At 69.1% G+C, this 45036-nt stretch carries 43 protein-coding genes and 6 pseudogenes; 23 read left to right on the top strand and 26 right to left on the bottom strand.

All coding sequences use genetic code 11. From position 1 onward, the window contains the following. Nucleotides 1–38: 38 nt before the first annotated feature. The gene (locus SLP03_RS23415; protein ID WP_319462773.1) at nucleotides 39–452 is read right to left on the bottom strand and encodes a transposase; all 414 of its coding nucleotides are present in this window, start codon (nucleotides 450–452) and stop codon (nucleotides 39–41) included. A gap of 22 nt (nucleotides 453–474) precedes the next feature. Between SLP03_RS23415 and tnpA the strand changes: the two genes are divergently transcribed. Beyond that, entirely contained in the window at nucleotides 475–891 is a 417-nt protein-coding gene (tnpA, locus tag SLP03_RS23410; RefSeq protein ID WP_319462772.1) for an IS200/IS605 family transposase, read from the top strand. Here the strand turns inward: tnpA and SLP03_RS23405 are convergent. Together SLP03_RS23405 and SLP03_RS23400 are read right to left on the bottom strand one after the other, a co-directional pair. Then, nucleotides 888–2402: a pyridoxal phosphate-dependent decarboxylase family protein gene (locus SLP03_RS23405; protein WP_319462771.1), complete on the bottom strand. Its 1515-nt coding sequence runs from the start codon at nucleotides 2400–2402 to the stop codon at nucleotides 888–890. The genes tnpA and SLP03_RS23405 overlap by 4 nt on opposite strands. Before the next feature lie 279 nt (nucleotides 2403–2681). Then, the gene (locus SLP03_RS23400; RefSeq protein WP_319462770.1) at nucleotides 2682–3596 is read right to left on the bottom strand and encodes an alkylmercury lyase family protein; all 915 of its coding nucleotides are present in this window, start codon (nucleotides 3594–3596) and stop codon (nucleotides 2682–2684) included. Between the two features lie 30 nt (nucleotides 3597–3626). Here SLP03_RS23400 and SLP03_RS23395 point away from each other — a divergent pair. Beyond that, nucleotides 3627–3764 (top strand): annotated as a pseudogene (locus SLP03_RS23395) (MerR family DNA-binding transcriptional regulator); the annotation flags it as partial. Between the two features lie 18 nt (nucleotides 3765–3782). Here the strand turns inward: SLP03_RS23395 and SLP03_RS23390 are convergent. Next, nucleotides 3783–4250, bottom strand: coding sequence for a hypothetical protein (locus tag SLP03_RS23390; protein WP_319462776.1), 468 nt, complete (start codon nucleotides 4248–4250; stop codon nucleotides 3783–3785). Here SLP03_RS23390 and SLP03_RS23385 point away from each other — a divergent pair. The 6 genes and pseudogenes from SLP03_RS23385 to SLP03_RS23360 form a co-directional block, all read left to right on the top strand. Continuing rightward, nucleotides 4158–4522: pseudogene (locus SLP03_RS23385) on the top strand (transposase); the annotation flags it as partial. The gene SLP03_RS23390 and the pseudogene SLP03_RS23385 overlap by 93 nt on opposite strands. A 347-nt stretch (nucleotides 4523–4869) precedes the next feature. Next, the gene (locus SLP03_RS23380) at nucleotides 4870–5133 is read left to right on the top strand and encodes a hypothetical protein (protein ID WP_319462769.1); all 264 of its coding nucleotides are present in this window, start codon (nucleotides 4870–4872) and stop codon (nucleotides 5131–5133) included. Beyond that, on the top strand, nucleotides 5130–5279 hold the full coding sequence (locus SLP03_RS23375; RefSeq protein WP_319462768.1) for a hypothetical protein: 150 nt from the start codon (nucleotides 5130–5132) through the stop codon (nucleotides 5277–5279). The genes SLP03_RS23380 and SLP03_RS23375 overlap by 4 nt, the downstream gene beginning before the upstream one ends. Continuing rightward, the gene (gene helR / locus SLP03_RS23370; protein ID WP_319462767.1) at nucleotides 5276–7489 is read left to right on the top strand and encodes an RNA polymerase recycling motor ATPase HelR; all 2214 of its coding nucleotides are present in this window, start codon (nucleotides 5276–5278) and stop codon (nucleotides 7487–7489) included. Before SLP03_RS23375 ends, helR begins: the two co-directional genes overlap by 4 nt. A gap of 280 nt (nucleotides 7490–7769) precedes the next feature. Beyond that, nucleotides 7770–8951: a low temperature requirement protein A gene (locus SLP03_RS23365; RefSeq protein WP_319462766.1), complete on the top strand. Its 1182-nt coding sequence runs from the start codon at nucleotides 7770–7772 to the stop codon at nucleotides 8949–8951. A 20-nt stretch (nucleotides 8952–8971) separates the two neighbouring features. Continuing rightward, nucleotides 8972–9565: a site-specific integrase gene (locus SLP03_RS23360; protein ID WP_319462765.1), complete on the top strand. Its 594-nt coding sequence runs from the start codon at nucleotides 8972–8974 to the stop codon at nucleotides 9563–9565. Nucleotides 9566–9926: 361 nt separating this feature from the next. On the opposite strand, the gene SLP03_RS23355 is transcribed toward SLP03_RS23360, so the two are convergent. Both SLP03_RS23355 and SLP03_RS23350 read right to left on the bottom strand, forming a co-directional pair. Further along, the gene (locus SLP03_RS23355) at nucleotides 9927–10445 is read right to left on the bottom strand and encodes a hypothetical protein (RefSeq protein ID WP_319462764.1); all 519 of its coding nucleotides are present in this window, start codon (nucleotides 10443–10445) and stop codon (nucleotides 9927–9929) included. A gap of 234 nt (nucleotides 10446–10679) precedes the next feature. Continuing rightward, on the bottom strand, nucleotides 10680–12038 hold the full coding sequence (locus SLP03_RS23350; protein WP_319462763.1) for a vanadium-dependent haloperoxidase: 1359 nt from the start codon (nucleotides 12036–12038) through the stop codon (nucleotides 10680–10682). Between the two features lie 209 nt (nucleotides 12039–12247). Here SLP03_RS23350 and SLP03_RS23345 point away from each other — a divergent pair, with 209 nt between their 5' ends. Both SLP03_RS23345 and SLP03_RS23340 read left to right on the top strand, forming a co-directional pair. Continuing rightward, nucleotides 12248–12466: a hypothetical protein gene (locus SLP03_RS23345; protein WP_319462762.1), complete on the top strand. Its 219-nt coding sequence runs from the start codon at nucleotides 12248–12250 to the stop codon at nucleotides 12464–12466. Between the two features lie 410 nt (nucleotides 12467–12876). Further along, complete coding sequence (locus SLP03_RS23340) at nucleotides 12877–13101, top strand: CoA-binding protein (protein WP_319462775.1); 225 nt, start codon at nucleotides 12877–12879, stop codon at nucleotides 13099–13101. Nucleotides 13102–13306: 205 nt separating this feature from the next. Here SLP03_RS23340 and SLP03_RS23335 read toward each other — a convergent pair whose 3' ends face one another. The 4 genes from SLP03_RS23335 to SLP03_RS23325 all read right to left on the bottom strand — a co-directional run bounded on the left by SLP03_RS23335 (nucleotide 13307) and on the right by SLP03_RS23325 (nucleotide 15717). Beyond that, a complete protein-coding gene (locus SLP03_RS23335) occupies nucleotides 13307–14479 on the bottom strand; it encodes a hypothetical protein (protein WP_319462761.1) in 1173 nt (390 codons plus the stop codon). A gap of 122 nt (nucleotides 14480–14601) precedes the next feature. Continuing rightward, nucleotides 14602–14760, bottom strand: a complete 159-nt coding sequence (locus SLP03_RS23330) for a hypothetical protein (RefSeq protein WP_319462760.1) — start codon at nucleotides 14758–14760, stop codon at nucleotides 14602–14604. After that, nucleotides 14732–14977, bottom strand: a complete 246-nt coding sequence (locus SLP03_RS31725) for an SDR family NAD(P)-dependent oxidoreductase (RefSeq protein WP_413644724.1) — start codon at nucleotides 14975–14977, stop codon at nucleotides 14732–14734. The genes SLP03_RS23330 and SLP03_RS31725 overlap by 29 nt, the downstream gene beginning before the upstream one ends. A gap of 8 nt (nucleotides 14978–14985) precedes the next feature. Continuing rightward, nucleotides 14986–15717 (bottom strand): class I SAM-dependent methyltransferase, encoded by a 732-nt coding sequence (locus SLP03_RS23325; RefSeq protein ID WP_319462774.1) that lies wholly within the window; start codon nucleotides 15715–15717, stop codon nucleotides 14986–14988. Between the two features lie 155 nt (nucleotides 15718–15872). On the opposite strand from SLP03_RS23325, the pseudogene SLP03_RS23320 reads away from it, so the two are divergent. Both SLP03_RS23320 and SLP03_RS23315 read left to right on the top strand, forming a co-directional pair. Next, nucleotides 15873–16228: pseudogene (locus SLP03_RS23320) on the top strand (phosphoribosyltransferase); the annotation flags it as partial. Nucleotides 16229–16526: 298 nt separating this feature from the next. After that, on the top strand, nucleotides 16527–17801 hold the full coding sequence (locus SLP03_RS23315) for an alkaline phosphatase family protein (RefSeq protein WP_319462759.1): 1275 nt from the start codon (nucleotides 16527–16529) through the stop codon (nucleotides 17799–17801). 523 nt (nucleotides 17802–18324) lie between these two features. Here the strand turns inward: SLP03_RS23315 and paaI are convergent. From paaI to SLP03_RS23265, 10 genes are all read right to left on the bottom strand, one after another. Next, nucleotides 18325–18759 carry a hydroxyphenylacetyl-CoA thioesterase PaaI gene (paaI, locus tag SLP03_RS23310; protein WP_319462758.1) on the bottom strand — a complete coding sequence of 145 codons (435 nt, stop codon included), beginning with the start codon at nucleotides 18757–18759 and terminating at the stop codon, nucleotides 18325–18327. Between the two features lie 122 nt (nucleotides 18760–18881). Then, entirely contained in the window at nucleotides 18882–21467 is a 2586-nt protein-coding gene (locus SLP03_RS23305) for a BTAD domain-containing putative transcriptional regulator (protein WP_319462757.1), read from the bottom strand. A gap of 201 nt (nucleotides 21468–21668) precedes the next feature. Beyond that, nucleotides 21669–23387 (bottom strand): class I adenylate-forming enzyme family protein, encoded by a 1719-nt coding sequence (locus tag SLP03_RS23300; RefSeq protein ID WP_319462756.1) that lies wholly within the window; start codon nucleotides 23385–23387, stop codon nucleotides 21669–21671. Continuing rightward, nucleotides 23384–24685, bottom strand: a complete 1302-nt coding sequence (locus SLP03_RS23295; RefSeq protein ID WP_319462755.1) for a flavin monoamine oxidase family protein — start codon at nucleotides 24683–24685, stop codon at nucleotides 23384–23386. Before SLP03_RS23295 ends, SLP03_RS23300 begins: the two co-directional genes overlap by 4 nt. Further along, complete coding sequence (locus tag SLP03_RS23290) at nucleotides 24682–24903, bottom strand: acyl carrier protein (protein ID WP_319462754.1); 222 nt, start codon at nucleotides 24901–24903, stop codon at nucleotides 24682–24684. Before SLP03_RS23290 ends, SLP03_RS23295 begins: the two co-directional genes overlap by 4 nt. Further along, a complete protein-coding gene (locus tag SLP03_RS23285) occupies nucleotides 24900–26366 on the bottom strand; it encodes an amino acid adenylation domain-containing protein (protein WP_319462753.1) in 1467 nt (488 codons plus the stop codon). Before SLP03_RS23285 ends, SLP03_RS23290 begins: the two co-directional genes overlap by 4 nt. After that, nucleotides 26366–27217, bottom strand: coding sequence for an SDR family oxidoreductase (locus SLP03_RS23280; protein ID WP_319462752.1), 852 nt, complete (start codon nucleotides 27215–27217; stop codon nucleotides 26366–26368). Before SLP03_RS23280 ends, SLP03_RS23285 begins: the two co-directional genes overlap by 1 nt. A gap of 58 nt (nucleotides 27218–27275) precedes the next feature. Continuing rightward, nucleotides 27276–28574 (bottom strand): MFS transporter, encoded by a 1299-nt coding sequence (locus SLP03_RS23275; RefSeq protein ID WP_319462751.1) that lies wholly within the window; start codon nucleotides 28572–28574, stop codon nucleotides 27276–27278. After that, complete coding sequence (locus tag SLP03_RS23270; protein WP_319462750.1) at nucleotides 28571–29794, bottom strand: AMP-binding protein; 1224 nt, start codon at nucleotides 29792–29794, stop codon at nucleotides 28571–28573. Before SLP03_RS23270 ends, SLP03_RS23275 begins: the two co-directional genes overlap by 4 nt. After that, nucleotides 29791–30780 (bottom strand): hypothetical protein, encoded by a 990-nt coding sequence (locus SLP03_RS23265; protein ID WP_319462749.1) that lies wholly within the window; start codon nucleotides 30778–30780, stop codon nucleotides 29791–29793. The genes SLP03_RS23270 and SLP03_RS23265 overlap by 4 nt, the downstream gene beginning before the upstream one ends. A gap of 175 nt (nucleotides 30781–30955) precedes the next feature. Here SLP03_RS23265 and SLP03_RS23260 point away from each other — a divergent pair, with 175 nt between their 5' ends. From SLP03_RS23260 to SLP03_RS23250, 3 genes are all read left to right on the top strand, one after another. Then, entirely contained in the window at nucleotides 30956–32212 is a 1257-nt protein-coding gene (locus SLP03_RS23260; protein ID WP_319462748.1) for an ATP-grasp domain-containing protein, read from the top strand. An 11-nt stretch (nucleotides 32213–32223) separates the two neighbouring features. After that, nucleotides 32224–33411: a biotin carboxylase gene (locus SLP03_RS23255; RefSeq protein WP_319462747.1), complete on the top strand. Its 1188-nt coding sequence runs from the start codon at nucleotides 32224–32226 to the stop codon at nucleotides 33409–33411. Between the two features lie 315 nt (nucleotides 33412–33726). Continuing rightward, nucleotides 33727–34194: a hypothetical protein gene (locus SLP03_RS23250; RefSeq protein WP_319462746.1), complete on the top strand. Its 468-nt coding sequence runs from the start codon at nucleotides 33727–33729 to the stop codon at nucleotides 34192–34194. 230 nt (nucleotides 34195–34424) lie between these two features. Here SLP03_RS23250 and SLP03_RS23245 read toward each other — a convergent pair. The 3 genes and pseudogenes from SLP03_RS23245 to SLP03_RS23235 all read right to left on the bottom strand — a co-directional run. After that, nucleotides 34425–34997: pseudogene (locus tag SLP03_RS23245) on the bottom strand (helix-turn-helix domain-containing protein); the annotation flags it as partial. Between the two features lie 178 nt (nucleotides 34998–35175). Then, nucleotides 35176–35616 carry a transposase gene (locus SLP03_RS31720; RefSeq protein WP_413644714.1) on the bottom strand — a complete coding sequence of 147 codons (441 nt, stop codon included), beginning with the start codon at nucleotides 35614–35616 and terminating at the stop codon, nucleotides 35176–35178. A 248-nt stretch (nucleotides 35617–35864) separates the two neighbouring features. Next, entirely contained in the window at nucleotides 35865–36248 is a 384-nt protein-coding gene (locus SLP03_RS23235; RefSeq protein ID WP_319462745.1) for a DUF4878 domain-containing protein, read from the bottom strand. A gap of 481 nt (nucleotides 36249–36729) precedes the next feature. Between SLP03_RS23235 and SLP03_RS23230 the strand changes: the two genes are divergently transcribed. The 5 genes and pseudogenes from SLP03_RS23230 to SLP03_RS31715 all read left to right on the top strand — a co-directional run. Then, nucleotides 36730–36921 carry a hypothetical protein gene (locus tag SLP03_RS23230; RefSeq protein WP_319462744.1) on the top strand — a complete coding sequence of 64 codons (192 nt, stop codon included), beginning with the start codon at nucleotides 36730–36732 and terminating at the stop codon, nucleotides 36919–36921. A 476-nt stretch (nucleotides 36922–37397) separates the two neighbouring features. Then, on the top strand, nucleotides 37398–37721 hold the full coding sequence (locus tag SLP03_RS23225; RefSeq protein ID WP_319462743.1) for a hypothetical protein: 324 nt from the start codon (nucleotides 37398–37400) through the stop codon (nucleotides 37719–37721). A 292-nt stretch (nucleotides 37722–38013) separates the two neighbouring features. Further along, the gene (locus SLP03_RS23220) at nucleotides 38014–38328 is read left to right on the top strand and encodes a hypothetical protein (RefSeq protein WP_319462742.1); all 315 of its coding nucleotides are present in this window, start codon (nucleotides 38014–38016) and stop codon (nucleotides 38326–38328) included. Nucleotides 38329–38446: 118 nt separating this feature from the next. After that, nucleotides 38447–39790 (top strand): IS701 family transposase, encoded by a 1344-nt coding sequence (locus tag SLP03_RS23215; protein WP_319462741.1) that lies wholly within the window; start codon nucleotides 38447–38449, stop codon nucleotides 39788–39790. Between the two features lie 336 nt (nucleotides 39791–40126). Continuing rightward, nucleotides 40127–40201, top strand: a pseudogene (locus SLP03_RS31715) (integrase core domain-containing protein); the annotation flags it as partial. 332 nt (nucleotides 40202–40533) lie between these two features. Here the strand turns inward: SLP03_RS31715 and SLP03_RS23205 are convergent. Beyond that, the gene (locus SLP03_RS23205) at nucleotides 40534–40806 is read right to left on the bottom strand and encodes a hypothetical protein (protein WP_319462740.1); all 273 of its coding nucleotides are present in this window, start codon (nucleotides 40804–40806) and stop codon (nucleotides 40534–40536) included. A gap of 109 nt (nucleotides 40807–40915) precedes the next feature. Then, entirely contained in the window at nucleotides 40916–41158 is a 243-nt protein-coding gene (locus SLP03_RS23200) for a hypothetical protein (protein ID WP_319462739.1), read from the bottom strand. On the opposite strand from SLP03_RS23200, the gene SLP03_RS23195 reads away from it, so the two are divergent. Both SLP03_RS23195 and SLP03_RS23190 read left to right on the top strand, forming a co-directional pair. Then, nucleotides 41157–41750, top strand: a complete 594-nt coding sequence (locus SLP03_RS23195; protein WP_319462738.1) for a hypothetical protein — start codon at nucleotides 41157–41159, stop codon at nucleotides 41748–41750. The genes SLP03_RS23200 and SLP03_RS23195 overlap by 2 nt on opposite strands. A gap of 206 nt (nucleotides 41751–41956) precedes the next feature. Beyond that, nucleotides 41957–42817, top strand: a complete 861-nt coding sequence (locus SLP03_RS23190) for an alpha/beta hydrolase (RefSeq protein WP_319462737.1) — start codon at nucleotides 41957–41959, stop codon at nucleotides 42815–42817. 44 nt (nucleotides 42818–42861) lie between these two features. Here SLP03_RS23190 and SLP03_RS23185 read toward each other — a convergent pair whose 3' ends face one another. Continuing rightward, nucleotides 42862–43428: a class I SAM-dependent methyltransferase gene (locus tag SLP03_RS23185; protein ID WP_319462736.1), complete on the bottom strand. Its 567-nt coding sequence runs from the start codon at nucleotides 43426–43428 to the stop codon at nucleotides 42862–42864. On the opposite strand from SLP03_RS23185, the pseudogene SLP03_RS23180 reads away from it, so the two are divergent. Then, nucleotides 43393–44837: pseudogene (locus SLP03_RS23180) on the top strand (IS3 family transposase). The gene SLP03_RS23185 and the pseudogene SLP03_RS23180 sit on opposite strands and share 36 nt — an antisense overlap. Nucleotides 44838–45036: the final 199 nt, after the last annotated feature.

Below are 45036 nucleotides of genomic sequence, written 5' to 3'. Positions count from 1 at the left end.
GTCGGCATCCTGCACGGATGCCTCAAGACCGGCATTCCTTACGACGAGGCGACCGCGTGGTCACACCACCTCACCGAGGTCGCTGCTTGACATTCAAGCTCATGGGATGTCTTGCGGGACCGGAACCGCGGCGGGGCCACCTTGCGGCCCTTGCGCTTGCCCGACAGCGAGGCAAAGAAGTTGCGGTACGCGGTGTTCAGGTCCGCTAGGGCCTGCTGCAGCACCACCGACGAAACCTCACCCAGCCATGCCCGTTGCGGCGTGTCCTTGGCCTGCGTGATGACCTGCCTGGACAGCTCGGCGTCCGACAGGTACGGCAAGCCCTGCTCGCGGGCTTGCTGCCGTGCCCGCAGCCCGTCGTTGAACACCACCCGCGCGCACCCGAACGCCTTCGCCAGCCCGTGCTGCTGACTCGACGTCAGGTAGACGCGATAGTTGTAACGCAGCTGCACGAGGCAACTGTACCGTTGGTTTATGGCTGAACTCGAAGGCATCCGCACTGGTAGACACTGTGTTTTCGCGATGCACGTTCACTTGGTCTTCGTGACGAAGTTCCGGCACAAGGTGTTCAGCGACCGGCACCTGTCCCGGATGGAAGAGATCATGCGGGCGGTGTGCACCGACTTCGAGGCCGAGCTGATCGAGTTCAACGGCGACAACAACCACGTCCACCTGCTGGTCAACTACCCGCCCAAGGTGGCCGTTGCCCGCCTGGTCAACAGCCTCAAGGGCGTCTCCTCCCGCCGCCTGCGGCAGGAGTTCCCCGACCTCATCCGCCACTACTACCAGACCAACAAACTCTGGTCCGGCTCGTACTTCGCCGGCTCCGTGAGCGGCGCACCGCTGAGCGTCGTCCGCCACTACATCGAGCAGCAGAACCGTCCGGCTTAAGGCACTGCCCGGGCCTTTGCGGCCCTCCCAGCGCGGGCCTTCACCCCGCCCTGAAGGGGCGGAGCACTGGCCCGCATTCCGGTAGCGCCGGGCACCTGTTCGGCGGCGCGGCGTACGTCGTCGAGCAGTATTTCCATGTCGTTGCGAGTGGTGCGGTAGTTGAGTACGCAGCCGCGTAGCGCGAACCGGCCGTTGATGGTCGCGTTCGACAGGTACGAGCTACCGGCCTGCTGCAGCGACACCAGGACTTCTTCGTTGAGGCGGTCGAGTTCCTGCTCGTCGACCCCGGATCTTGGCCCGGTACGTAGCGCCGGGGGCAGGTAGCGGAAGCAGAAGATGGAGAGCTCCACCGGGGAGAGCATCTCGAAGTCGTCGCTGGCGTCGACGAGTTCCGCCAGATGGCGGGCGCAGTCGAGGTTGGACTCGATCGCTTCGCCTATGGCCTGCGAACCGGCGTGGGCCAGCACCATCCAGACCTTGAGGGCACGGAAACGCCGGGAGAGGTCCGGGCCGTAATCCCAGAACGTGAACGCCTCGGCGGGCTCGGTCTGCATAACGCGGGTGTAGTCGGCGTCCAGGGTGAAGGCGTCGCGCGCCGCCTCGGGGTTGCGGTAAATGAGGCAGCCGCAGTCAGCGGGCAGGTAGAGCCACTTGTGCGGGTCGAGGGCGATCGAGTCCGCCTCCGACAAGCCATCGAAGAGTGGGCGGGCCGAGCGGGCGAGTCGGGCGAAGCCGCCGTAGCAGGCGTCGACATGCATCCACAGCCCGTACCGCTTCGCGATTGCCGCGATCTCCGTCAGCGGATCGACCGCACCGGTGGCCACCGTGCCCGCGCTCGCGACCACGCAGAACGGATCCGCAGCCGCGGCCAGGTCCTCTTCGATCTTGCGTACGAGGTCGTCGACGTCCATCCGGAAGCGCGCGTCCACCGCGACCTCTCGTACGTTCCCGCGTCCGATGCCGAGGAGGGCGGCGGCCTTGTGGATCGAGTGGTGGGCTTCCTGGGAGGCGTAGATCCGTAGCGGCCTGGGGTGGGCGCTGACGCCGTAGGTGGCGACCGCATCGCCGCAGTGGCGGTGCCGTGCGGCGGCGAGAGCGGCGAAGTTGGCCATTGAGCCGCCGCTCATGAAGAGGCCACCAGCGCTCGGGTCGCAGCCGAGCGCCTCCTTGATCCAGCCGATCGCCACGTGTTCCAGCTCGGTGGGGGCCGGCGCTGATCTCCAGGCGGGAAGGTTCGCGTTCAGAGCCGAGGCGAGGAAGTCGGCCACCGACGCCACCGGCGTGCCCGGCGCGGAGACGTACCCGAAGAAGCGCGGATGCCCGTTGTGCCGGCTACCAGGCACGATCACGTCGCGAAATACGTCGAGCAAGTGGCTGAAATCCCGACCTTCGGCGGGCAGCGGCTCGGCGAGTAGATCCTTCAGAGCGGCCGCCGAGGTACGCGGAGCGACAGGCCGGTCGCGGATCGAGCCATGGTAGGCGGCGGCCCACTCCACGGCTTCCATACCCATCTCGCGGATCCTCCCTGGCGAGGGATCCAGCGCGGACTCTTCGATCGGTGGACCGGATGACGTCGGACTCATCGCCGGAGCGTAGCCGAGGGTCCGTTCGTACTCGTGTCAGTGAGGATGGCTGTCCCCTGGGCTACTCACGACCCCGGCCCCCGCTCATGGCTCGCATAATGCCGACTGCCGTGTCTGACGCGGGTGATTACCCGCAGCATGATGCTCACCCGCACCCTAGCTGACCGGTTGTCGATTCGCGGGCAGGCAACCCGTGGTTGTCGACTCTCAGGCGAGCAGCGGCTCGAAGATGTCGCGAGCCAGCGTGAGGGCGTCGTCTTGGTCGAGGACGGTGGCTGTGAGGGTGGGATGGGCGCTGATCCACGCCTGGGCGTTTTCGGTCGAGGTGAAGAAGTTGATGGTGGAGCAGCAGGTCTCTACGGAGGGGCCGGTCGTCCGGCTGGCCGCGTACACCACCACCGCTTCCGGCGGCTGGTAGGTGGCGGCGCCTTCGGTGACGGTGACCTGGATGGGGTTGCCGTTGTGCGGGTCTGCGGAGGTGATGACCGCGTCGGTGTCGAGCATGAACGGCATGCCCAGCGCGTCGATGGCGCACATCGCGAACACGTCGACGTCACCGAGCGACACCTCATGCGGTGTCGGCACCGGGGAGAACGGGTAGGCGGCGATCAGCCGTGCGCCGTCGTCGACGGCGAGCAGATCCACGGCACTGAGTTGCCGTAGGGCGGCTGCCGCATCGAGGCCGGCCGCGTCGGCGGCCGAGCTGATCTCGGTCGGGCTGGGGGCGGTCCCGGTGGCGGCGAAATGGCGCAGGACCGCCCGATGCACCTGACGTAAACCATCCGGCAGCTGCGCCGCGCGGCGGGGCCGGTCGACCCGGATGGCGTTGCCCGGCTGGGCGCAGCAATCCACCGCTTGCAGGCCCGCCCCAGCCGGGACCGCCGCTGATTCCGACGTCATCGCCTGTTGCACGGCTGACTGAATATGCTCGGCGGTCGGGAGGTCCAGCCGGCACGCCGCCCCGCCGTCAACGACCCCGCCCATCACATCCACGCCGTTGACGAGCACCGACGGCGACGGATAGTCCCCCACCACCTCGGTCACCTCGGCCGGCAGCCCGAGGGCGGCCAACGACGTGTACAGCGCCTCCCTGACCGGGGCGAGATTCGGGCAGTCCGGCACCGAGCGAAGTTCGACTATCACCCCACCAGTGTGAACCCCGTATCCGACTCAGGGTCAAAGGCCACCGCTGGGCGCACTGGCACCAGCCGGACCAGGCAAGTGGCAGACGCCACCGGAGTCACGGCCGAGACCCTGCGCTTCTACGAACGACGCGGCCTGCTGCCCGCCCCGGCACGACCAGGTCGGTCAGTGTGCGCGTGCTCGGGGCAGGGATCGCAGGGTCAGGCCGATGCGGGCCAGGCTGACCGGAACCGCCACAAGCATGGGCCACACCAGGGTCGGGGTGACAAGCAGAACGGCGGCCACCATCGCCACGTCCAGGGCGACAAGGCCGAGCCCGGCGTTCTCCCCGACGCGGGCGCGGCGGTAGCTGCGCCGGCTGGTCGCCGCAGTGATCAACGCGGCGACGACTGCCAGCAGCGTGCATCCGAGCGGTCCGCCGACCAGGGCTTGCACGACGAACGCGTCGGTGATCTGGTCGACGCTGCCGAATTCGGCGATCGCGGCGCGGGCCGCGTCCGCCGGCGGCAGCCCGGCGGACAGGTGGTGCTGCCAGGTCTCGGTCAGCCCGTCGGCGAGTCGCCGGGTCCTGGTCGAGCGTGGACGGCGGGCGGCATCCCCCTCGCCGTCAGCCTGACCAGCGGCAACCGCCACGACGTCACCCAACTGATGCCCCTGGTCGACAAGATCCCACCGACCGTGGCATCCGAGGCCGTCCGCGACAACGGCCCGAGCGGATCTACGCCGACCGCGGCCACGACTACGACATCTACCGCCGTCAACTCCGCGACAAGGGCATCACCCCGGTCATCGCCCGACGCGGTACCGGCCACGGATCCGGACTCGGCACCCGACGATGGGTCGTCGAACAGACCATCGCCCTGCTGCACTGGTTCCGCCGCCTCCGCATCCGCCGGGAGTACCGCCGTACGCGGCGCGCCACCGCTTCGCGGGGAGGTTGTCCGTCCAGCGGACGATCAAGGGAAAGGAAGGCACCCACTCCTTTCCACTCTCAACATATATCGCACCTGGGGACTTGCGGCAAGACCCGGGTCGTGCCGCAGAATCGTCGGCCGAGGCCAGAACCTACGGAAATGGGGAGTCGCGAAATGGTCAGGATCACATCTGCCAAGATCGTCTCGTGGGGGCTGGACGGGCCGCGAGCGAGCCGTACGGTGTGAAATCTCGCCAGGACGGGGCTACACAAGCCTGAGCGGGTGGGGGATGGCGACGTAGCACACGCGGTGGAGCGGGCCTGCGCAGGCCGCTCGCCATGCTGTCGCGCCTGGACCGGTTGGGCGACGTGCCGGTCGTGGCCATGCTGCCGTCGCCGCACCCGCTGCCGGGCCGGCCGTTCCCGCCGGACGTGACCGACAACCGGGTGCTGTGGGACCTGGACGCCCGGAGCTATAACGCGCTGTTCGGCGCGGCGCTCAACATCCACCGGGCGTCGCTCGGCCAGCCGCCGGTGGACAACGTCCGCGACCACGTCTGGGGCCGCGCGACGACGCGTACGCGCAGCTCGTCGCGGCCGTGACGGGCGCCGCGTTCTGCACCGCGATGATGCGCTGGGCCACGGCGGGCCACGGCGCGGCCCCGCTCGCCGACCAGGTGGACGAGGCGTTCGCGATGCTCGCCGGCGGCCTGGCCACACCCACCCCTAACACCGAGGAGAGCAGATGACCGTTCAACCCGAGCCAGGCGTTTGCAAGCGACCTCAGATCGGAGCTGATGACGTGAGCCCCCTGACTACCAGCGTGTTTGACTTTCCCGACCACCTCTCCCCCAAGGCCGACCCGACGCTGATCGCCCGCGACGAGCAGCACTTCGCGGCCATCGCGGAGAGCCTCGAGCAGGTGGACGCCGACCTGTCCGACCGCCTCGACGCCGCCCGCAAGGCACCCGGCGGCAAGGGCCGGCAGGCGGTGGACCGCGACCAGGAGGTCCGCCGGCTGACCGCTCGCCTGCGACAACTGCGTCGCTTCGGCTTGGACCTGTGCCTGGGACGCATGGTCAGCGCGGACAACCCCGAGCCGGTGTACGTCGGACGACAGGGCCTCACGGACAGCGCGGGTCGTCGGCTGCTGGTCGACTGGCGCTCCCCGGCGGCTGAGCCGTTCTTCGGAGCGACCCACGCCAACCCGATGGGCCTGGCCAGCCGCCGCCGCTATCGCTGGACCCGCGGCCGGATCAGCGACTACTGGGACGAGGTGTTCACCGCGGACGGGTTCGAAGGGCACGCCGCCGCGCTCGACGACCAGTCAGCCTTCATCGCCAGCCTGGGCGGCAACCGGTCGAACCGGATGCGGGACGTGCTCGGCACCATCCAGGCCGACCAGGACGCCATCATCCGAGCGGGATCCCGCGGCGCTCTCGTCGTCGACGGCGGTCCGGGTACGGGCAAGACGGTCGTCGCGCTGCACCGCACCGCCTACCTCCTCTACTCCGACCCTCGCCTCGGTCACCGCCGGGGCGGCGTGCTGTTCGTCGGCCCGCACCAGCCGTACCTGGCCTACGTCGGCGACGTCCTGCCCAGCCTCGGAGAGGACGACGTGCAGATCTGCACCCTGCGGGACCTCGTCGCCGAGGGAGCCGCCGCCGCGATCGAGACCGACCCGAACGTGGCCCTCCTGAAGTCGTCCGCGAACCTGGTGAAGGCGATCGAGACGGCCGTCAGGTTCTACGAGGAGCCGCCCACCAAGGGAATGACGGTCACGACCGACTCGTCCGACATCTGGCTGAGCGCCGACGATTGGGCCGAGGCGTTCGAAGCACGAGAACCCGGTACCCCGCACCACGAGGCACGCGACCAGATCTGGGAGGAGCTGCTCACGATCCTGGTGGACAAGCACGACGGCGACGAACCAGCCGACCTGGTCCGCATGTCGCTGCTGCAGAACAAGGAGCTGCGCACGGCCTTCAACCGCGCGTGGCCGCTGCTCGAAGCGGCCGACCTCGTCGGAGACCTGTGGTCGGTACCCGCCTATCTGCGCAAGTGCGCTCCCTGGCTCAGCCCCGACGACGTTCAGAAGTTGCAGCGCGGAGACGCCCAGGCCTGGACGTTGTCCGACCTGCCGCTCCTGGACGCGGCACGGCAGCGGCTCGGCGATCCGGAGGCGTCCCGACGTCAGCGCCGGCACGACGCCGCGGTCGCCGCCGAACGCGAGCGCATGGCCAGGGTCGTCGACGACCTGATCGAGGCCGATGTCTATGACGACGGCGAAGGCCTGCTGACGATGCTGCGCCAGCAGGATCTGCGGGACGCCCTGGTCGACGAGTCCGGACTGTCGGGCGCCGACCCGGACCTGCTCGCCGGCCCGTTCGCGCACATCGTCGTGGACGAGGCTCAGGAACTGACCGACGCTGAGTGGCAGATGTTGTTGCTCCGTTGCCCGTCCCGGAGCTTCACCATCGTCGGGGACCGCGCCCAGGCCCGGCACGGGTTCACGGAGTCGTGGCAGGAACGCCTCGAGCGGATCGGGCTCGACCGGATCAACCTGGCCTCCCTCACCATCAACTACCGGACGCCGGAAGAGGTCATGGCGGAAGCCGAGCCGGTCATCCGGGCCGTGCTCCCGGACGCCAACGTGCCGACCTCCATCCGCAACAGCGACGTCCCCGTCGTACACGGATCTGCTTCTGATCTGAGCTCGATCCTCGACACCTGGCTCGCCGCGCACACCGACGGGATCGCCTGCGTCATCGGCGATCCCACATTCCGGACGACGTCCCGCATCCGGTCGCTGACCCCGGAGCTGTCGAAGGGGCTCGAGTTCGACCTGGTCGTCCTCATCGACCCAGAGGCATTCGGCAAAGGCATCGAAGGAGCGGTCGACCGCTATGTCGCGATGACCCGAGCGACCCAGCAACTCGTCATCCTCACGAGATCCTGACAAGGTGATCGCCGCCTGACGATCATGAGGACCGCTACCGAAGTTCGACAAAACGCGGAACAACCTCACCACCGTGACACACCGCCGTCTCTTGCACCGGCCGAATGCCTGGGCCAGGTTGACGAGCTGATCCGAACCGGCGGCGACGGATAGCAGAAGCTGACTGGCCTCTACCGTCGCCCGCCCGGGTAGCGCGGCCGCGGCCGCAGATCCTCCTCGCCAACGTCGCCGCGTGGTACGAATGCTTCAAGGCTCCGACAAAGCCGGCAGAACGGGCGGGATGATGACGACGAGCGGTGCCAAGCTGCTGCGAAGACCCGAAGAGCCGCGGCGGGCAAACTTCCTGGAGCTGTTCTTCGACCTGGTGTTTGTCGTCGCGCTCGTCCAGCTCTCGCACGGGCTGATCCAGGATCTCCGATGGAGCGGCGCTTTCCAGACGCTGGTGCTGCTGTTGGCGATGTGGTGGGTCTGGTCCGTCACGGCGTGGGTAACCGACTTGTACGACCCGCAGCGGCCGGCGATACAGCTGCTGGTGACCGCGACCATGCTCGGCAGTTTGGTGATGGTGGTCGCGCTGCCCGATGCGTTCGGCGAGCGAGGTCTGGTCTTCGCAGGCATGTACGTCGCCATCCATGTCGGCCGCCAACTCTTCCTCGTCCTCGCTCTGCGTGGCCATGAAGTGCAGAGCAGAAGCGTGCGGGTGTTGTTCTGGTTTGGTGTCTCGGCGGTGCCGTGGATCGCGGGTGCGCTCGCGCAGGGTGCGGCGCGTGGGGCGTTGTGGACGCTGGCGGTGGCCGTGGACTACACGGCACGCGGATTCCGCTTCCCCACGCCGGGGTTGGGTCGCTCGCCCGAATCGGAGTACCCGATCGTGGCCGAGCATCTGGCCGAGCGGTACCGGCAGCTTTTCGTCATCGCGCTCGGCGAGTTGATCCTGGTCACCGCGTTGACCCTCAGTGGCAGCGGCTTCGCGGCTGATCGGACCGCGGCGTTCGTGGTGTCGTTCGTCGGCGCGGCGCTGTTCTTGCGGATCTACATCTACCGCTCGGGAGAGTTGTTGCCGGCTGCCATCGCAGCGGCGCCCCACCCAGACCGCTTAGGCGTGTCGGCGCTAACCGCTCATCTGCTCATGATGGCCGGCATCGTCGCGACCGCGGTGGGCGACGAACTCGTCATCGCCCATCCACTCGGGCACACACGGCCGGCCTGGGTCGCCGTCATCCTCGGCGGGCCCGCACTGTTCCTGGTCGGGCGTTCCTTCTTCGAGTACGCGGTGTTCAGCCGCGTGTCCCGGGACCGGGTGATCGGGCTGCTCGTGTTGGTCGCCCTGACACCGCCGATGCTCCTCGTGCCGCCGCTACTGGCCGCCATCGCCGCCATCGCAGTCCTCGGCGGGGTCGCCATCGCCGATGAAGCCCGCGCCCGCGGACGCCCACCCGAGCCGCCGTCACCACCCGGTTAGCCGAAAGTGTCACCCACGTCTTGAGACAAGATCTCGGCAGGCTGCTCGCCGCGGTACCAGAGCGCTACCGATCCCTCGTCGCCCTGGCCGCCGGTACCGGCCTGCGCTGGGGTGAGTGCGCCGGCCTGCAATGGGACGCAGTGGACCTCGCGACAGCAACGGTCCGCGTCATCAGGGTCACCGAGGAGGTCTCCGGGCACATCACGATCAACCCCTACCCGAAGTCAAAGGCCGGCCGCCGCACGGTGCCGCTCCCGCCGTTCGCGGCCCAGCTCCTCACGGAGCACGCGCGGGCCTTCCGGCACCACGACCAGGTCCTCGACTTCACCACCGGGACTGGCCAGCCGATCCGCCGCGGCACGTTCCGAAGCCGAGTGTGGAAGCCCTCGCTGCAGCGCGCCGGCCAGCCGGCCGTACTGCGCTTCCACGATCTCCGGCACTCATACGCCACCTGGCTGGTGTCGGACGGCGTACCGATCAATGACGTGGCCAAGGTGATGGGACACGAGCAGACTTCGACGACCTTGAACCGCTACACCCACTCCACCGCTGAGCGGGACCGGCGGGTGCTGAAGTCCTTCGCTGCCTTCTCGCTGCCAGCGGCCACCGACTAACCCTCAGAGACGAGCCAAGACCCCTCGATCGAGGGGCCTTGAGCTTGCCCGGGTCGGATGCGGTCTCGTGCGAGGCAACACGGTTCCTTGCGGTCGCTCGTGGCCTGGCTCCGTGCGGTTGGTTGCTGCACTCGGCTGCTGTACGGGAGAGGGCTCGTCCACATTTCCCTGTTGCTTCAATCCCGTGCCGAAGAAGCCGGTGACGTCGGCGGCAAGATGACTGTTTCTGATCAACGAGTACACCTCTGATCCGGGCCTTGGATCCCTAACGCCGGAATGGGCGTGGTGTTCAACGGCTGAAGGAGCCGCAGGAAGCTGCCCGCCCCTTGCGAGGCGGGCAGCTTCATTGTGCGACGCTATTTCATCGGGGTCTCGGGCTGGGGGCGACAACTGAACAGCGATACACCTCGTCCGTCGTGACGAGAGTGATTGTCCCTGCGGCCGCAGCCGCCAGGATATCCGCTTCTGAGGTGAACGCCGTAGGCGGAACGATGCGGACTTGCCGCCACAGGGGGTTGAACCCTTCACGCTGGATGGCATCGATCACAGGAGGGAACGGCTGTTCGTCGTCCAGGTCGGCCCCTGCATAGATCGTGTTGATGCTCCCGTTGTGCGCGATCAGCGCGGCTGAGGCACCGGCCGGCATCTCTTTCATATTGACGGTGACCGGCTTGCCCTCGTAGAAAGCGGGCATCTGGCCAGCCTTACCCTTCATGCTTTCTGCGTGCGCCACCCCTGTGCCCAAAGTGGAGAGCAGCAACGCAAGAGGGAGGGAGATGAACGCACGAGCCGATTTCCTGCGGATGTTCACATGAACCTTCTTCAATCGCTGTGGTGGGAAGGTGCAGATGGGGTTCGTAGCGCTGTTGCGCGTACTCACGGACGATAGGCACTGCCGGTTGAGGGTGTCCCGGTCTTCGCGGAAGTTGAGGTGGCGGTCCCCCACCTGGGTGAACCACCCCGGGTTCCGTGGCGACTCGATTGTGAGGATGAGTCATGCCATGGAAGTCCCCTACCCGCGTGAGTTGCGGGATCGGGCGGTTCGGATGGTCCCGGAGACGGCCCACGGCCATTACGCTCGTTCGCGCCGCATTCCCAGGGTGCCCAGCCGGAGTCAGTGCCGCTTCAGGCGGCGCACGGGCAAACCGTTGACTGCCTCGGCGACGCATCGTCCCTGCGTAAGCCCTCGCTCGATCGCTGGGCGGAAATGAATGCCGCCGTACAACCGGGATAACGCCGCCTCCTTCGCGGCCGCACTGAACGAGTCGAAACGCCGCGGCGCGAGTCCTCGGTTGTCGTGCGTGTGGTCGTCGAGGGAGTACGAGTCACCGAACAGGTCCGCGAGCACCCCGAACGCGGCGGCGGACTGTACCGAGTGGCCCGACGTGTACTCCGGGAAGGGCGGCGTGTTCAGCAGCGGCAACCAGGTCGGGTCGATGAGCCGCTGGATGTACGTGACGGGGCGGAGCAGGTTGTAGATGTACTTCGTCTTCCAGCAGGCGATGAATGCGTCGCACACGGCCATGCCGACCTTGGCATAAGTCTCCGCGGCGAGCATCAGCGACGCGTCCTCGAGGCGCAGCACCTGCGTCGCTACCGAGATCGAGTGACCTGGCGGACTGGCCGTCACACCCGGGTCGTCGGACCAGAAGAGCGCGATCGCCTCCTGCTCCGGCGTGCGGTTGTTGACCGCGTCGTACACCTCCCGCGCCTCTCCGAAGAAGGCAGACTGTCGCTGCTCGGAGTACAGGGTGGGATCGTCGGGTGCGCAACTGCGGCCGTCGCGCAACACCAGAGGGCGGTTGTCACCCCATCTCGGCTGCAGCGCGGGCTGGAACGCCGGTGGGGTGGGGACCCAGAGCCCAGGGCCGGGCGGCGGCACGTAGTCCGGCGGGAAGTTGCGCAGATAGCCCTCGTGGCCGCCGTCCCCGCGAGACCAGTCGAACACCGCGCGCGCCACCTCCGCACCGCGCCGCGCCGCCGCGGCGACCTCCGAATGGGAGGAGCGGCGGCGTGCACGCTCGCTGAGCTCGGCCTCCAATGCGTCGATCGCGGCCAGGTTGGCCGCACTCGTGTTGGCGTACAGCGAGCGCAGGATGCCGGCGAGCGCGGCATTGGCCACGACCGGCCAGTTGTCGCCCCGCTCGTCACGAGGCAGCCCGCGTAGACCCGGCCACTGCCGGGCGAGCGATCGGTACTGCCGGGATCCGTGAACGACGGCCTCGTATAGCGTCACACCCGCGTAGCCCAACGAGCGCGCCGTCACCGGCGGCGTGAAGCCAGGCGTCGTCCGCGTCAGCGCCAGCGCCAGGTCGAACCAGGCGAGCGGAACGGACGCATCGAAGTCCTCAGGATGCCGATCGCGGCTCGCCCCTACGGCACGTGGCGCTCGTCCCGCGACGGCGGCGGCTCCAATGCCCGCCAGGACAATACGGCGGGAGATGAGGTTGGCAGACGACGGTTGGTGGCTCATGGCGTACACCTCTGCCCCGTAGTTCGTGGCCATCGGCCGCTCGAATTGGGGTCGGCCAATGTGAATCGTCTTGGTCGTCAGGCCGCGCCGCGCTGGTGTCGGTGGGCAGCAACACGCCTATCACCTGCGGCAACTGAACGAAGCCTAGCGAGAGCAGGGCGGCGCGAGCGGAAGAACAGAACCCCTCAGTCCCATTTCACCTGCGCGTGTTGCCCGGCCGCCAATACGCCTCGACCAGCTACGAGTCGGCCGGGCGACGCTCCGGCAAGGTCCACATCAGCAAGATCGCGGTCGAGCTGCGCCAGGCGATCATCGCCCTGGGCGTCGGGATCACCCTGCACCACCCCGACTTCGCCGCCTACAAGCGCCGTCTCATCGGCGCCGGCAAGAAGCGCAGGCCCGAGGTGCCCTCGAGCTGGCCTGGCTGATCGCCGCCGGCGCGGCGGGTGAAGCGCTGCGACAGGCCGAGCGCCGGGCGGACGAGGCCGAGCGCATCCGCGAGGAGACCGCGCGGCGCCCCGCCAACGAGGAGCGGCTGCACATCGGTCGGGTCCATCGCCGGGGCCCACCTCGCTGATCACCACCTTGCCGTCGCGAGCCAGCCGGCTCGCGCGGGAGTTGCATGATTCGCTCACCCGCCAGATCTCGGTCATCAAGGTGCGGGCCGAAGTCCCCGACCCGGCGCAGCTCTACCCGGAGGTCGCCTGCGCCGGCAGCCTGGCCGCCGCGTTGAGGCGGCCCGCCGCCGAGATCGGCGTGGACGTTGGCGACGTAGCCGCCAACGAGCGCGACCCGCTGCGGTACGCGGGGGTGGCCAGCGCGGTGCCGGAGCGCGTCGCTGGTCGAGGCGATCGAAGGGGGTTCCGGCGCCGTGTGGCTCCCGTTCGGGGTGATCGACGAGGCCGCCGCCGAGCGTGCCCTCGACGCCGGGCTCGACGTCGTCATGGAACGTTGCCCGGCGATCGAGTGGGCGCGACACCGGGGCGTGCAGGCGTGTGTCGTCGAGCATGGCACGATAGGCGATCACGTGGGGTCCTCACCATGGTGGGCGATCTTGTGGTGAGAACTGCTTACCGAGGACCCCACGCCCCTGTACGGCACCGTCCGAAGTAGGCAAGATGCCCGTGTCGTCCCGGATCAGATCGCATTCCTTGCTGAGATCACCTCATTCCCTCACCCCGGCAGCGTTCCACGGGGCCCCTGCCCGGTAGAACGCTGCCACGACGCGCCTGGCGTGGGGACGGCTCAGCGGCCCCATCGCGCACGATTCAGTCCTCGAACAGAACCTCCGGGTAGCGCGCGTCAGGCCCGTCCAGCAGCGGCGTCGGCGCGTTGCGGAGGAACCGGTCGAAGTAGGCCGTGAGGTAGGTCTGCTCGATCTGGACGGCCCGGTCACCGTCGATGGTGCCCGTCATCTCGGTCGGGAACATGCCGGCCAAATGCAGCGGTCCGCTGAGCGGTGCGATATCGGTGTAGGTCAGGTGCCCAGAGCCGGCCACCTTGAGGTCGCGGTGCCAGCCACGCAGGTGGGACCAGAACGTCGCCCAGGTACCGTCATTTGACCTGTCATGGCCGGCACTGCTCATCAGCAGGAACGGGCGGGACAGCCCGGCGTCGACGACGGGGCCGTAGAGGGTGCCGTCCAGGTCGACGCCGGCAGCAATGCGCGGGTCGGTGCGCATCGCCGCGGCCGTGGTGGCACCGCCCATCGAGTGGCCGAACATTCCCACCCGGTGCAGATTCATGGTGCCACGTAGGCGTCCGTGGAGCATGGACAGTTCGTTCAGTACGAATTTGGTGTCATCGGCTCGTACCGCGACGGCCGCCGCGTTGGTCTGGTCACTGTCTGGTGGCTGGTTACGCAGCACCAGCCGGCCCCCGGGGAATTCCACCGCGTCGGCGTCGTAGGGGTGGTCGATGGCGACCACGACGAATCCCTGACTGGCCAGATCCTCCACCATCGTGGTGTACAGGCTACGGCTGCTGCCCGAGCCGGGTGAGAACAACACGACCGGCCAGCCGCCCCGCGTCCGGCGCGGCGGCGCGTCCACGTGGGCACGGGTACGGATCGAACCGAGCGTCCCCGCCGGCAAACCACTGGCGTTCTCCTCGAACGCGGCCAACGCGGAAGTCATGTAGGGAGCCGGAGCAGATTGTTCGACGTCGGTGGCCGGATACCACAGCTGGATCATCACCGACCGATCCTGCGGCGTCGGCGCGAACGGATCCGCGCGGTGGTGGTCGGTCAGTGCCCGAGTCAGCGTGCCCACGTCGTACCGGCCAGGCAGCGCCGGCAGCTCGACCGCGTCGGCAGCCGGCGCCGGTACGGTCGACACAGCACGCGGCGAGGCCTGAACACTTGTCGAGACCAGCACGGCGGGAGACAGCGCAACGGCGAGGGCCATGCCCGCGAGGCCGAGGCGTTTGGCGTTCTTCATCATTGGTTGATCACACCCGGTCGACCCCCGTGCCGTCGTCCACCCGAATGCCGACCCGGCTGTCCGCCACAGGTCGTACGCTGACGCGCCAACCACCCAGGGAACTCAGGGTTGTCACCCAGGGTCTAGATCGGCCCGCCGAGCGCCGAAGAAGTCAGGTCGATCATCAGGGGAAGCTCGACGAGCATTGTGCACAGGTCCTCTCCGGAGCCGATCGGGTGAGCGAGCCAACGGGAGTCCTCATAACGGGAGTCTTCATGGAGCACGTGGTTCTCGGCGATCACTACCCGCGATAGCCTCCAACACGACGGCACCGATCGGGTCCCGGACGTCCTGTACTACAGCGGTGACGCGATCGTGTGCCAACATTGAGGCCGCGACCGGCGTCCGTACGCACGCCACAACACTCCAGCCCTCCTCTGCAAAACGGGCGACGAGCGCCTTACCCAATCCTCTGCTTGCACCGGTGACTACCGCCAGCCGGTCACGCTGAGACCGCAAAGGATCGCTCAACGCAGTACCAGAAGGTCCAGCGCATCGATCACGGGCCCGGTGTCGACCCGTGCGGCCTCGTGGAGTCGCCTGACTCCGGCGGCGTACTCGTCGTCGGTGATCAGCTGAAGCAGAGTGTGCGCTTCCCGCCGCAGTGTGGCGGCTGCCTCCCGCAGCGACGCGGCGGTGATCTGGGGGACCTGCTCGATGGCCGCCGTGGCGAATCCGGCGTCGGCGAAGCCAGATTCGACGTCGGCGATGCTGGGGTAGGTGTCGAGCACTCGGATGGCTTCCGGGAAGTAGCGAAACAGGGTGATCGCCTGGTGCCGGCCGGCGAACGCCGACCGGATGAGCACGGGGGCGCCGGGGCGCAGGACCCGGCGTAGTTCGTGGGCTGCGGCGGTCAGGTCGGAAACGTGGTGGATGACGGTGGAAATCCAAGCGCCGTCGATGCTGTCGTCATCGAGCGGGATGTGCGCGGCGTCGCCAGCGAGGATGGGCTCGAACACGGAGCGGGCCCGCATCGCCGCCGACGGCTCGACGGCGATGACGTCGGAGCCGGGGAACCAGTTGGTGAAGGCCCGCGCCCAGCTTCCAGTGCCGGCACCCAGGTCGAGCAGCCGCATGCCCGGCTGCGGGGCGAGGTGCCGGGTCGCGGCGGCCCGCCACGACGCGAGCCCGTCATCGGTGAGGTGGCGGGTTGCCTCGAACGCTGCCGCGTCAGCGTGGTCGTACGCGATGCGAGCCATGCTGATGAGCCAACTACCTGGCGAGGCGGGGGGCAAGGAGGCAATGGCGTGATTCACATTCGCCAATTCTGTTGGCTTGACTACCCCGCTGCTTCCGCTCACAAGAGCTGTGATGAACTGCGCACACAGAGGGTCGGCCCAACCTAGCTGAGCGACCCGATGTCGTGGTGGCGCCGGAGCTGACCGGCATACTGCTCGGCCCGCTGGTGGCGGTTCACCTGCGGGCCGGGTTCGTCGCCGCCGTCAAGGGCAGTGACGGCCGCATACCGGCGGAGCCGACGACATGGGTCCACTCCCGCACCGGACTACCGGGGGCGGTCACTGGCGCTGGGCGTACGCGATCGGCACGTCCGCCGCGGCGACCGGGTGCTCGTGGGTGGCGACCGGCGCCCAGGTACGCGCCCTGTACGAGCTGATCTCGTCGCGCGGCGCCGTCCCCGTGGGGACGGCCGCGGTCGTGGCCGACTGCCCGCCGGAGGTGGTCGCGGAACTTCGGATCCGCGGCCTGCTCGACGGACCGACCTGCCCTCGGCCTAGACCGCCCCGGTCCACGGCATTCGCCACGTTGCCGGAGCCGCGCCTTGATCCACTCGGAGTCGGGATATCGGGCTATCGGCCGCAGCGCGACACCCCGATGTCACGGACATCGAGTGGATCAACGCGCTTCAAGAAGCGGCGAGATATTTGGACATCCCTTCAGGATGCGGGTCAGCCCTTGTTCACCGACGATGGGAAGCCGACCGAGGTTGTCCCTACCCTGCTCTGTGCGGTCGGCACGCGTTCGGCCACGACGTCTTCGGAGGTACCCGATGAGCATGTCCCACCACGTGAACCGCCGGCGCTTGCTCGCCGGAGCCGCCGGAGTGGCGGGCGCCGCGGCCCTCGGGCGCAGCTTGTCGGCGTCGGCGGCGGCGCCGCTTCCCGAACCGGCGAGCAGCGGCATCGATCACATCGTGGTCGTCATGATGGAGAACCGGTCGTTCGACCACTACCTCGGCTGGTTGCCCGGTGCCGACGGCAAGCAGGCCGGGCTGACCTACCTGGACCGCGCCGGCGTACGGCACCGCACGTATCACCTCACCGACTACCAGGGATGCGCGCACCCTGACCCGGACCATTCGTACGAGGGCGGCCGGGTGGAGCTCAACGGCGGGCGCTGCGACGGCTGGCTGCGCGCGGGCGCCAACGACGAGTATGCGATCGGCTACTACACGGCCTCGGACCTGAAGTTCTACAGCAGGGCTGCGCGCTACTGGACGGCGTTTGACCGCTACTTCTCCGCCACCATGGCCGAGACCTACCCGAACCGGTTCTACCAGCACAGCGCACAGACCGACCGCACCCACAACTCCACCGACATCGCGACCATGCCCACGATCTGGGACCGGCTCGCCGACGCCGGCGTATCCCATGCGTACTACTACTACGACACGCCGTTCCTGGCCCTGTACGGCACCAAATACCTGCCGATCTCCCGCAGCTACCCGCAGTTCCTCGCGGACGCGTCGGCCGGCACGCTGCCCGCCGTGTCGTTCCTCGACCCGAAGTTCCTCGACGAGGAGAGCGGAACGTCCGCCGACGACCACCCGCACGCCGACATCCGCGCCGGCCAGTACTTTCTCAACCAGGTGTACGACGCCGTCAGCTCGGGTCCACTGTGGCCCCGTACCGCGCTCGTCATCAACTACGACGAGTGGGGCGGCTTCTTCGACCACGTGGCACCCGAGACGGCCCCCGACGCGCGGCCCGACCTCGGCACCGGGCTGCGCGGCTTCCGTACCCCGTGCCTGCTCATCTCGCCGCGGGCCCGACGCGGCTACGTCTCGCACACCGTGTACGACCACACCTCCGCACTCAAGATGATCGAGTGGCGGTGGGGGCTTCCGCCGCTGACCGTGCGCGACGCGGCGGCGAACAATCTGGCCGAGGCGCTCGACTTCACCCGCGAGCCCGACCTCACCGCGCCCCGGTGGGAAGTCCCCCAGGTCGTCAGCCTGCCGTGCCCATCCGGCGAGTACGTCGACTACGAGGACTGGAAGCAACTCGCCGCCCTCGCGCGGGCACAGGGATGGCGCGTCGGCTGAACGGCCGCGGCAATGCCGACCTCCTAGTTGATCGGCTCGGTGTCGGCGATATCGGGCGACCTCAGCCCGGCAAGGCTCACGGCGGCATTGACTTCCGACTGTTCGTCACACCGTCGACGGAGGCGGCGGACGCGGGTAAGGAGTCTCCCGAAACCCGATCATCGTCACAAAGCTCGACTACACCAACGAGGCCCTCGGCCTGGTCGCCGCCTGCCACGGCCCAGACGGCGCCGGCGAGGTCAGCGTCAGTGATCTGACGTTCCCGCCGGGAACGGTCGCCGCCTGGATCCACGCCGCCTAACGCCGCCGGCTCGGCCTCGACCCCTTCCTGAACCAGACAAGGCCCGACTGGAAGTGGCCCGCCTGACGACGGGTCACCGCTGGCGGGCACTGGCAGAGGGCCGCTCGCTGACCGGGCTGACCCGCGCGGACCCGGAGCGCGCTTCTGCCCGGGCGGCGGTCGACGCGGTGGGTCCCGCAAGTCCGGCGAGCTTCCCCTTCAGCGGTGTCTCTCGCTGGGTGTTCAGACCATGCCGCAGGCGACCCGGTGGGCGTACTGTGGCGGCCCGGCCAGCGTTACGCTGTGCCCGCGGAACTCCGCGATCACCCCGTCGCCGGGCCGGCTCACGGTGACGTCGTAGAGCCCGCCTCGGCCGTGCCGACCGCGCTCCGTTGCCTCGGCCATCAGGACGTCACCGACCGACGCGGGGCGCAGGAACGTCATCTGCGCGGTGTGTGCGACCGCGACCGGGCCGTGGGAGTTGCACGCGTACGCGAACGCCGCGTCAGCGAGCAGGAACAGGTAGCCGCCGTGCGCCGTGCCGTGGCCGTTGGTCATCGTGTCGGTGACCCGCATGCGAAGCACGGCACGGCCGGGCGAGACCTCGTCGATGGTGATGCCCAATGTCTTGCAGGTGGCGTCCCGGGCGTACATCGTCTCGGCGTGGGATCGGAGCATTGTGCCTCCTCAGGGCTGGGTGTGCCGCTGAGTTTCGCGGCCGGTTCTGCGGAACCGCTGCGGAACGGCCACAGCCGGGGATCCACTACGTACCGCCCGTATGCGCATGGGCTGCGATTCCGCTACACGTTCGCCACATCCGTGGCGTACGTGGTCAGCTGACGCGGAATGCGGGACAGGGCAACCGGAGCCGTTCCGACACCGACTGCGTGGCACACACCGAGCAGTTTGCCGGCGAGCAGCCGGTCCGCGGCGGCGATCCGCGGGGAGGAGAGGCAACGGGTCACGTACGCGAGAAAATCGGTCACCACCAACGGGTCGAGCGACTCACGCTGGTGATCGAACCGGATGCCGGCGGTCGCTTCGCACAGGATGAGCGCCTGGGCGAATCGAGCCGCGCCCTGCTCCCCCGCCCCGGCCCGGACGCGCACGTCGGCATGGCCGAGCAGGGCGATCGCGTAGGAGATCGGCTCCCGGCCCGGGTCGAGGTACAGCAACATGCGTTCCAGGAATGCTCGGCCCTCCGCCGGCCGACCGTCGTGGCCGCTTAGGATGCCCAGGGCGAACGATGCGACGGCCGGCACCGGCCCCTCGTTCGTATCGAGCAGCTCGGCGGCCAGGGTGAGGTAGCCGACGGCGTCGTGGCGGCGCACCGGGTCGCACAACAGGGCGAGGCCGAGACAGGCGTGCGCCTCACCGAGTGCGAACGTGGGCCTGCCGCGGTCGTCGAGCCGTTTCGCCGCGGCCAGCCCGAGCTCATACGCGGATACCGGCAGTGCGGCGCCGGCCGCGAACGCCGATGACACCAGCTTCCATGTCATCGCGGGATTACCGCGGGCGGCCACCCACCGCACCAGGGCAGGTAGGTTCGCGGCCTCGGCCGCGAGGACGCCCGCCGCGTCGCCGCTGAGGACCGCGTCGAGCAGGGCCAGGTACCAGCGGAGGCCGCGCTCCTCGACGACCGTGCGGTCGGCCAGCGCCGCACCGCAGCGGCGGGCGTACCGCCAGATCAGGTCGTGGCAGCAGTACCGGTCGGGGGCGATCTCGACCACCAGGTTCGCCGAGATGAGCTCGTCGAGCAGTTGCCGAGCGCGCAGCGCCGAGACGCCCGCGACCGCCGCTGCGAGGTGCAGCGACACCGACGTGCTCGGCAGCACACCGAGTTGCGCGAACAGTCGCCCCGCCGCCGGTTCGAGGCCGGCGTGCGCCGCTGCCAGTGCCGCGCGTACGGTCCGCGGGTCGTCAGGCACGGACAGCACATCCACCCGCTCGCGCAGCTCGTCGGCGAACGACGAGAGCGACTGCTTGGATCGGGCCGCGAGGGTCGCCCCGGCCAGCCTGATCGCGAGTGGCCAGCCGCCGCACAGCTGCACCACCTCCGCCGCCCCGTCGCCGTGCAGGCGGTCCCTACCCACGATCGCGCTCAACAGCTCGCGGGACGCGGTCCTGGTCAATGGGTTGATGGTCAACGTACACACCGCGTGGTGGGCGGTCAGCGCCGTCAGGCGGCCACGGCTGGTAGCCACGATGAGACTGCCCGAGGTGGGTGGCACGAGCGGCAGCAGCTGCCCGACACAGCCGGCGTCGTCAGCCACCAACAGGAGGCGCCTGCCGTGCATGAGCGTACGGAACAGTGCGGCGCGTTCGTCCACGCTCATCGGTAGCTGGTCCGTCGCGAGACCGAGTGCGAGCAGCGCCGCACCGAGGGCGGAGCACGGCGCCAGGGCGCTGTCGCGGCTGCCTCTCAGGTCGACGAAGATTTGCCCGTCGGGGAAGCAGTCCGCGACCGCGTGTGCCCAGCGCACCGCGAGCGCGGTCTTGCCGAGGCCGCCGGCTCCGGAGATCAGCAGCACGCGAGGCTCGTCCGCGGGGCTGGGCAACGCGGCGGTGAGCGCGGCAAGGTCCGCGTCGCGGCCGATGAAGTGTCCGACGCTGGCGGGCATCTGCGCCGGCCGGTGGTCGTCCCTGGGTGCTTCGGTCGGCTCCGGTCGGGGCGCCTGCCCGCGCAGGATCATCATGTGCAGCGCGCGCAGGTCGGCGCACGGATCACTGCCCAGCTCCTCGGCGAGCCGGTCGCGCAGCGCGGCATACGCGCGCAACGACTCCGCTTGGCGGTTGGAGCGATACAGCGCCAGCATGAGTTGACCGGTGAGCCGTTCGCGTAACGGGTGCGCGGCCGTTGCAGCCACGAGGTCCCGGATCAGGCTGGCGTGCCTGCCCAGGGCAATTTCCGCCTCGAAGCACTCCTCGGTCAGCGAGATGCGCAGCTCTGCCAGGCGTACGCGGCTTGCCGTCGTGCCGGGTGCCCAGACCCCGTCCAGTGGCTCGCCGCGCCACAGGTGGACCGCTTCCCGCAGGAGGGCGGCCCGGTCGGCGGGCGTCTGCGCCTGCTGCGCCTGCCGGGCGAGCTCCTCACAGCGGTCAAGGTCACTGGACAGCTCCGTCCGCTCCAGCAGGTAGCCCGGGTTCCGGGTGACCAATCCACCGCCGATCTTGCGCCGGAGCGCGGACACCAGGCCCTGTACGCGGGCCCGCGGGGCGGCCGGGACACGGTCGCCCCACAGACCGTCGATGATCCGCTCGGTGGAGACGATCGAACCGGCCGACAATGCGAGCAGCGCCAACAGGTTGCGCTCCAGAGGGGCCAGCGCCGCACGGTTTCCGTTCGACCAGGCCTCGACGGGCCCCAGCAGGTTCAACTCCAACATCGCACTTCCCCACGATCGTCGGCGCCCGTTCGTATGAGGCCCTCGACGCTGCGGCCCGACGAACAGGTCGGTTGGGACCCCCGTGAGAACGCTTTTGGAACCATTCTTGTGCTTCGATCGGTTGGAGACCATGGTTCGATCGGGGAGATCATCACAGCGGTCCGGCAGCTGGTGCGGCGGCTGCCGGACCGCCTTGACGGGTCAGCGACGCAGCGCGGTGGCGAACCTGGTGCGCAGCTCACGCTTGAGCACCTTGCCGGTCGGGCCGAGCGGGAGGTCTGCCGGCGTCCGAACGATGCTGACCAGGGCAAACGTGGCCAAGCCGTGGTCGGCGAGCGCCTTGTTGGCCCGCTCGCGCAGCTCCTCCTCGGTCGGGTCGGCACCGGCCTGCAGCCTGACGACTGCGATCGGACTCTGCCCGACCCCGTCCGCCGCCGGTACCCCGACCACCGAGCAGTCCAGTACCACCTCGGCAAGGTCCGCCAGCAGCACCTCCTCGATGGGCAGGCTGTATGCGGGTCCGTCGGCGGTGTCGATCACATCGACTGTGCGGTCGAGGTGATAGAACCGACCCTCGGCATCCCGGTATGCGACGTCCCCGGTGAGCCACCACCCGTTGCGCTCGAAGGTTGCCGTCAGTGCGGGGGCGTTCCAGTATCCGGGCGTGCACGAGGGGCTCTTGATCGCGAGTAGACCGACGGTGCCCGGCGGCACCTCCTCGCCGTCGTCGGTCAGGACGGCCGCTCCGGTCACGACCTCGGTCGGCTTGCCGACGCAGCGGTCGTTTCGTTCGGACTCGGGCGTGTGCACCTGCCCGAACAGGGCCATGCCCATCTCGGACGAGCCCAGCCCGTCCACGAACTGCGAGCCGGGCTGCTCCTCCTCGGCCGCGCGTTCGCTGGGCAGCAGCCACGGCTTGATGAGGCCGGCCGGTCGCTCGCCGAGGGTGACCAGCCGCCGAATGTGCCCGTAGTGGGCGGAATCGCCGGTGTTGAACCACGAGTGCACCCGGGCCGCGCCCGTCACCGGCAACGGGCCCGTCGCCAACTCGACGAACGTACGTGGGAAGGACGCGACCATCGTGGGCTGGAACGCCTCCATCACCGGCTCCACGGTCGCGCGGCGCCAGTCGCCCATCACCATCATGGGCAGCCCGAGCAGCGTCGCGGTCAGGAAGTAGCTCAGGCCGCCGGCGTGGGTGTGCGGCATCAGGCACATGAGCCGGTCGTACGGTTCGGCCGGGAACCGCACCATGCGCGGCTCCTTGCCCTCCCAGAACTGGCGGTGAGCGAGGATGGTGGATTTCGGCGTACCCGTCGTGCCGGAGGAGTGGATCAGTGCGACGACGTCGTCGGCCTTGTGCAAGTACGGGTATTGCGTAGGCAGTTCGGCCGAATCCGCGTCGAAAGCCTGCACCTCCGCCGTCAGGGCCAGGAACCGGGGTCGCCGCTGCGGATCGGCCCGGTATGCGGACGCGATCCGCGTGGTGTCATCGGCGACCACGCCCACGACGCCTACATGGTCGAGGTACCGGATCATCACATCCGGCCGCATCGCATCGTTGATCAGCGCCGGGATCGCCCCCAGCGCGGACAGCGCCAGAAAGTGGATCAGTGGCTCAAGCCCCTCGGCCGTCACCACCCCGACCGGCTCGCCAGCGCGCACGCCGTTGGCCCAGTACCACTTGGCGTACCGGTCGCGCAGCCTGGCCAGGTCGATCAGGCTGTGCCCGCGCACGACCACCCGGCCCCGGTGGTCGAGGCTGTGGCTGTACGCGTAGGGCACCGCCCGGTTCGGGTTGTCCCGCAGCGCGTAGTCCAGGAAGTTGCCGGCTCCCAGCTCCGGCTCAGCCATGAACTGCTCGCGCACCGACAGCGGGGCGATCGATGTCGTCGGCACGATGGAACTTTTGTCGCTCATGGCGACCTCCTCAGGACCTCGTCAGCGGCTCGATGGCCGGAGCGGATCGCGCCCTCCATCAGCCCGAAGAACTCTGTGCTCGTCTCCGTACCGGCCCAGTGCACGCGCCCGTGCGGCGTCGTCAGGTGGGGGCCGAGCCGGATCCAGTCGCCGGGGCCGAACAGGGCCGCGTAGCAGCCCCGGCTGTACTCCTCGTGCACCCAGTCGGTGACGTGGACCGCCATCGGCGCGGGCAGCTGCGGGAACAGTCGTGCCGCCTGCGCGGTGGCCGCCGCCCGCTGCTGTTCTGCGGACAGCGCGGTGAAGCGGTCCGCTTCGGCCCCCGTGACGAACCCGGTTAGTACCCCTGGGCCGCCGGGCGGTGAGTCATCCACCGTGGACAACAGTGGTCCGTCGGCACTCAGCGACCAGCCGGACAGGCCCGCGCGCCGCCACAGCGGCTCCGGATACACCAGGTGGACCTTGACCGCGCACCCGCACGCGGTCTGTGGGCCGGCCCGGCGTACCGGAAGGGTGGGTTGGAATTCGATGCGGTCCGCCAGCAGAGGTGGCACCGCGACCACGATGGCGTCGGCCGGGTAGGTGCCGCGCGCCGTCCGCACCGAGTCGGGGTGGACGGCCCGGACCGGCTCGTTCAGGCGCACCTCCAGCCCGGCGGCGAGCCGTTCGCAGAGCTGGTGTGCGCCGCCGTCGATCCGGTCCTGCTGGGCGCCACCCTCGAACGCGTTGAGGTAGCGCAGACCGCCGCCGGACGCGAGGTAGAGCGACAGGTGCAGCACCGATGTCGCGGTGGGGTCGGCGGCCATCATCTCGCCGAGGAACAGATCGAAGAACAGTCGCGCGTCCGGGTGGGTCAGGTGCCGCGCCGCCCACTGCGCCGCGGTGGTGCGGTCCAGCTCAGCGGCCCGGGGCGTGAGCCACGGGGCTGCGACGTCGACCTGGCGGGTCAGCTCGGTGAGAAGGTCGAACAGGCCGCCGAGCGCGACCGCGCTGAGCGGCGGGAACCGTCCGGGTCGGGTCTGGACGCCGTCGCCGAGCGCGAACCGGCTGTCCCCGACCATGCCGGTCGGCGTGGCCTTGAGGTCCACGTCGGCCATGAGCGCCGTGAGCGCCGTGTGACGGTCGCCGAGGTACGCGGCACCCGCGTCGACCCATGCGCCCGGCGCGATCTCGATGCCGTGCGTGCGGCCGCCGACGCGATTGCGGGCCTCGAGCACGGTCACGTGGAGGCCCCGCCCGGCCAGCCGGTGCGCGGCTGTCAACCCGGCCAGGCCCGCGCCCACCACGATGACGTTCACGTGGGCACGCTCGCCAGCCGCTTCGCCAACGCCTCGGGCGTCGGCGCGCGCAGGAAATCGCCGAACGACAGCTCGACCCCGCTCGTCCGCGCGATCGCGCTGAGCACTCGGGTGGCGAGCAGGGAGTCGCCGCCGTACGCGAAGAAGTCCGAGTCGGGTCCGATCCCGGACGTCTCCAGCACTCGGCGGTAGATGTCCATGACCTCGTCGATGGTCACTGCACAGCCTCCTTCGGGTCGTAGCGCCGGTGGGTCGCGGCGCGATCGATCTTGCCGCTCGCGGTACTCACGAGATCGGGCACGACGGTGATGCGGCTCGGCACCAGGTGCGCCGGGACCCGCTCGCGCAGCCAGTCGCGCAGGTCGTCGTGGCCCGCTGCGACGACGTAGGCGACCAGAGTGGGCTGCCCCGCCCGGACCACCGCCGTCACCGCGACCGCGGTCACGCTCGGATGCTGCGTCAGCTGGGCCTCCACCTCGGCCGGGTCGACGCGGATGCCCCGGATCTTGATCTCGTGGTCCAGCCGGCCGTCGTGGAACAGGAGGCCGTCACGTGCGCGGCGTACCCGGTCCCCGGTGCGGAAGTAGCGGCCGTCGTGCAGTTCGACGAAGCGCGCCTGTGTGTCGTCGGGCCGGCCGAGGTAGCCGAGCGCGAGCGCCGGGCCTCCGATCAGCAGCTCGCCGTCGTCGCTGATCCGTTCCCATACATGTGGGAGAGGCAGGCCGATGGGGACACCCGCGCGGGACCCGTCGAGATCGGCGGCGTGCGTGATCAGCGTGGTCTCGGTGCACCCGTACGTGTTCAGCAGCCGGATGCCGCCGGTACGCAGGGCATGCCAGTCCTTGACCCGCGCAGCGCTGGCGGCCTCGCCCCCGATGATCACGAGGCGGAGGCACTCCGGCAACTGCGTGTCATCCTCGGCGAGGTAGCGGACCAGTTCGTGCCAGTACGCGGTGGGCAGGTCCAGCACGGAGATGGACTCGCGCTCCACGAGCCGCAGGAAGCGCGGGAAAGACCCCGTGTACGCCTCGTCGTCGAACACCAGCGCCGCGCCCGACACCAGCGTCGGCAGGATCTCCTCGAAGCAGGTGTCCCAGCTCAGCGATGCGAACTGAAGCACCCGGTCGGCCGAGGTGATGCCGAAGAGGCCACGCACCGCCGCTACGGTGATCGCAACGGCGGCGCGCGGCGTGACCACCGGTTTGGGATCGCCGGTCGACCCGGAGGTGAACAGCAGGTACGCCGGCGCGTCCGTGTCGATCACCGTGAACGGTTCCGGCTCGGGGCCCTTCTCGGGCAGGCGCAGCACCGCGACTCCAGGCGGCACCGACGGGATCGGCCCGGTGGCGAGTACGGTGCGGATACCGGGCACGGTGAGCATGGTGTCCTGGCGCGTCACCGGGTACGCCGGATCGATGGGGCAGTATGTGCCGCCGGCCGCGAGTACCCCGAGCAGCCCGACGACCGTGCCCGGCGTATGCGACGTGTGGACGCCGACGACGCCCGGCGCCGGCCCGAGGGCCTGCGCGGTCGCCCGCACCCGCGCGTCCAGGTCCCGGTAGCTCAGCGGGCTTCCGTTGTGAATGATCGCCGGGCGGTGCGGGTATCTGCGTACCGCCTCGGCGAACGCGTCTACGAGGTCGCGGACGACACCGGCACCGGCGAGGACGGTCCTGCCCATCAGCCCTCCACCCGATCGAGCCATGAACTGGTCATCGCCGTGACGGCGGCACCGGACAGGTCGGCGAGCCTGGTGGCGGCGTAGTCGCGGGCCCACTCGCTCGTCATGATCCGGAACGCCGGCTCGGGGGTAGTGATGGCGTGCAGCACGACCTGTGCGACCTCACGTGGCGACTGGGCGCCGGGCCAGCCGCCGCGGGCGACCCAGTCCAGGTACGGTTCGAGCACGTCGGCGTAGACGCCCGCGTCGCGCTGCAGCGACTCGCGGGTGACTCCCGAGTTGGCGCCGAACCGGGAGCCCAGGACCGGGCCGGGTTCCACCAGCACGAGCCGTACGCCCATGCGGGCCACCGTCGGTGCGAGGCTCTCCATGAAGCCTTCGACCGCGAACTTCGCCGCCGAGTAGCCCTCGTTGAACGGTTGGCCGATGAGACCACGCGTGCTGCCGATCGTGACGACCCGCCCGCGGCTGGCCCGCAGGTGCGGCAGCGCTGCCTTCGTGGTGGCGACCACGCCGAAGAAGTTGACCTCCAGGTTGGTCCGGTATCGCGCCATGTCGCAGGTCTCGATGGTGGCGAACGTGTTGGCGTGGCCGGCGTTGTTGACCAGGACGTCGAGTACGCCGTACCGGTCGATGACCGTGTCGAGGCAGGCGTTGATCGACTCCTCGTCGGTCACGTCGAGGCGCTGGATGTCGACCTGGACGCCGGCGTCCGCGGCGGCCTTGCGCAGCTCCTCGGTTCGTCCGACGTCGCGTACGGTCGCGATGGTCTGACAGCCCGCACCGGCGGCGAGGATCGCGGTCTGCAGGCCGATGCCGGATGAGGTCCCCGTGATGAGCACTGTGGTCATGCTGTCCTTCCTTCCGTTCGCGACTGCGGGGCTCGCAAACCCGGCTCACTCCTCGCGCTCACGCCGCCACCTCCGCGGGCATCTCGGCACGCCGCTGGGCGGCCTCGCGGTCAAGCCGCCGTTGCGACGGTGCGAGGGGAATCCAGGCGAACAGGACGCCGATCATCGTGCCGGCCACCATCGTGATCTTCGCAGCGTTCAGCGTCCCGAACTGGCCGGTCAGCGCGTCCACCAGGACGCCTCCGGCCAGCGCCGCGAACGGGATCACACCCCAGGTCACGGTCCGAAAAGCGGCGTGCGACACGGCCTGGTCGGAGGAGGGCACGCGGGCTTGGCGGACCGCGGCGGTGCTGACGTTGTACCAGACCATGAACACGCCGTAGAACGACAGCGTCAGGCCGAGCACGATCACGGGCGGCAGTGCCGGCGCGAGCAGGACGCCCAGGCCGACGAAGCAGTGCAGGAACACCGCCCACGGCATCATCCGGGCCGGGCCGATCAGCTCGTTGGCCCGCTGCGCCAGCAGCGCGCCGACGACGGCGGCCGCCGCGGCCACTGACATCGCCGTGCCGAAGGCGACCACCGAGAGCCCGAGCCCGCGGTAGGCGAGGATCGGCAGGACGGTGACGAAGATCGGCCCGCCGCAGTTGAGCAGCAGTGTACCGATGAGGGTGCCGCGCAGCACCCGGTCCTGCCAGTTCAACCGGATGCCCGCCATGAGCCTGGTCCACATCGGATCCTTCCGGGCGAGGGTGGCTCCGTATGGACGCATCGCCTTGATGCTGGCGGCGGAGACCAGGAAGCTGGCCGCGTCGACGAGCAGCGCCGCCAGCCCCAGCAGCGAATACAGTCCGCTGGCGATCGCCGGACCCACGACCTCCGACGAGGTCCGGCTGGTCTCCAACCGCGAGTACGCCCTGACCCGGCCCTCCACGGGTACGATCGCGGAGATCGTCGCGGTGTAGCCGATGTTGAAGAACACCGCCGTCGCGTTCGCTACGGCCACGCATACGAACAACAACGGCACGGACAGCACGCCCAGCCAGTACGCGAGCGGGATCGCCGCTATCACCGCAAACCGGATGACATCGCACCAGACCAGCGTCCGGCGCAGGTCCCACCGGTCGACGAGCACGCCGGCGACGAGACTGAGCAGCGGAATCGCGAGGTACTGGGCCATGCCGACGAGACCGACCTGGAACGCGGAGGCGTTCAGCAGCAGGATCATCACCGTCGGCACCACGAACAAGTTGATTCTGTCGCCGATGTTGCTGACGGTCTGCCCCGCCCACAGCAGGTTGAAATCGCGGCCCAGGCCCTTCTGGATCGGGCCGGCGGTAGCGACGGTCGCCGTCATGACGCCCGCCGCTGGATCAGACCGGACGTCTTGCCGGTGCGCTCATTCGGGATCAGTTCCTCGACCAGCCGTACCTCCAACGCCTCAGGATCGCGGTGGAAGGCCGTACTGGGCCCACCGAAGGCGGAGCTGAGGATGTGCTCACGCACCTTGTCGGTCACGTCGGCCGGCGCGTCGCGGGCGGGCACGACGAGGACCTCGAGCGTGCTGCCGCGCGAGGCGTACTCGGTGATGAGGAGCTGGACCTGGGACACCTCGGGCCGGGCCGCGACCGCGGCGATCACCGCATCCGCGTTGAGCAGCAGGCCACGGAACTTCACCTCGCCGTCCCGCCGGCCGAGCACACGCAGCGCCCGGTCGGGAGAGCCGCACGTGCACGGCACCCACTCGCCGGCGTCGCCGGTCTGGTACCGCAGCACCGGGTTCAGGCCGTGCGGCTTCAGCGAGGTGAAGTCCAGGAGCTGGCCCGATCCGATGTGGATCAACTGCGACGGCAGCGGGTGCCAGACGTCGGCGGCGCACTCGGGCGTGTTCGTCCCGGCCACCCACGTCTCCGTGCTGCCGTACAGGCCCCAGCGGCGCGCGCCGGGTGCGATCGCCGGCAGGTCCTCGGCCAGGCCCGGGTTCCACGCCTCGCCCAGCCACAGCACTTTGCGCAGGTCCGGCAGCTTGATGCCGAGGTCGCGGGCCCGGCCGAAGATCGGACGCAACACGCTCGGAGTGCCTCCGAACGCGGTCACCCGGCGGGTGGCGAAGAAATCCAGCCAGGCGTCGTACTCCGACCGGTTCACCGCGCCGAGGCCGATGCCCGTGCAGCCGGCCAGGTCCGCGTAGGCGGCCATCAGGTAGTGCGCGCCCCACAGCTTGCCCGCGCCCCAGCCGTTGACGAATATGTCGTCGGGGTCCAGGGCCCTCCAGTGTGCGTACACCTCATCCATGTACAGGCCGCTGGGGGCGTACCCGAGCTTGGGTTCGCCGGTGCTGCCGCCGCTCTGGAACGTCCAGGTCGCGCCGCTGTGTGCGCGAGGCTTGAGGAAGTCCAGCGCCACGTTGAGGTCGTCCTTGCGCATGACCGGTACGTGGATCAGGTCCTCGAGGCTGTCCAGCGAGACGATGTCGGCGTACCGGTCGGCGAGCGCCGGCACACGGCGGAGCTTGTCGAGCGTCTGTCGGGCCACCTGTAGCGCCAGCGGGTTGGGGGTCGCGAATGCCGCGGTCATCGAGCACCGCCGTCGAACTCGGCGTGTGCCCTCGCGTACGCCAGGAACCGGTCCTTGACGATCGCCCGCTGCGTCTGGACCACCTGGGCCGACGTCGGGTCGGGGCAGACGATCATGCCGTCGGGCTCGATCTCCGACAGCCAGAACCGCTCGCCGTCGTGCAGGAAGTCGGCGCAGTAGTACGGGACCGGTAGCTTCGCCGCGAGATACTCGGTGGCCGGGACGAGCTCGGCCGGCAGGTCGGTGAAGTGGATCTTCGCGCCCGTGCTGACCTGGGGATAGATCGCACCGTCGCCGGGGATCCGCACCATTGTCGTGTGCGGCTCACCGTCCACCATGTAGACCCGGTAGTCCACGGTACGAACACCGAGGTACGGCTGGAGGGCCAGCGTGGTGTCCCCGCCCTGGGCTAGGCTGAGCAGCCCACGGACGTCGTGCGTGTCCCGGGCGAGGTTGATGCCGCGCGACGCCATCCATCCGGCCGGCTTCACGAACGCCGGATACGGTAGCCGTCGCACGGTCGGCAGGAACTCGTCGAACAGCAGGTCACGCCCGGGTGTGATGCGCACTGTCGGCACCGGAGAGATCGGGCAGTCGGCCAGGAACAGCAGCGTGGCCAGCTTGTCGTTGAAGACCGCGGCGTACCGGGCCGGGTGCGGCAGGTAGAACCCCGCGTGCTCCAGCACCGCGTACAGCGTGAACTGGTTGAACGCGTCCGCCATCTGGTACGGCAGCGTGTACGGGGAGGTCACGAACAAGGTGTCCCACGGATCCACGCGCTCACCGTCCACGTACACCATCGGCGCGGACGGGTCGAGCGCGTCGACAGTGACCGCCTCGGGGGCGGTGCGTTCCCACGTGAGCCCGACCTCCTTGGCGACCTCTTCATAGGTCCGCCAGAACGCCGCGTTCCACTTGGCGTTGGTGCGCGTCGATTCACGGTCGGGAAACACCCAGATCATGCGTTGCAACGTGGTATCCGGCATGGCTTCACCTGCCCCAGCTGGGTCCGTCGGCTAGACGGGCCCGAGCGTGGCAATGGCGGCTACAGATTCGATGCGTATCTCATCGACGCCGGCGTCCAGCGGATTCGCAGCGGATCCGTGGCGGTCCGGGGCAGGCTCGGCCGCGGTCACTCAGTCACAACCGCGAGGTGAGGCGATGAACGCCCAGCCCAAAGCCGTGATCGTCGACGCCTACACGCCGACCCGCCGGCTCGCCCCGGAGTTTCACAAGATCGGATACGACGTCGTTCGCGTGCAGAGTACGCCCGAGCCACCAGCGGTCTACCGGACCAGCTTCGACCTCTCCCCGTACGCCGCCAACATCGTGCACGACGGGGACTTCGCAGCGACCCTGCAGGCGGTCGCCGCCCACGAGCCCGTCGCGGTGGTGGCCGGCGGCGAGGTCGGCGTCGAGTTCGCCGATCGGCTCAGCGAGGCGCTCGGCCTGGCGACGAACGGCACCGCGCTGAGCGCGGCCCGCCGCGACAAGTACGCGCAGATCGAGACGCTGCGCGCCGCGGGCCTGCGGGCGACCAGGCAGCTGCTGGTGTCCTCGGCGGAGGAGCTGACCGCATGGCATGAGGCCATCGGGGGCCGGATCGTGGTCAAGCCGATCCGCAGCGCCGCCGGCGACGGCGTCGCGTTCTGCGACACTCCGGCGCAGTCGGTCGCCGCCTACCGGTCCATCCTTGGTGCGGAGAACATCTTCTCGTTCCGCAACGACGCGGTGGTGGCGCAGGAGTACCTGGTCGGCGGCGAGTACGTGGTGAACACCGTCAGCTGCGACGGCCAGCACCACATCACCGACCTGTGGAAGTACGAGAAGATCACCGCCAACGGCATCACCGACCTCACCGTCGGCGTCCGGCTGTTGCCGCGGCACGGGGAGGTTCAGGAGGCGCTGCTGCCGTACGCACGGGACGTGCTCGACGCCCTCGGCATCTGCTACGGCGCAGCGCACATGGAGGTCAAGTTGACCCCGGACGGGCCGTGCCTGGTCGAGGTGGGCGCCCGGATGTCGGGCCTTGACCTGCCGTACTTCGCGCAGTTGGCGATCGGCGAGGGCCAGTTGGAGTGGATCGTCGACGCGTACGTGCGGCCGCAGCGTTTCGCCGAGCGCTGGAAGGACGACTACGTGGTACGCAAGCACTTCGTGAGCGCGTGGACGGTGTCGTCCGTGGACGCGCCGCTGCGCTCGTACCCGCTGCTGCCGGTGATCGAACGGCTGGAGAGCCTGTTCGACATCCGCCCAGTCGTCACGCCCGGCGGTCGGCTGCGCCGCACGATCGACGACCTGACCACGCCGCTGATCGTCAACCTGTGCCACCCGACAGAAGAGATCGTCCTACGCGACTTCGGCACCATCCGCTACGTCGACGGCCCGTCGTTCTATGAGATCGGAGACGCGTCGTGAAGCCACACGTCGTGATCATCCACCGGTGGCGGGCCCGGTACGCGTCCTATACCGATTACATTGACCATGACGAGTTCGCGGTCACCTACGTGACGACCGAGGTCGGCGAGTCCGGGGTACCGCGGACCGCGGCCGAGGTCGCCCTGGTCGGCGCGACCGATGACCTTCCCTCGGTACGGGATCGGATCCAGGTGCTCGCCGCGCGATACGGGGCGCCCGCACTGATCATCGCACTGAAGGAGGACGACCTGCTGGTCGCGGCGCAGCTGCGCGAGGAATGGGGCTGCCCCGGGCCTACGCGGCCGAACCTGATCCGCTTCCGGGACAAACTGATCATGCTTACCGCTGTCCAGGCCGCGGGCCTGGCGGTGCCGGCCTTCGCTCCTGCGCCGTCGATGGAGGCGGTGGTCGAGTTCGCAGCCGCGCACGGCTGGCCTGTCGTGGTGAAACCACGAACAGGAAGCTCGAGCGCCGGGGTGACGCTGGTGACCTCCGAACCCATCGAGCTGGACTTCGAGTCGTACGGCCCGCTGCTGGTGCAGGCGTACGACCCGCGCCAGATCTACCATGTCGACGGGTTCACCGACGGCACGGGCCTCGGCCCGTTCCGCGCGTCCCGGTACGTGAACTCGTGCCTCGGCTTCCGCCGCGGGGACGTGCTCGGGTCGGTGGAGGAGGACGATCCGGCGCTGATGGCCTCGATCGGCGCGTTCACCGAGCAGACGCTGGCGGCGCTGGCCGACGGACCGACGGTGTTCCATCTGGAGATCTTCTGCGATCGAGACACGGGCTCGTGCACCTTCCTCGAAGTGGGCGCGCGCGTCGGCGGCGCGGAGATCCCGTTCCTGTGGAACGAGGTACACGGCTACGACCTGATGGAGGCTGCGTTCCGCATGGCGCTCGGCGAGCGGCCGCGGCCGTTCAGAACACCGTTTCGCGAGGTGGCCGGCTGGCTACTCGTCCCCGCGCCCGCGGCGCGCCCGTGCCGCATCGCCCAGGTGACCCCAATGCTGGGCACCGTCCCGGGCCCATACGCCGAGGCCCTGCTACAGCCGGGTGAGGTCATTCCCGCAGCGGATGCCTACTACGAGCACGTCGGCGGACGCTTCCGCTTCCGTGGCAGCAGTTCGGCGGCGGTCGAGGAGGCGATCATCGCCACCGCACGCGGCTACCACGTGCGCGCCGAGCCGGTGTTGTAGCCGGCGCCGTTGCGGTGGGCGTCGCAGCCACTGCTGCCGTTCGCGATCTTCCGCGTCGCCCCGGTGCGGGCAAGCGCGTTGGCCGCGTTTCTGCTGACCCATCGTGGCTCCCGACGCGCGGGCCGGGGACGGCGCCCGGGGCGGGGTCACGCAGAGGAACGTCGGTGGGTCTGCTGGTCGAGGTAGGCCAGAAACGGCGAGTACGCGGCGGTGGTGGCTGCCCGATGAACGCCCTGAACGGGGTTGCGGGGATAAACGATCTTCGACACACTCCCCCGGGCGTCCCGCCGTCCTAACCTCGACAGGAGAGACCGCATGCAGCCGTCGCACCCGGAGCCGACCGCACGGCGTCCGGTCTGGATGTGGGCCGGCGCCACCGCGGGGCTCGCACTCGCCGTCACCATGTTCCTGAACAACAGTGGACCCCGTACCCCTGCCGCAGCGAGCAGACCGCCAGCGGAGACCTTCGTCGTCTCAGGCGCGGTGCTGCTCGGCGACGGCGCGTCCTTCACCAGGGACGACCACGGCGGCTGCGCCGGCACGGGCGACCACGCCGACATCAAGGACGGCGCGCCGGTGCTCATCACGACCGGCGACGGGTTCGCCGGCGGGAAGCTGACCGACGCCCGCGCGCTCATTGACGGCACCTGCCGGTTCTGGTTCTCCGTGCCGGGGGTCCCGACCGGGCAGGACACCTACCTGCTCATGGTCGCCGACCGAGATCCCCGTCAGTACATCGAGCACGAGCTCAAGAGCGCCCTGCTGGCTCTGCGCGTCGACTGAACCGTCACAGATTCAGCGGCCCGGGGTCGGTGGCGAATTCCCGCAACCGGGCACGCGGGTCGGGGACCAGCCGCCGGGCGGACAGGTCCAGCGGCCCGCCGCCCCGACGCGGTGGCGACCTGGCTGCCGTCCAGGCGGGTGAAGTCCCTGCACGATCTGGAACGTCCTGCCCTCACTCCAGCGGAACTCGCAGGACACGTCGACCTCGCCGCCGCCGCGCGGCTCCCGCACGCGGCGCGCATCGCCCGGTCAGCGGCGAGCCACACCAACTCCGGATACGGCTGGTGGGCCATGTACAACTGCGCAAGGTGGTAGACGCGCGCCAATTCGACCAGCGCCTGCCTGCGGGCCAGGCCGTCCAGCCGGCGAGCGCTGCGTTGCGCATCAGCCAGCAGCCCGGGAAGCACCGCGGCGACGGCCGTACGCTCGACGGTCGACCGGTGCCACAGCGCCCACGCCTGGTCGACCAGGCTCCGCAGCGCGTCGACGGGCGTCGGATCGTCGACCGGCACGGTACTGCGCTGCATGGCGGCGGCGACGTTGTCGATATCGGGGTGGCCGGCGCGGGTTACTGATGCCACCGGCAGGGACTGGTCGCCGGTCAGGTCCGCCAGGTCGGAGAGGTCGAGCACCTCGGCCAGGCGGAGCAGCATGGGTAGGCGGGGCGGGAGGAGGCGGCCATTCTCCAGGGCTTTGATCCACTCGGCGCTGCGGCCGAGGAGCCCACCGAGGACCGGACGAGTCTTCCCTGCGCGTTCACGGTGAGCACGAAGACGCGCACCAAAGGCCGTGGGGTCGGTCATATACGGACCCGTTCGGTGTCCGACAGCGCCGACGGCGGCGGGGTCCGCGGCAGCCACGGCCCGTGCACCGGCCCCAGCCCGCTGCGGCGGCGGTAGTGGGTCGCGCGGGAGGTCCCCGTCAACTCGCAGCCGCGTTGCACCCCTATCCCCGCCGAACCCAGGTCGGTCAACGCCGTGGTCAGGATCTGCTCGGCGGCGGATCGTTGTCCGCGCTCTCGGAGAGTTCTTCCAAGAGCGCGTGCGCTTTTCCCATGATGTCCAACGCCATCCGGGTCTTCTTCAGATCAGCCTGCAGTTTCTCGTTCTGTCGGCGCAGCTTCTCCAACTCGATCTGCTCAGCCGTCTTCCGAGCCGGCCGCCGCGATCCCGAGGATGAATCCCCGTCGCTGCCGCTGCCGGTCAGAGCCCCGGCGTCGCGGGCTCTCGCCCACTCGATCAGATGCGACGAATACAACCCTTCCCGCCGCAACACCGCCGCTTTCTCCCCATGCGGGGCATCCTCATATTCAGCAAGGATCCGCAGCTTGAACTCTGGACTGAACGCCCGCCGCGACGGCCGCGGCGCCGGATCAGACCCACCCGGCACGGGCTGGTCCGCAGAAGATGTCGACACGTACACCAGGATCTCCGATCCCGCCCTCGGTCAGCACCCCGCACTCACACGCGGTGTCTCACACCATCCTGACCAAGAGGGGAGTTCCCCATGGGGAGAGTCTTTCACCTACTGCGCGGGCAGCCCGAAGGCTGTGAGGCGGGGGCAGCGGCTCTCTCAGACGTTGAACCGGAACTGAGACCCGCCCTTCCGCGGTTGTTGGTGGAGTTGAGGGTGATGGAGCAGTGGTGTCCGGCCGCCCGGTGCACGCGGGCTCAGTACGGCTGGCCGCACACCTTCCAGGCGCCGTCCTCGTTCACCAGCGTGAATGTGTGCCGGTCGGTGAAGCCGCTGTCCAGCGTAAGGCCCATGTTCACCGTCGCCGACGTGCGGCCGTTGACGCTCGACACGTTGACGCCGTCGACTTTATGGCCGCGGATCTTCGGCTGCTTGGCGACGCCCTGGGCGAACGCGTCCCTCGTGTACCTGCCGCGCGCGTCGCTGCACAACAGCCCGTACGCCGCGTCCGCATCGCCGGCCTCCAGGTCGCTCACGAACGACTCGGCGGCCTGCCGCGCCGGATCCGTCGCGCCCTTGATCCCCTTGAACAGGAAGAAGCCGCCGATGCCGGCGCCACCGCAGCACAGCACGACGACCACGCCGACGACGATTAACACAGTTCGCAGCGTCCGCCGCTTCGGCGGTTGGGACACCTGGTTCGGGTAGGCCATAGGTAGTGACGGTAGGGGATGCGAGAAGTCCTCGATGCCACCCGAACGTCCGATACCCCGTCGAAGTGATCCGCGTCTCTGCCCTGGCAGATGAGCGCGACGATGCTGACTAGCCGGAAGCGAGGCCGACGAGACCTTGTCGTTCGGCCCCATCTCCGTCTCGCTCAGGCTCAGAGCCAGGCTCCGCCCGCCGTACTCCTTCACCGTTGCACCATCAGCTTGGGAAGTGCCTTGCATTGGCCTGAGGCCGCCAGCTTGTCTACCGGTTGACCAGCCGTGAGACTAACCGCGACGGACGGAGCGGTGAGGTTTGTGACCGCGCCGGGTGCCGCTGTTTGCCGGTGTTGACCGCTAGATCGGGCAGGTATCGGGCACGCTGGCGGTTCGCGGCTAGATCGAGGGAGACGAGATGGTCAACGGCGTGCTCGCGATCCTTGCCGGCATCGCCTGCGTGGTCTTCTGTCGTCCGCTGGCCCGACGAGTCGCCCAAGCGCCGTACACGCTCCGCGGTCGACACACGGAGCGGATCGCCCTCGCGATGTCGGTCCTCGTCAGCGCGCTCCTGATCGCGTGGGGCATTTCCTGGCTCCTGACGGCGTAACGACGGAGACGGCTGCGTGACGCAGGGGAAGCGACCCAGGACCATCCTGGCGGCCCCTCGACCGGTGTGCTCGTCGCCTTGACAACTCGCTTACAAGCTCTGTGCAGGCCGGGTGCTCGTGTCCCTTGCTGGGGTCCAGCATGCGACAGGCTGCCGTCGTCGGACCGCCTGAGCCGTCCTCGTCCAAGGCTATTGCTAATGAGAGTTACCGCTGCTGTCGGACTCGTGCTGATGGCAACCGGAGGGCGGGTGCGACCCGTCTTGTCACTATGACTCCTCGTCCACATGCCGGGGTGCTGGCTCTGCTCCTGCTCGGCGGATGTACCGCAGGTCCGGACCCTGCCGCCGCGCCGAGCAGCGATCCGTCACCGGTTCGCGGCACGTCCGAGACGACCCAGGGGCCGCAGTCCCGGACCTCCGGCGGGCCGACACCTCCATGTCCGACGAGCGTCTCCTATCCATCCGGGTCGACCGGGTTGCCAGAGGTCGAGGGCGACGGTAGTCGGGACGCCTCACTGTGGGCGCTGCTGTTCGTGGACGATAACGGGCTGCAGGCCGGCCGGGAGGAGAAGATCGTCTTCCGGATGACCGGCCGCGGCGCCCTGTCCATCCAGGCCGCCGGACCCGGCGGGACGGTCGAACCGACCTGGCTCGAGGAGCACGGGCCCGGCGGGAGCAACTGGCAACGGCCCGGTGACGAGTGGGGCACCGGCTGGATCTTCCCGGCCGCCGGGTGCTGGACCGTCACGGCCACCCGGGCGGGGGGTGCCACCGCCACCCTCACCCTCCGCGCCACCTGACCACCCGTCACGTGGCCACCCCCTCGCCGGCCACCGCGCCGCGCCCGCCTTCGGGCGGGCGGCTGGAATGAATCGCTGACCTACGCATTACGAGTCAGCTCCGGGGCGCGGTCAGCCGCGTGCCTTCTACTCGACGTGGTATCCGCGTCCGCGCTCGTCCGCTACTGCTCGCCCGCCTTGGCTGCTCGCTTGGCTGCTCGCAGTCATAGTTCGTTGCGGGACCCCAGAGGATGGTCGAGGTGGGGGGTGCCCTGCCAGTCGACCTCTCGCCGTCAGCGCCTACCGTGAGGCCGTGATCGACATGCAGGTCAGGACAGAGCAGGGGGCAATCGTCGCCCGGGGAAGCCGCGGCATCGAGTGGTCGCAAGAACTCATCGATCTCGACCGGTCGGCCTACCCCATGCTCGGCGGGCTCTGCGCCTTCCTTGACACCATGTTCAACCTTCGTCAACTGCCGTCCCTGATTGACGAGCTGGACCGCTTGCCGGATGGCTTTGCACTGGATGACGAGAGCCGAACGGAGATTCGCCGGCTCTGTGAGGTCGTCGAGATGGAATCTCACCGCTATCTGTGGTTCCTAGTACGGCAGCCGCCATTGGTGGTCTGACCTGGCGGGATGCGGTGGGGGGTGTGCGAAGTGGACGCAGCCGCCTGTCGATCATGTGCTTGTGAGGACTACAAGATCGAAGGCGGCTGCTGCTGCCAGGGTAGCGGCCAGGCGCGCGGTGCGGGCACGGGCCGAGCTGTTGGAGGAGCTGCGGTCGTGTTTCGTGCGGACGCAGACGTGGCAGCACGCGGGCAGGTACGTGTCGGCGCTGGTCAGTCGGGTGCCGAAGCGCAACGGGTGGAGCATCGCTGAGCAGGTTGGGGACGCCACGCCGGACCGCACGCAGCGGTTGTTGAACCGGGCGGTGTGGGACACGACGGCCGCGATGGGCCAGGTCCGGCGGTTCGCCGTCGCTGCTCTGGACGCGGCGGCCGCGCGTCGGCGGCGTCGGGGGTTGGTGGTCGCGGCGTTGGACGAGACGGGCCAACAGAAGCAGGGCCAGGCGACGTGTGGGGTGAAACGGCAGTACATGGGGTGCGCGGGTCGGGTCGCGAACGGCATCAACACGGTGCACCTGTCGTATGTGCGGGAGCGGACCGGGCACGCGTTGATCGGCGCCCGCCAGTGGATTCCGGCCGAACACATCACCGACCCGCAGGCCTCGGCGGGTATGGGACTGCCAGCGGAGCTGGAGTTCCGCACCAAGGGCCAGCTGGCCATAGACCTGTGTGCTGACGCGTACGCCGACGGGCTGGTGTTCGACGTCGTCTGCGGCGACGAGGTGTACGGCAACTGCACACAACTGCGGGAGTTCTTCGAGACTCACCGGCAGGCGTACGTGCTGCGGGTCGCCTCCACCTTCATGATCGAGCTGCCCTCGGGTGACAGTCTGACCTGCGCCCAGGCCGTCACCCTGCTGACCGCCGACAACCACGGGTGGGAGATCCGCTCGGCAGGGGCGGGGTCGAAGGGACAACGCTGGTACGCCTGGGCGTGGCTCGCCACCGCCTCACCCCGCCACCATCTGCTGGTCCGCCGTCACCTGCGCAGCGGTGAGCTGGCCTTTCACTACTGCCATGTGCCCGAGGGACAGATCCTGACCAAGACGAGGCTGATCCGCGCCGCCGGACTGCGCTGGCCCGTCGAGGAGTGCTTCGAGTTCAGCAAGGACCACTTCGGCTTGGACCAGTGCCAAGCCCGCCTCTACACCGCGATCGCCCGACACACCGTGCTGGTCATGGCCGCCCTCGCCGTCTGCGCGGTCACCGCCGCCCACCTCAAAGACCGCACCGACACCCAAGCCCCGCCACCGAGCACACCCGACCAGCCACCACCGCCCGACCCCGGACTCATCCCACTGACCGTGCACGAGGTCAAACGGCTACTCGCCGACGCCCTCCACCATCCGACACCTCCCGGCCACGCCACCCGCTGGCTCACCTGGCGACGCCGTCACCAAGCCCGCGCCCGCTGGTTCCACCAACGCACCCGACTGAACCGCGACTACGCCCTGGCCAGCTAGCAATTGGCGGCTGCCGTACTAGGCGACTGAAGCCTGCCCCCAGAACCGAGAGAGGATGCCCTTCGTCCTGGTCGTCGCTGCCGTTCTTGCGTGCATCACGACCACCCCCGGCCTCGCAGTCGGCCAACACCTCCCGGCCGGAGGCAGGTCGACCCCTCGCTTGCAAGTTCTGGGCAACCTTCCGACTGCGTCCACCCGCGGCCGGCCCGCCCCGTCCGGCCCTCCGGGAGCACGTGATCGTGCGCCGTCGTCCGTCATCGTTGCTACAGGCGCTGCTACACGCTGCCTCCGGCGGGCCAGCAGTACACCAACTACAGGTAGGGCGCAACGCCCGACATCGAGGCGGCCCAAGCCGCCATCAACGCGTTCCGGCACGAATACAACACCAACCGGCCGCACCAATCCCTGGACATGGCCTTCCCGGCAGACCGATTCACCGCCCGCCCCACCGATCCGCAACTGCCGCTGCGCCTGCCGCCAAGGCTGACCTCGGACGAAACCCGGCCGGATGAGCCGTCACCGGCCACGGTGCCGCAACCTCGCCCACCACACAATGACCGGCCAGCCACCGCGCCCCCGCTGCTCGTCTCGGCCAACGGCATCGACCCGCTCAACCTCGCCGTCGAGATCACCCGCACCGTTCCCGCCTCCGGCCCCCCGCCGTTTGGGGCCAACAGTTCTGGCTCGGCCCCGCCAGGGCCGGAGTCACGATCGGCCTGTGGGTCGACACCACCGTCGTTCACCTACTCCTCGGCGGGGTCCGTCTCAAGACCGTGCCCTCCCGGCTCACCCCCGACCACCTGCGTCAGCTCCTCGCCGACGGAGGCCGCCCCGCCGGACCACCCCCGGTCACCGCCAGCCCGGTAAAGCCCGGCGCCGCCATCGAGGTCGACCGTCTCGTCAGCGCCACCGGACTGGTCAGCCTCGCCGGCCGGCAACACCCCATCGGCTATCACCTCGCCGGCCGGCGCGTCACTGTCCGCCTCGACCGCGGCGTCATACACCTTTCTCGACACCGACCGGACCCTGCTGCGCAGCCTGCCCAACCCGCTGACCCCGGCTGAACAGACCCGCATCCGCGACGCCCGCCCCGCCGGACCACCACCGCCACCAGCAGCAGAACCACTACGAGTCGAACGGCCGGTCAGCAGCCGCGGCGCCCTCGTCATCGCCGGCCAGCGCATCCACGTCGAAACCAGCCACGCCGGCCGAACCGTCACCGTCGAAGACGCCGGCGCTACCTTCCGCATCCACGACCGCGACCACGTTCTCGCCGAGGTCCCCCGCACCACCACGAAGAACATCGCTAGATTCAAGGCCCGCAAGCCCGAGCCCCCACGACGGCGACTCCCCCTCGGAGATCCCCATGAATGAAACCGACCCCCCCGCTTCCCGCCTCAGCGACGAAGCGGCGACGAACGACGCTGACCCGGTCCCCCCGTCACGGCACAGACGCATCGTCGCCAGGGTTCTCGTGGCCGCCGTCCTGCTGACGCTGACGGGATTGGCAGTCCGCAGGACGCCCTTGTTGGGCTGCACTTTCCCCCCGGGCGACCAGGCCGCAGCGGTGACGGCATACCGGAAGGACCCGGCATTCTCGCTGACTCCGCCGAACGGGAGGCTGCTCAAGGAGGCGTCCAAGACCCGCGCCTGTGACCACCGGGTACCCCAGAACCGGGAAGAATCGGCAGGACCGGAGTTCGCAACCGTTTGGCGCCAATACAGCGCCGACCGCGCGTACACGGTCGACGAACTCGTCGCCCTCGTCGGGCCGGACGTCGAGGCTGCGGGCTGGCAGTACCAGGTGGGTGACGCAGGCGACGCCAACCTGCGGTACTGCAAGACGATCAACGGGAGGACCGCGCGGCTGGATGTGACCAGCCTGGCCGACGGCACCCCCGACCACCTCGCCACTTTCATCGTCTATATCGACGGCGTCCCCGACAACGCAGGCTGCTGAAGCTGCCCCTCGAGCATCCGCACCTGCCCTGCGACGTCCGAGAACTAGGCCGAACCGAACCATGATCATCTAGCCGGATGTGTAACGGATCAACTGAATGCGATCCGTAACGCATCTGTGAAGCCCGACACCGCCGGACGGGCCGGTGTCGTACCCCGCTTGATCCGTGACGGGTCGGCGTCACATGATGCGTGACACTCCGCCGAGTGCTGGTGGAGGCGACCGCGGTTTCCTGCTGGAAGCGGAGAAGCGACATGGATTTCGCACTACCGGACAATCGGGTTCTGGGTTGGGCGGATTACGGCGATCCGGCCGGGGTGCCCGTGGTGTACCTGCATGGCACGCCAGGTTCTCGGCTCAGCCGCCCGGACGACGCCGCGTTGGTGGGCGTTCGCCTGATGACCGTGGACCGGCCTGGATACGGTCGGTCGACACCTGTCCGGCGGCCAACGCTGCTCGGCGTCGCCGATGCGGTCGGTGCGCTGATGGCATCTCTGGGAATCGAGCGTTTCGGAGTGGTCGGGTTCTCCGGTGGCGCACCGTACGCTGTGGCCTGTGGTGCCCGGTTCCCGCAACGCCTTACCGGCGTCGTCGCCGCCGGTTTCACCGGCCCATACCGGGAGCTGCGGACGGTACGCGGCTGGCAGCGGCTTCAAGCGTGGACGGTTTGCAACATCCCGGGACTCGGCCGCCGCTACGTGACTCGCGCTGCCGCCTGGTACGCGGACGACCCCCTCAAAAAGCACCGAGAACTGCTTGCGACTGGCCAGGACACCTGGATGCAGCCAAATGAGGAGTCCAACCTCGAAGGCGCCCGCCAAGGCGCCGCCGGCCTGGTCAGCGACTGGCTGGCCACAGACATTCGTCCGTGGGGATTCCACCTTCGAGACGTGCCCTGCCGCGTCCTCATCTGGGCTGGTCGACACGACCCCGGCAGAGCTGTTGCCGACGCGCCACTGATCGCCACACGGATGCCCGACGCCGAGGTCCGCATCAGCGAGAACGCCGCTCACACACCGTCTCCTGCCCACTGGCGGGAAGTGCTGACGTGGGTCAAGGGTGGCTAGTGCCGTATCAGCCTACGTTCGCCCGGTCGTTGCGCGCTGTCGCACTAGGCAGCCTCGAGGACGAAGAACAGGAAGCACAGGAAGGACCCCGAGGGGGATGTCACGAGCTCGGGGAACAACTCGCGGGCACCGGATGCGGGAGGCGGTTCGCTCACGACTGCGATCCGGAAGCCGGCTGCTGTGAACTCGCTGGTTATTGCGTGCAGTGGCCGGTGCCAGTACGTCAGCACGGCGGCCTGGCCGCTGAAGGTGTACTCGTCGGACCACTCTTCGGTCGCGAAGTAGTCGCCGTCGGGCCTAACCAGCTTGTAGACCCAGGGATGGTTGACGGCCACCATGAGACGGCCGCCGGGTACAAGCACGCGCCGCAACTCGGCGAGCGGTGCCTTCCAGTCCTCGAGGTAGTGAAGGACCAGGCACGCGATGGCATCATCGAACGCGGCGTCGGGGAACGGCAGAGGATCGCCGCCCAGACCGCCCTGATGCAGGGCCGCGCCACCCTGGGTGTCAGGGTTGGGTGAGACCAGCGGTTCAGAGCAAGTAGCCCTCCCGGGGCGAGGATGGATCTTCGTTCGATGACGATTTCCAGCACTGATACGTCCGTCAAGCACGATGGGGCCATGACGACGGAGGGACCTCGATCAGACCGGCCGCGGCGGCGTTCGTTCGCTCCAGCGGAGAAGCTGCGGCTGCTCGCCGGATACGAGCAGGCCGTCGCCGAGGGCGACGGCAACGGCTAACTGCGTCGAAACGGCTTGTATTCGTCGTTGATGTGCGAGTGGCGCCGTGCCCGTGATGCCGGCCTGCTCGAGGGTAAGAAGCCGGGCCAGAGCGTCGGTAAGCCCAGCGGGGAGCAGGCCGAGATCGCCCGGCTGCGCCGCCAGTTGGAGCTGGCGAACCGCAAGATCGCCCGGACCGAGGCGGCGTTGGACATCATGGGAAAAGCACACGCGCTCTTGGCCGAGATCTCCGAGAGCGCGGACACCGACACCAAGCCGACCAAGCCCTGACCGACGCCCACGCGCAGTTGCGCGCCGCTGCGACGTCGACCCGCGCAGCGGCCAGGCTGACCGGGATCGCCCGCAGCACCGCCCACCGACGCTCCCGTCCCCCCGATGGGCACCCGCCGGCGCTGCGGCCAGCGCCGGCGAACCGACTCAGCGACGCCGAACGCGCCCACGCCCTGGCGGTGCTCGACAGTGACCGGTTCGTCGACACCACCGTGACCGAGGCGTTCGCGACGCTGCTCGACGAAGGCGTCTACCTGGCCTCGGTGGCCACCCTCTACCGGATCCTGCGCGCCAACAACCAGGTCGTCGACCGGCGCCGCCAAGCCCGACATCCCACCCGAGCACGCCCGGAGTTGACCGCCACCGCACCCGGCCAGGTGTTCACCTGGGACATCACGAAACTGCCCGGCCCGACCAAGGGCTTGTACTACGACGCCTACGTCATGATCGACATCTACTCCAGGTACGTCGTCGGCCACCACGTCGCCGCCAGAGAGAGCGCCGAGATCGCCTACGACTTCATCTCCGAGATCATCACCACCCACGGCGTCCCGCAGGTCGTGCACGCCGACCGCGGCACCTCGATGACCTCCAAACGCGTCGCGACGCTCCTAGCCGATCTGCACGTCACCCGCTCGCACTCACGGCCACGGGTCAGCAACGACAACCCCTTCTCCGAGGCCGCGTTCAAGACCGTGAAGTACCACCCCACGTTCCCCGAACGCTTCGGGTCACTGGCCGACGCCCGTGCGTTCTGCGACACGTTCTTCCAGTGGTACAACCACGAGCACCACCACGCCGGGATCGGTCTCCACACCCCCGCCGATGTTCACTACGGCCACGCCACAGCCCAGCAGGCCCTCCGCGCCCACGCCCTCGACACCGCCTGGACCGCCCACCCCGAACGCTTCTCCACCCGACCCAGACCCAAGGCGCTACACCTACCCGACACCGTCTGGATCAACCCACCCGAACCAGCAGCCGGCCAACCGCTACCCCAAGCGGCGTAACACCCACTGGTCCCACCGACCTTGACAAGTTCCGCCATCGCCGAGCCGCTGCCGGGCCAAGTCCAGCATCTTAGAGGGCATCCCGTCTAGGTGTGTATGGATGTGTCTGTTTCGGGGTGGTCATCGCGCCAGGATGGGGTCGATTCGTGGGTCAGTCGACGGCTCATGTTGTCGATCATGGCCCAGTGGATGTGGGCGC

Origin of the sequence: Micromonospora sp. RTP1Z1, from assembly GCF_033804685.1 — a bacterium.
Lineage (GTDB): Bacteria > Actinomycetota > Actinomycetes > Mycobacteriales > Micromonosporaceae > Micromonospora.
This window is presented reverse-complemented; position numbering and strand designations above follow the sequence as displayed.

Coding starts and splice junctions, on each gene's coding strand:
- SLP03_RS23230 (WP_319462744.1), top strand. CDS start 36,730: ATGGTCAACGGCGTGCTCGCGATCCTTGCCGGCATCGCCTGCGTGGTC.
- SLP03_RS23250 (WP_319462746.1), top strand. CDS start 33,727: ATGCAGCCGTCGCACCCGGAGCCGACCGCACGGCGTCCGGTCTGGATG.
- SLP03_RS23305 (WP_319462757.1), bottom strand. CDS start 21,467: ATGTTGGAGTTGAACCTGCTGGGGCCCGTCGAGGCCTGGTCGAACGGA.
- paaI (WP_319462758.1), bottom strand. CDS start 18,759: ATGCTCCGATCCCACGCCGAGACGATGTACGCCCGGGACGCCACCTGC.
- SLP03_RS23270 (WP_319462750.1), bottom strand. CDS start 29,794: ATGACCGCGGCATTCGCGACCCCCAACCCGCTGGCGCTACAGGTGGCC.
- SLP03_RS23200 (WP_319462739.1), bottom strand. CDS start 41,158: ATGGGGATCTCCGAGGGGGAGTCGCCGTCGTGGGGGCTCGGGCTTGCG.
- SLP03_RS23380 (WP_319462769.1), top strand. CDS start 4,870: ATGCTGTCGCGCCTGGACCGGTTGGGCGACGTGCCGGTCGTGGCCATG.
- SLP03_RS23275 (WP_319462751.1), bottom strand. CDS start 28,574: ATGACGGCGACCGTCGCTACCGCCGGCCCGATCCAGAAGGGCCTGGGC.
- SLP03_RS23335 (WP_319462761.1), bottom strand. CDS start 14,479: ATGATGAAGAACGCCAAACGCCTCGGCCTCGCGGGCATGGCCCTCGCC.
- SLP03_RS23260 (WP_319462748.1), top strand. CDS start 30,956: ATGAACGCCCAGCCCAAAGCCGTGATCGTCGACGCCTACACGCCGACC.
- helR (WP_319462767.1), top strand. CDS start 5,276: ATGACCGTTCAACCCGAGCCAGGCGTTTGCAAGCGACCTCAGATCGGA.
- SLP03_RS23265 (WP_319462749.1), bottom strand. CDS start 30,780: ATGCCGGATACCACGTTGCAACGCATGATCTGGGTGTTTCCCGACCGT.
- SLP03_RS23405 (WP_319462771.1), bottom strand. CDS start 2,402: ATGGGTATGGAAGCCGTGGAGTGGGCCGCCGCCTACCATGGCTCGATC.
- SLP03_RS23280 (WP_319462752.1), bottom strand. CDS start 27,217: ATGACCACAGTGCTCATCACGGGGACCTCATCCGGCATCGGCCTGCAG.
- tnpA (WP_319462772.1), top strand. CDS start 475: ATGGCTGAACTCGAAGGCATCCGCACTGGTAGACACTGTGTTTTCGCG.
- SLP03_RS23195 (WP_319462738.1), top strand. CDS start 41,157: ATGAATGAAACCGACCCCCCCGCTTCCCGCCTCAGCGACGAAGCGGCG.
- SLP03_RS23300 (WP_319462756.1), bottom strand. CDS start 23,387: ATGAGCGACAAAAGTTCCATCGTGCCGACGACATCGATCGCCCCGCTG.
- SLP03_RS23365 (WP_319462766.1), top strand. CDS start 7,770: ATGATGACGACGAGCGGTGCCAAGCTGCTGCGAAGACCCGAAGAGCCG.
- SLP03_RS23350 (WP_319462763.1), bottom strand. CDS start 12,038: ATGAGCCACCAACCGTCGTCTGCCAACCTCATCTCCCGCCGTATTGTC.
- SLP03_RS23325 (WP_319462774.1), bottom strand. CDS start 15,717: ATGGCTCGCATCGCGTACGACCACGCTGACGCGGCAGCGTTCGAGGCA.
- SLP03_RS23285 (WP_319462753.1), bottom strand. CDS start 26,366: ATGGGCAGGACCGTCCTCGCCGGTGCCGGTGTCGTCCGCGACCTCGTA.
- SLP03_RS23315 (WP_319462759.1), top strand. CDS start 16,527: ATGAGCATGTCCCACCACGTGAACCGCCGGCGCTTGCTCGCCGGAGCC.